The organism is Brevundimonas sp. KH_060 (genome assembly GCF_057838275.1).
The window spans coordinates 2,921,619-2,979,289 of the sequence record NZ_CM174463.1 but is presented as its reverse complement, the minus strand read 5'-3'; the positions used below and the strand labels follow the sequence as shown (position 1 = coordinate 2,979,289).

General features: G+C 65.4%; 48 protein-coding genes (2 of these 48 cut by a window edge). 31 read left to right on the top strand and 17 right to left on the bottom strand.

All coding sequences use genetic code 11. The features are described 5' to 3' along the window. Positions 1–351: the 3' portion of a gamma-glutamyltransferase family protein gene (locus AC3IPP_RS14690; protein WP_489149510.1), read on the top strand. It extends 1,428 nt beyond the left edge of the window; only the last 351 of its 1,779 coding nucleotides appear in the window; its start codon lies off the left edge, out of view; the stop codon is at positions 349–351. Positions 352–365: 14 nt separating this feature from the next. Here AC3IPP_RS14690 and AC3IPP_RS14685 read toward each other — a convergent pair whose 3' ends face one another. Continuing rightward, the gene (locus AC3IPP_RS14685; RefSeq protein ID WP_256968151.1) at positions 366–1,214 is read right to left on the bottom strand and encodes a lipid A-modifier LpxR family protein; all 849 of its coding nucleotides are present in this window, start codon (positions 1,212–1,214) and stop codon (positions 366–368) included. A 168-nt stretch (positions 1,215–1,382) separates the two neighbouring features. Further along, on the bottom strand, positions 1,383–3,266 hold the full coding sequence (locus AC3IPP_RS14680; RefSeq protein ID WP_489149509.1) for a ribonucleoside-diphosphate reductase subunit alpha: 1,884 nt from the start codon (positions 3,264–3,266) through the stop codon (positions 1,383–1,385). Positions 3,267–3,522: 256 nt separating this feature from the next. On the opposite strand from AC3IPP_RS14680, the gene AC3IPP_RS14675 reads away from it, so the two are divergent. The 3 genes from AC3IPP_RS14675 (at position 3,523) to AC3IPP_RS14665 (ending at position 7,876) form a co-directional block, all read left to right on the top strand. Then, positions 3,523–4,260 carry a phosphatase PAP2 family protein gene (locus tag AC3IPP_RS14675; RefSeq protein WP_313576204.1) on the top strand — a complete coding sequence of 246 codons (738 nt, stop codon included), beginning with the start codon at positions 3,523–3,525 and terminating at the stop codon, positions 4,258–4,260. Between the two features lie 113 nt (positions 4,261–4,373). After that, on the top strand, positions 4,374–5,693 hold the full coding sequence (locus tag AC3IPP_RS14670) for an acetyl-CoA hydrolase/transferase family protein (RefSeq protein ID WP_489149508.1): 1,320 nt from the start codon (positions 4,374–4,376) through the stop codon (positions 5,691–5,693). Positions 5,694–5,764: 71 nt separating this feature from the next. Continuing rightward, positions 5,765–7,876 (top strand): hybrid sensor histidine kinase/response regulator, encoded by a 2,112-nt coding sequence (locus AC3IPP_RS14665; RefSeq protein WP_489149507.1) that lies wholly within the window; start codon positions 5,765–5,767, stop codon positions 7,874–7,876. Positions 7,877–7,889: 13 nt separating this feature from the next. On the opposite strand, the gene AC3IPP_RS14660 is transcribed toward AC3IPP_RS14665, so the two are convergent. Then, on the bottom strand, positions 7,890–8,546 hold the full coding sequence (locus tag AC3IPP_RS14660; RefSeq protein WP_489149506.1) for a glutathione S-transferase family protein: 657 nt from the start codon (positions 8,544–8,546) through the stop codon (positions 7,890–7,892). A gap of 148 nt (positions 8,547–8,694) precedes the next feature. Here AC3IPP_RS14660 and AC3IPP_RS14655 point away from each other — a divergent pair, with 148 nt between their 5' ends. Then, the gene (locus AC3IPP_RS14655; protein WP_489149505.1) at positions 8,695–9,741 is read left to right on the top strand and encodes a ribonucleotide-diphosphate reductase subunit beta; all 1,047 of its coding nucleotides are present in this window, start codon (positions 8,695–8,697) and stop codon (positions 9,739–9,741) included. 73 nt (positions 9,742–9,814) lie between these two features. On the opposite strand, the gene AC3IPP_RS14650 is transcribed toward AC3IPP_RS14655, so the two are convergent. From AC3IPP_RS14650 to AC3IPP_RS14640, 3 genes are all read right to left on the bottom strand, one after another. Next, a complete protein-coding gene (locus tag AC3IPP_RS14650; RefSeq protein ID WP_256968149.1) occupies positions 9,815–10,333 on the bottom strand; it encodes a cell wall hydrolase in 519 nt (172 codons plus the stop codon). A 104-nt stretch (positions 10,334–10,437) separates the two neighbouring features. Then, positions 10,438–11,946, bottom strand: a complete 1,509-nt coding sequence (locus AC3IPP_RS14645; RefSeq protein ID WP_489149504.1) for a sensor histidine kinase — start codon at positions 11,944–11,946, stop codon at positions 10,438–10,440. Continuing rightward, complete coding sequence (locus tag AC3IPP_RS14640; RefSeq protein ID WP_087140419.1) at positions 11,943–12,671, bottom strand: TVP38/TMEM64 family protein; 729 nt, start codon at positions 12,669–12,671, stop codon at positions 11,943–11,945. Before AC3IPP_RS14640 ends, AC3IPP_RS14645 begins: the two co-directional genes overlap by 4 nt. A gap of 180 nt (positions 12,672–12,851) precedes the next feature. Between AC3IPP_RS14640 and rpmH the strand changes: the two genes are divergently transcribed. The 6 genes from rpmH to AC3IPP_RS14610 all read left to right on the top strand — a co-directional run bounded on the left by rpmH (position 12,852) and on the right by AC3IPP_RS14610 (position 17,604). Then, entirely contained in the window at positions 12,852–12,986 is a 135-nt protein-coding gene (gene rpmH / locus AC3IPP_RS14635) for a 50S ribosomal protein L34 (protein WP_003164000.1), read from the top strand. A 34-nt stretch (positions 12,987–13,020) separates the two neighbouring features. After that, entirely contained in the window at positions 13,021–13,449 is a 429-nt protein-coding gene (rnpA, locus tag AC3IPP_RS14630) for a ribonuclease P protein component (RefSeq protein WP_489149503.1), read from the top strand. 18 nt (positions 13,450–13,467) lie between these two features. Then, positions 13,468–15,270 (top strand): membrane protein insertase YidC, encoded by a 1,803-nt coding sequence (gene yidC / locus AC3IPP_RS14625; protein WP_489149502.1) that lies wholly within the window; start codon positions 13,468–13,470, stop codon positions 15,268–15,270. A gap of 4 nt (positions 15,271–15,274) precedes the next feature. Continuing rightward, positions 15,275–15,943 (top strand): ribosome biogenesis GTP-binding protein YihA/YsxC, encoded by a 669-nt coding sequence (yihA, locus tag AC3IPP_RS14620; RefSeq protein WP_087139289.1) that lies wholly within the window; start codon positions 15,275–15,277, stop codon positions 15,941–15,943. A 73-nt stretch (positions 15,944–16,016) separates the two neighbouring features. Beyond that, complete coding sequence (locus tag AC3IPP_RS14615) at positions 16,017–16,523, top strand: DUF3617 domain-containing protein (RefSeq protein WP_489149501.1); 507 nt, start codon at positions 16,017–16,019, stop codon at positions 16,521–16,523. 70 nt (positions 16,524–16,593) lie between these two features. Continuing rightward, positions 16,594–17,604 carry an LLM class flavin-dependent oxidoreductase gene (locus AC3IPP_RS14610; protein ID WP_489149500.1) on the top strand — a complete coding sequence of 337 codons (1,011 nt, stop codon included), beginning with the start codon at positions 16,594–16,596 and terminating at the stop codon, positions 17,602–17,604. A 147-nt stretch (positions 17,605–17,751) separates the two neighbouring features. Here AC3IPP_RS14610 and AC3IPP_RS14605 read toward each other — a convergent pair whose 3' ends face one another. After that, the gene (locus AC3IPP_RS14605) at positions 17,752–18,702 is read right to left on the bottom strand and encodes a KpsF/GutQ family sugar-phosphate isomerase (protein ID WP_489149499.1); all 951 of its coding nucleotides are present in this window, start codon (positions 18,700–18,702) and stop codon (positions 17,752–17,754) included. 221 nt (positions 18,703–18,923) lie between these two features. Here AC3IPP_RS14605 and otsB point away from each other — a divergent pair, with 221 nt between their 5' ends. From otsB to aguB, 8 genes are all read left to right on the top strand, one after another. Beyond that, positions 18,924–19,709 carry a trehalose-phosphatase gene (gene otsB, locus AC3IPP_RS14600; protein WP_489149498.1) on the top strand — a complete coding sequence of 262 codons (786 nt, stop codon included), beginning with the start codon at positions 18,924–18,926 and terminating at the stop codon, positions 19,707–19,709. Next, positions 19,706–21,490, top strand: a complete 1,785-nt coding sequence (locus AC3IPP_RS14595; protein WP_489149497.1) for a glycoside hydrolase family 15 protein — start codon at positions 19,706–19,708, stop codon at positions 21,488–21,490. The genes otsB and AC3IPP_RS14595 overlap by 4 nt, the downstream gene beginning before the upstream one ends. Next, the gene (locus AC3IPP_RS14590) at positions 21,487–22,860 is read left to right on the top strand and encodes an alpha,alpha-trehalose-phosphate synthase (UDP-forming) (RefSeq protein ID WP_489149496.1); all 1,374 of its coding nucleotides are present in this window, start codon (positions 21,487–21,489) and stop codon (positions 22,858–22,860) included. The genes AC3IPP_RS14595 and AC3IPP_RS14590 overlap by 4 nt, the downstream gene beginning before the upstream one ends. 221 nt (positions 22,861–23,081) lie before the next feature. Beyond that, positions 23,082–24,224, top strand: a complete 1,143-nt coding sequence (locus AC3IPP_RS14585; protein ID WP_489149495.1) for an OmpA family protein — start codon at positions 23,082–23,084, stop codon at positions 24,222–24,224. Positions 24,225–24,408: 184 nt separating this feature from the next. After that, complete coding sequence (locus AC3IPP_RS14580; protein WP_489149494.1) at positions 24,409–25,653, top strand: capsular polysaccharide export protein, LipB/KpsS family; 1,245 nt, start codon at positions 24,409–24,411, stop codon at positions 25,651–25,653. Positions 25,654–25,830: 177 nt separating this feature from the next. Continuing rightward, positions 25,831–28,281 carry a TonB-dependent receptor gene (locus AC3IPP_RS14575; RefSeq protein ID WP_489149493.1) on the top strand — a complete coding sequence of 817 codons (2,451 nt, stop codon included), beginning with the start codon at positions 25,831–25,833 and terminating at the stop codon, positions 28,279–28,281. Positions 28,282–28,464: 183 nt separating this feature from the next. After that, a complete protein-coding gene (locus AC3IPP_RS14570) occupies positions 28,465–29,466 on the top strand; it encodes an agmatine deiminase family protein (protein ID WP_489149492.1) in 1,002 nt (333 codons plus the stop codon). Further along, positions 29,466–30,332, top strand: coding sequence for an N-carbamoylputrescine amidase (gene aguB, locus AC3IPP_RS14565; RefSeq protein ID WP_489149491.1), 867 nt, complete (start codon positions 29,466–29,468; stop codon positions 30,330–30,332). Before AC3IPP_RS14570 ends, aguB begins: the two co-directional genes overlap by 1 nt. Positions 30,333–30,421: 89 nt before the next feature. Here the strand turns inward: aguB and AC3IPP_RS14560 are convergent, their stop codons facing one another. From AC3IPP_RS14560 to AC3IPP_RS14530, 7 genes are all read right to left on the bottom strand, one after another. Further along, positions 30,422–33,370, bottom strand: coding sequence for a TonB-dependent receptor domain-containing protein (locus tag AC3IPP_RS14560; protein WP_489149490.1), 2,949 nt, complete (start codon positions 33,368–33,370; stop codon positions 30,422–30,424). 223 nt (positions 33,371–33,593) lie between these two features. Next, a complete protein-coding gene (locus tag AC3IPP_RS14555) occupies positions 33,594–34,556 on the bottom strand; it encodes a right-handed parallel beta-helix repeat-containing protein (protein WP_489149489.1) in 963 nt (320 codons plus the stop codon). Next, the gene (locus AC3IPP_RS14550; protein WP_489149488.1) at positions 34,556–35,374 is read right to left on the bottom strand and encodes a phosphatase PAP2 family protein; all 819 of its coding nucleotides are present in this window, start codon (positions 35,372–35,374) and stop codon (positions 34,556–34,558) included. Before AC3IPP_RS14550 ends, AC3IPP_RS14555 begins: the two co-directional genes overlap by 1 nt. Then, complete coding sequence (locus AC3IPP_RS14545) at positions 35,371–35,871, bottom strand: hypothetical protein (RefSeq protein ID WP_087141139.1); 501 nt, start codon at positions 35,869–35,871, stop codon at positions 35,371–35,373. Before AC3IPP_RS14545 ends, AC3IPP_RS14550 begins: the two co-directional genes overlap by 4 nt. 71 nt (positions 35,872–35,942) lie before the next feature. After that, the gene (locus AC3IPP_RS14540) at positions 35,943–36,263 is read right to left on the bottom strand and encodes a ribonuclease (RefSeq protein WP_087141138.1); all 321 of its coding nucleotides are present in this window, start codon (positions 36,261–36,263) and stop codon (positions 35,943–35,945) included. 169 nt (positions 36,264–36,432) lie between these two features. Further along, complete coding sequence (locus tag AC3IPP_RS14535) at positions 36,433–37,485, bottom strand: 1,9-bis(guanidino)-5-aza-nonane synthase (RefSeq protein ID WP_087141137.1); 1,053 nt, start codon at positions 37,483–37,485, stop codon at positions 36,433–36,435. Positions 37,486–37,611: 126 nt separating this feature from the next. Continuing rightward, complete coding sequence (locus tag AC3IPP_RS14530) at positions 37,612–38,874, bottom strand: type III PLP-dependent enzyme (RefSeq protein ID WP_489149487.1); 1,263 nt, start codon at positions 38,872–38,874, stop codon at positions 37,612–37,614. A gap of 273 nt (positions 38,875–39,147) precedes the next feature. Between AC3IPP_RS14530 and phnC the strand changes: the two genes are divergently transcribed. The 4 genes from phnC to AC3IPP_RS14510 all read left to right on the top strand — a co-directional run bounded on the left by phnC (position 39,148) and on the right by AC3IPP_RS14510 (position 42,925). Next, on the top strand, positions 39,148–39,945 hold the full coding sequence (gene phnC / locus AC3IPP_RS14525) for a phosphonate ABC transporter ATP-binding protein (protein ID WP_087141135.1): 798 nt from the start codon (positions 39,148–39,150) through the stop codon (positions 39,943–39,945). Then, on the top strand, positions 39,942–40,952 hold the full coding sequence (phnD, locus tag AC3IPP_RS14520) for a phosphate/phosphite/phosphonate ABC transporter substrate-binding protein (RefSeq protein ID WP_087141134.1): 1,011 nt from the start codon (positions 39,942–39,944) through the stop codon (positions 40,950–40,952). The genes phnC and phnD overlap by 4 nt, the downstream gene beginning before the upstream one ends. Beyond that, positions 40,949–41,773, top strand: a complete 825-nt coding sequence (gene phnE / locus AC3IPP_RS14515; protein WP_313515458.1) for a phosphonate ABC transporter, permease protein PhnE — start codon at positions 40,949–40,951, stop codon at positions 41,771–41,773. The genes phnD and phnE overlap by 4 nt, the downstream gene beginning before the upstream one ends. A 78-nt stretch (positions 41,774–41,851) precedes the next feature. Continuing rightward, the gene (locus AC3IPP_RS14510) at positions 41,852–42,925 is read left to right on the top strand and encodes a substrate-binding domain-containing protein (RefSeq protein ID WP_489149486.1); all 1,074 of its coding nucleotides are present in this window, start codon (positions 41,852–41,854) and stop codon (positions 42,923–42,925) included. An 81-nt stretch (positions 42,926–43,006) separates the two neighbouring features. Here the strand turns inward: AC3IPP_RS14510 and AC3IPP_RS14505 are convergent, their stop codons facing one another. After that, positions 43,007–44,092, bottom strand: coding sequence for a glycosyltransferase family 4 protein (locus AC3IPP_RS14505; RefSeq protein WP_046653875.1), 1,086 nt, complete (start codon positions 44,090–44,092; stop codon positions 43,007–43,009). A 264-nt stretch (positions 44,093–44,356) separates the two neighbouring features. Between AC3IPP_RS14505 and putA the strand changes: the two genes are divergently transcribed. The 6 genes from putA to neuC all read left to right on the top strand — a co-directional run bounded on the left by putA (position 44,357) and on the right by neuC (position 52,154). Next, positions 44,357–47,467: a bifunctional proline dehydrogenase/L-glutamate gamma-semialdehyde dehydrogenase PutA gene (gene putA / locus AC3IPP_RS14500; RefSeq protein WP_489149485.1), complete on the top strand. Its 3,111-nt coding sequence runs from the start codon at positions 44,357–44,359 to the stop codon at positions 47,465–47,467. Positions 47,468–47,572: 105 nt separating this feature from the next. Then, positions 47,573–48,397: an SDR family oxidoreductase gene (locus AC3IPP_RS14495; RefSeq protein WP_489149484.1), complete on the top strand. Its 825-nt coding sequence runs from the start codon at positions 47,573–47,575 to the stop codon at positions 48,395–48,397. Between the two features lie 115 nt (positions 48,398–48,512). After that, entirely contained in the window at positions 48,513–49,277 is a 765-nt protein-coding gene (locus tag AC3IPP_RS14490) for an SDR family oxidoreductase (protein ID WP_489149483.1), read from the top strand. Beyond that, positions 49,262–50,365 (top strand): N-acetylneuraminate synthase, encoded by a 1,104-nt coding sequence (gene neuB, locus AC3IPP_RS14485; protein ID WP_489149482.1) that lies wholly within the window; start codon positions 49,262–49,264, stop codon positions 50,363–50,365. Before AC3IPP_RS14490 ends, neuB begins: the two co-directional genes overlap by 16 nt. After that, positions 50,362–50,982: an LbetaH domain-containing protein gene (locus AC3IPP_RS14480; RefSeq protein WP_489149481.1), complete on the top strand. Its 621-nt coding sequence runs from the start codon at positions 50,362–50,364 to the stop codon at positions 50,980–50,982. Before neuB ends, AC3IPP_RS14480 begins: the two co-directional genes overlap by 4 nt. Then, positions 50,979–52,154, top strand: coding sequence for a UDP-N-acetylglucosamine 2-epimerase (neuC, locus tag AC3IPP_RS14475; RefSeq protein ID WP_489149480.1), 1,176 nt, complete (start codon positions 50,979–50,981; stop codon positions 52,152–52,154). Before AC3IPP_RS14480 ends, neuC begins: the two co-directional genes overlap by 4 nt. 23 nt (positions 52,155–52,177) lie before the next feature. Here neuC and AC3IPP_RS14470 read toward each other — a convergent pair whose 3' ends face one another. Both AC3IPP_RS14470 and AC3IPP_RS14465 read right to left on the bottom strand, forming a co-directional pair. Beyond that, positions 52,178–53,131, bottom strand: coding sequence for a Gfo/Idh/MocA family oxidoreductase (locus AC3IPP_RS14470; protein WP_489149479.1), 954 nt, complete (start codon positions 53,129–53,131; stop codon positions 52,178–52,180). Further along, positions 53,128–53,847 carry an acylneuraminate cytidylyltransferase family protein gene (locus AC3IPP_RS14465; RefSeq protein ID WP_489149478.1) on the bottom strand — a complete coding sequence of 240 codons (720 nt, stop codon included), beginning with the start codon at positions 53,845–53,847 and terminating at the stop codon, positions 53,128–53,130. The genes AC3IPP_RS14470 and AC3IPP_RS14465 overlap by 4 nt, the downstream gene beginning before the upstream one ends. Positions 53,848–53,974: 127 nt before the next feature. Here AC3IPP_RS14465 and AC3IPP_RS14460 point away from each other — a divergent pair, with 127 nt between their 5' ends. Both AC3IPP_RS14460 and AC3IPP_RS14455 read left to right on the top strand, forming a co-directional pair. Next, positions 53,975–55,906 carry an SGNH/GDSL hydrolase family protein gene (locus AC3IPP_RS14460; RefSeq protein WP_489149477.1) on the top strand — a complete coding sequence of 644 codons (1,932 nt, stop codon included), beginning with the start codon at positions 53,975–53,977 and terminating at the stop codon, positions 55,904–55,906. Continuing rightward, positions 55,903–57,671: the 5' portion of a hypothetical protein gene (locus AC3IPP_RS14455; RefSeq protein ID WP_489149476.1), read on the top strand. The gene runs 1,465 nt beyond the window's last position; the window shows 1,769 of its 3,234 coding nt (coding positions 1–1,769); the start codon lies at positions 55,903–55,905; its stop codon lies beyond the right edge, outside the window. The genes AC3IPP_RS14460 and AC3IPP_RS14455 overlap by 4 nt, the downstream gene beginning before the upstream one ends.

The window sequence follows — 57,671 nt, the reverse complement described above, 5'->3', positions numbered from 1 at the left end:
ATGTCGCCGGCCCTGATCCTGGATCGCGAAGGGCGTCTGGTCGGTCTGCTGGGCTCGCCGGGCGGTTCGTCCATCCTGGCTTATAACGCCAAGGCCCTGATCGGCGCCCTGGCCTGGGGCCTGCCGTTGCAGCAGGCGTTCGACCTGCCGAACCTGGTGGCCAAGGGCGACGGCTTCGGCGCCGACACCGAGGGCTTCCCCGAGGCGGTGCGCGAAGGCATGGCGGCGCGGGGCGTCGAGCTGCGGCCCAACACGACCGAAACCTCGGGCCTGCATGGCGGCCTGTGGCGGAACGGGCGCTGGGATGGGGCGGCCGACAGCCGCCGCGAGGGCGTGGCGCGGACGCAGTAAGGGCGCGAGGCCGCCTAGCGCGGCGGGCGGATCGTCAGTTGGAAGGCCACCAGGCCTTCCGACACGTCGGTCCTGATGCCTTGATAGCCGCGCAGGCCCTTGGCCTCGATCTCGCGATAGACGACGCCGAAGGAGCTCTGCACCGCGCCCCGACGATAGGCCACGCCGATGGAGGCGTCGCCCAGATAGCTTCCGGCGTCCTGGCTGACGCCGGACCGGGCGAAGTCGCCGTCGCGCGTGCGGGCGAAGTTGTAGCCGACCGCCCGCTTGGAGCCTGCGGCGTACAGATACCAGCGTGGGCGCTCGCCGAAGGCCTCGTCGCCGTTGGGAGCCAGGCGATCCAGGTTCTCGCCGATGCGCAGGGTGGCGCCCGCCTCGGCCGAGGGGCCGTCGCTGCCGACGCCGAAGCCAGCGTGGGGCGTCAGCGACACCTCCAGTCCTGAGGCCGTACGGCCCTTCGCGGCCGTCCAGCCGCGCGTATAGGTGACGTCATAGCTCTCGCCCGAGAAGGCGACGGGGTCGAGGGCGCGCGGCGGCACGGGCGAGCCGTCGGCGCGGCGCAGTTCCCCGGTGGTGGTGATCCGCAGTCGGTCGGTGAAGCCGTCGCCGGCGAACCAGGCCTCCTGGCGCAGCTCGCCCTGATCGGCGCTCAATCGGGCGACGTCGTTGAACTGCACCGGCGCGCCGAAGGCGGCGTCAGGCTCGGCGGTGAAGGGCAGGCGGCTGTCCAGCCGGGCGGCGGCGTCCTCGAACCGGACGGCGTCGCCGCCGCGCGCGGCCGTGGGTTCTTCGAGAACGGTCTGCGGCATGGCGAAAACGGTCGTCGGGGCGACCGCCGCGATCATCCATCCTGCCCATGCCATCCGTCGCATCAACGGTCCCTCCCGATCCGTTAACGCTCCCACTGTGCACGAACGCCGGGGAACCGCAACGGACTCTTTTACGCCACATTCGTTTATGACGAACGAAACCGCCCGGAGAGGGTTCCCCGGGCGGTTCAAAGGCGATGACGATGGAGGTCGGGCTCCGCCTTACTGGCAGGCCAGGCACTCGTCGTAGTTGGTCGGTGCGGCCGAGAAGAGATCCGGCTGGTTCGGATCGATCTCTTCTTCCTTCTTGTCCTCGGCGCCGGCGAAGGCGGCGCGCTGCACCGACTTGGAGCGCAGATAATACAGCGACTTCAGGCCTCGCTCCCACGCCGACCAGTGCAGCATGTGCAGGTCCCACTTGTTGACGTCGCCGGGGATAAACAGGTTCAACGACTGCGCCTGGCAGATGTCGCCGGTGCGGTCGGCGGCCAGTTCGATGACCCAGCGCTGGTCCAGTTCGAAGGCGGTCTTGTAGACGGCCTTCTCGTCGTCGCTGAGGGCGTCCAGGTGCTGGACCGAGCCTTCGTTCTCGAGGATCGACGACCAGACGGCTTCGGTGTCGATGCCCTTCTCGGCCAGCAGGTCCTGCAGATAGGGGTTCTTGACCGCGAAGGAGCCCGACAGAGTCTTGTGAGTGTAGATGTTGGCCGGGATCGGTTCGATGCCCGCCGATGTGCCGCCGCAGATGATCGAGATCGAGGCGGTCGGGGCGATGGCCAGCTTGTGGCTGAAGCGCTCCATCACGCCGCGATCGGCGGCGTCGGGGCAGGGGCCCTTTTCCTCGGCCAGGGTGCGGCTGGCCTTGTCGGCCTCGCGGCGCAGGTGCTTGAACAGGCGCATGTTCCAGCTCTTGGCCATGGCCGATTCAAAGGCCACGCCCTGCGACTGCAGGAAGGAGTGGAAGCCCATCAGGCCCAGGCCCACCGAACGCTCGCACTGGGCCGAATAGACGGCGGCGGCCATCGACGACGGGGCGCGGGTGATGAAGTCCTCGAGCACATTGTCGAGGAAGCGCATGATGTCCTCGATGAAGCGGGGCTCTTCGCGCCACTCCAGGAAGGTCTCGGCGTTGACCGACGACAGGCAGCAGACGGCGGTGCGCTCGACGCCCTTATGGTCCAGGCCCGTGTGCAGCATGATTTCCGAGCACAGGTTGGACTGCTTGACCGACAGGCCCAGGTCCTTCTGGTGCTGCGGCATCTGCCGGTTCACCGTGTCCGAGAAGATCAGATAGGGCTCGCCCGTCTGCATCCGGATTTCGAGGATCTTGGTCCACAGGTTGCGGGCGTCGACGGTTTTGCGGACCTCGCCGTTCTTGGGCGAGAGCAGGTCGAACGGCTTGCCGTCGCGGACCGCCTCCATGAAGGCGTCGGTGATGTTGATGCCGTGGTGCAGGTTCAGCGAGCGGCGGTTGAAGTCGCCCGACGGCTTGCGGATTTCGAGGAACTCCTCGATTTCCGGGTGGTGGATGTCCAGGTAGACGGCGGCCGAGCCGCGACGCAGCGACCCTTGGCTGATCGCCAGGGTCAGCGAATCCATCACGCGGATGAAGGGGATGATGCCCGAGGTTTGGCCCGCGCCCTTGACCTTCTCGCCGATGGAGCGAACGCCGCCCCAGTAGGTGCCGATGCCGCCGCCGTTCGAGGCCAGGGAGACGTTCTCGTTCCAGACGTTCTGGATGCCGTCTAGGCTGTCGTTGACCGAGTTCAGGAAGCAGGAGATGGGCAGACCGCGATCCGCGCCGCCGTTCGACAGCACCGGCGTCGCCGGCATGAACCACAGCTTCGACATATAGTCATAGACGCGCTGGGCGTGGTCGGCGTCGTCGGCGTAGGCCGTGGCGACGCGGGCGAACATGTCCTGATAGCTTTCGCCCGCCAGCAGGTAGCGGTCTTCCAGCGTCTTCTTGCCGAAATCGGTCAGCAGGGCGTCGCGCGTGCGGTCCAGCGTCAGGCCGTTAACCACCGTCAGCTCCGGTTTGGTCTCGGGCGGAGCCGAGGAAACCGTAGAGAATTCCGTCGTCTGCAACGCTTCGCCGCCTGCCATCGTCAGTCCCCAGTGCCTATGTGGATAACGCCAGATGTTGTGTGGATAACACCTCGACTATCTAAATCTAGTGTTAAGGCGGCGGGGGCGCCAACCAATTTATCGTCTCCGAAGTGTGATTTTTCGCTTGCATGGCGGCGGGTCGGTACGGGGCGGGCGTTGCGATCCCGCTGTGATGTAGAAATGGCGGCGATGACGCCCCGACGGGCTCGGAAAATCGGCGGGAACGAGACTCTAGCTTGGCCGTTAGCGCCCCATGGCTCCGCATCCCACCGCCTTCCTGACTCGCGCCCTGCGCGTCGCCCGCACGGAGATCGCCGCCGTGGCCGCCATGCTGGTGGTCGCCCTGGGGGTGCTGATCTTCATCGAGGTGGCGGACGACATTCAGGAGGCCGACGGTCAGGCCTTCGATCAGGCCGTGCTGGCGGCGGTGCGGCCCTTCGCCGACGATCCTGGCCGTCCCTGGGGGCCGTGGTGGCTGCATGAGGCGGCGGCGGACCTGACCTCGCTCGGCGGCATATCGGTGCTGACGCTGTTCGCCGTCATCGCCATCGGCTTCCTGCTGATCATGGGCAAGCGGCTGTCGGCGCTCATGCTGGTGGTCGGCCTGGCCGGCGGGGTGGCCTTGAGCGAAGGCCTGAAAGCCCTGTTCGAACGCGAAAGACCGCCCGAGATCTATCAGGCGGTGGAGACGCTGAACGCCAGTTTCCCCTCGGGTCACGCCCTGCTGTCGACCGTCTTCTATCTGACGCTGGGCGTCATGCTGACGCGCGCCTTTCCGCGCAAGCGGTTGAAGGCCTATGTCCTGGGCTGCGCGGTGGTGATCGCCCTGCTGATCGGGCTGACGCGAATCTATCTGGGCGCGCACTGGGCGTCGGACGTGTTCGCGGGGTGGAGCGTGGGCGCCGCCTGGTCGATGGCCTTGTGGCTGGTCGCCTACGCCGCCGAACGCCGCCAGCGCCTGCACGACGCGCCCCTGCAGGACGCGCCCTAGATTAGACCAAGGTCTAGCGCCGCGACCGGGCGCGGCTGTCGGATAGTGGTCCCAGAAGCCGTCGCCGCGCAGCGACGGACGCCCCTTCAGGACGACGCTTCAGGAGTTTCCCCGTGACCGATTTCGCTGCCCTCTACGCCGAACGCCTGACGACGCCCGAGGCGGCGGCCGCCCTGATCCCGTCGGGCGCCAAGGTCGCCATGGCCCTGGGCGTCGGCCAGCCGCCCGCTCTGCTGAAGGCCCTGGCCGACCGGGCCGAGGCGCGGCAGGTGGGCGACGTCAACCTCTACTACCTGCTGTCCACCGCCATCGCGGGCGAGACGGTGATGCGCTACGAACTGACCGACCGTATCCGCCCGCACAGCCTGTTCCACGGCGCCATCGAGCGGAAGTTGGAGGCGCGCGGGCGCGAAGAAGGCCGTCGCGCCGTCTGGTTCGTGCCGACCGGCTTTCAGCAGACGCCGCGTGTGCTGACGCGCGAGATCGGCGTCGACACCCTGCTGGCGACCGTCTCGCCGATGGACGCCGAAGGGTATTTCAGCCTGGGGACCAACACTGACTACGCCCTGGCGGTGTCGAAGACGGCTGAACGGGTGATCCTGGAGGTCAATCCGCACATGCCCCGCGTGTTCGGCGACTGCCGCGTCCACGTCTCGCAGGTCGCGGCCCTGGTCGAGCATTCGGCGCCCCTGCTGGAGGCGGGCAAGGCGCCTCAGCAGCCGCAGGATCGGGCCATCGGCGCCCTGATCGCCGGGCTGGTCGAGGACGGGGCGACGCTGCAGATGGGCATCGGCGCCCTGCCGGACGCGGTGTGCGCAGCCCTGCATGATCATCGCGATCTGGGCGTTCACACCGAGATGCTGACGCCAGGCCTGGTCGAACTGATGAAGGCGGGCGTGGCCACCAACGCGCGCAAGACCCTGCACCCTGGCAAGACGGTCTTCACCTTCTCCATGGGTGATCGCTCAACCTATGAGTTCCTGCATGAGAACCCGGCCTTCGAGGCCTATCCGGTCGACTATGTGAACGATCCGGCCGTCATCGCCCGCAATGCGAAGATGATCTCGGTCAACGCCACCTTGCAGATCGACCTGTTCGGCGCCTGCTGCTCCGAACATCTGAACGGGCGACAGTATACGGCGGCGGGCGGCCAGCTGGATTTCGTGCGCGGGGCGGCGGCGTCCGAGGGCGGCAAGTCGATCATCGCCTGCCACTCCACGGCGGCGAAGGGCGCGGCCTCGCGCATCGTGGCGCGTCTGGACGGCCCGGCGACGACACCGCGCAACGACATCCACTACGTCGTCACCGAGCACGGGGCGATCAATCTGAAGGGGCTGACCGACGACGCCCGCGCTCGCGCCCTGATCGGCCTGGCTGCGCCTGAGTTCCGCGAGGGGCTGGAGCGTGAGGCGAAGGTGATGGGTCTTCTCTAGGCTGCCGCCGAGGGGTTTCTTTACGATTTCCGGGAGAAGCTGGCGCCGAACCGGGGAGGGTGAAGACAGGAATGCAGGCGCGCTGGCGGATGTTTCGTCATGCGGCCGGCCGTGAGGCCGGCCCTCCGGCGACGGCTTATGTCGTCCTGTTCGCCCTGTGTCTGCTGATCGGCCACTGGAGCGCGGCGACCTACAACGCCGTGATCATCTGGCCCGCCAACGGCGTGCTTCTGGCGGCCTATCTCCTGCTCCCGCGGCGCAAGGCGGCGGCGACACTGCTGGTCTGCTTCGGGTTGAACCTGGTCAGCACGGCGGTGAGGGGGGATTCCCAGCCCTTCGTGTGGCTGAATCCCCTGCTCAATCTGGGTCAGGTCTTGATCGCAGGCGTGCTGGCGCGCCGATTGTGCGGCGCCGCGCTGGATCTGCGGCGACCGCGACGGTTTCTGTGTTTCGTCCTGGGCGCCGTCGCGCCGGCGGTGTTCCTGACCACCACCTTCTCCTGTCTGCTGGCGGCGTGGCTGCGTGACTATGCGCCGGCGCTGACGGCTTTCATCTGGACGCATCTGTTCATGATGGAGACGTTGGGCCTGCTGGTCGTCACGCCCAATCTGCTGTTCCTGGCGCGGGCGCGCAGGTTCCGCGACGAGGCGACCTCGTCCTGGCTCGCGCTCGGCATGGCCGGGTTGACGGCGGCGATGGTCGTATGGGTCTTCAGTCAGCCGAGTTCGTTGCTGTTTCTGGTCTTCCCGCCGCTGATGCTGGCGGCCTATCGCCTGTCGCCGCCGTGGATGGCCGCGACGATTCTGGTGTCTGTCGGGATCAGCTGCATTCTGACGCTGGAGGGATACGGTCCCGTCGCCGCCGCGCCTGTGGCGGATGTCGCAGCCCTGGCCCACCTTCCCCAGCGGTTGCGGCAGATGCCGCTGTACCATGTCTTCCTGATGGTGTTGGTCCTGACCTCCCTGCCGCTCAGCGCCCTGATGGCGGAACGTCGCGCCAGCGTCGCGCGGCTGGCGCGGCGCACGGCCCTGGCGTTGAAGCAACGGCGTCGGGCTGAGGTCGCCGCCGCCGCCAAGGCGCGGTTCCTGGCCGTCATGAGCCATGAGATGCGCACCCCGCTGAACGGCGTCAGTGGCTACGCCGACCTGTTGTCTCAGCGCCGCGACCTGCCGGAAGAGGCCCAAACCTACGTCGAGGCCATTCGCCAGGCGGGGGAGGAGATGCGGCGACTGGTTGAGGACGTTCTGGACGCCTCGGCCGGGGATGATGAGGTGCAGGTCGAACCGTTCGATGCGACAGGTCTGATCCGCGACCTTTGCGCCCCGGCGGCGGTCGCCGCCCACGCCAAGGGGGTGGCGTTCGAGCTGAAGCTGGACGCGCCGGACATGGCGCTGCGCATGGGCGATCCGCGTCGGCTGGCCTCGGCCCTGAGGCATCTTCTGTCCAATGCGGTCAAGTTCACCGAGAGGGGCCGGATCGAGGTGCACGTCCGGCTGGATGCTGAAAGACTGACCCTGACGGTGCGAGACACGGGACCGGGAATCGCGCCGGACCTGGAGCCGGTGCTGTTTGATCTGTTCCAACTGGGCGACGATTCCCTGAACCGGCGGCATGGAGGGGCGGGGCTGGGCCTGCCCGCTGCGCGTCGACACGCCCGCGCCATGGGCGGAGACGTGGTTCTGGGCGAAACGTCCGATCAGGGCTCGGTCTTCATCCTGAGCGTGCGTCTGGGCGAGGGGGAGGTCGAGGGCGACGGCGCGACGGAGACGGCGCCTGCGCCATCCGACGGGCATGTCACGCGCGTTCTGGTGGTGGACGACCATCCGACCAACCGTCTGATGCTGCGGATCATGATGGAGGCGGCCGGCTGTCGGGTGGTCGATGCGGCGGATGGGATTCAGGCCGTGGAGCAGGCCTCGGCCGAGGCGTTCGACCTGATTCTGATGGACGTGCGCATGCCGCGCCTGAATGGGCTGGAGGCGACGCAGATGATCCGCAACGGCGGTTCGGCTTCGTCGCTGGCGGCGGTGCTGGCGGTGACGGCCGACGCCATGCCCGAGGACGCCGTGCGCTGTCTCGGCGCGGGCATGGACGGCCATTTGGCCAAGCCGATCACCCATGAACGGCTTTACGCCGCCGTGGACCAGGCGTTCCGCGCGGCGCACGCGCGCCTGGCCGCTTAGTTCATCTGGCCGCCTAGCCTTCCCACCCCTCGTCGAACGGAAACCGTTCGGCCCAGAAGGGCTGAAGCACGGGCAGGGCGTCGACGCGCCGCACGACCTCGGCCATGCCCGGCGCCTCGGCGTAGAAGCGGCGCCGACGCGGCGTCCAGCGGCTGGCGACGGCGACGTAGAGGTCCAGCACCGTCAGCTCTTCGCCTAACAGGAAGCGGCCGGGCGTGATCTGCGCGTCCATCATCCGCCAGCAGTCGGCGATGCGCTCGATCGTGCGCTGCTGGATTTCGGCCTGGGCCTGGGGGTCGTCGCCGCCGAGACGGGACGGTTCGTCGCGCACCCAGAACATCGAATAGATGGCGGCGGGGATGAAGCTCATCCAGCGCAGGAACTGCGCCCGGCGCGGATCGTCCAGGACGGGCGACAGCCGCGCCTGCGGGTGGGAATCGGCCAGCCAGATCAGGATGGCGGCGCTTTCGGTGATGACCTCGCCGCCCGGCGTGACCAAGGCCGGCACCTGGCGCATCGGATTGACGGCCGCCACTCTGTCCCGCTCGGCCTCGCCCTCCCAGGTCGCGGCCTCGACCATCTGATAGTTCAGTCCGATCAGCCGCAGCGTCGCCTCGACCGGGGTCGAGCCAGACCCGGCTGCGCCGTAAAGCGTGAAAACCATCCCCATCTTCCTCCCCAGTTTCCTGTCATGGAAACACCATATCTAGCGGTTGGGTGAAAAGTGATCGCTAGATGTGCGCATCTTCCCTTGTCCCCGCGCGTCGGCGGACGCATGGTGAACGCACCTTCTCCGGATTCGCCTCAGGTCTTCTTCGATGAACGCTCCCGCCACGATCATTCGTCCCGGCACGCCCGGTCTGCTGACCCCTTCGGCCGCCTACAAGCCCTTCCGCTACCCGTGGGCCTTCGACATGTGGAAGAAGCAGCAGCAGGTCCACTGGATGCCGGAAGAAGTTCCGATGGGCGAGGACGTCAAGGACTGGGCCGCCAACCTGACCGACAGCGAGCGCAATCTGCTGACGCAGATCTTCCGCTTCTTCACCCAGGCCGACATCGAGGTCCAGGACAACTACATGGAGCGCTACGGCCGGGTGTTCAAACCGACCGAAGTGAAGATGATGCTGGCCTCGTTCGCCAATATGGAGACCATCCATATCGCGGCCTACGCTCTGCTGCTCGAGACCATCGGCATGCCCGATAGCGAGTTCGGCGCCTTCATGGAATACGAGGCCATGCGCGACAAGCATGACTTCATGGGCCAGTTCGGGGTCGACACCGACGCCGACATCTGTCGGACCCTGGCCATGTTCGGGGGTTTCTCCGAAGGGCTGCAGCTGTTCGCCAGCTTCGCCATGCTGATGAACTTCCCGCGCCAGTCCAAGATGAAGGGCATGGGCCAGATCGTGTCCTGGTCGGTGCGCGACGAGAGCCTGCACTGCGAAGGCATCATCAAGCTGTACCACGCCTTCAACAAGGAGACGGGCGCCGTCACCAAGGCCGTGGCCGACGACATCGTCGATTGCTGCAAGACGGTGATCGAGATGGAGGACAAGTTCATCGACCTGGCCTTTGAAATGGGCCCGGTGAACGGCATGACGCCGGACGACATCAAGGCCTACATCCGCTTCATCGCCGACTGGCGCCTGCGCCAGCTGCACCTGCCGGAAGTCTATGGCGTGACCGAGAATCCGCTGCCGTGGCTGCAGGCCCTGCTGTCGGGCGTGGAGCACGCCAACTTCTTCGAGGCGCGCGCCACCGAATACTCCAAGGCCGCCACGCAAGGCGCCTGGCACGGCGCCGACGGCGTCTGGGACAGCTTCGACAACATGATGAAGCGCCGCACGGAATCCGCCGAGGCCTGATCCGGGCCAGCGGCAAGCGAGAAAAAGGGCGCCCCGACGCAGGTCGGCGGCGCCCTTTCCTTTGCTTGAAGCCTCAGTTCGGCGTCTTGCGGCCCGCGTGGCAGCGCGCCGTGTCGCCGCGCTGGCAGGCGGCGGCCGTGGCGCGCCAGTCGGCCATGTCGCGTTCATAGCGAGCCTGGGCCTCGTCGGCGGCGCGCAGGTCAGCCTCGTGACGTTCGCGATCGGCGCGCGCCTGAGCCTCGGTCTGATCCACCTCGGCCTGCCAGCGGCGCTGGGCCTCGGCCTGGGCGGACTGATTGGCGCGGTCTTCGTTTTCGGCCAGGTCGTTCTGGGCCACGATCTCGGCGTTCAGGGCCTGGGTCTGGCGCAGCTCGTCAGGGTCTTGAGCCGAATCCGGCGCGCGATGATAGCGCTCGCCCTTGGACAGCAGCATTTCGGCCACGGGGTCTTTCGGCGCCGGTTGCGGGCGGGTTTGGCTCTGATTCTGGGCGTAGGCGGAGCCGACCGTCAGCGAGGCGGCCAGGGTTGTGGTCAGCATCAACGCCGCCAGAGGGCGCAAGGGTCGGGTTTGCGAGGACAGGGAAGGGGTCATGGAGCTCTCCTTGCAGGGGAGGATACGAAAGACCGCAAGCTTGGCGCTTTCGGCTTTCAAAGGAAACAACGTCTGGGGGCGGCGGAAAGCTGCCGCCCAGTGGTCTAAAGCGGCAGCAGAAGCTCGAAGCGCGTGCCCTGGGGGCCCGTGTCCAGCAACGTCAGGGCGCCGTCGTGGTTGGCCGCCAGCTCGCGTGAAATGGTCAGGCCCAGGCCCGTGCCGTCGGCGCCGCCGCCGCTGACGAAGGGCTCGAACAGGCGATCGGCCAGGCGCGGCGGGATGCCGGGGCCGTCGTCGCGCACGGTGATGGCGGCCATGCCCTCGCGCAGTTCGGCGCTGACGGTGATGGCGCCCTTGCCGCCGCCCTTGTCCTTGCTTTGCGGAGCGGTCTCGATGGCCTGGCGGGCGTTGCGCATCAGATTGACCAGGATGCGATGAAGCTGGTCTGGATCGGCGTTGACGGTGAAGCGGGCGGGCAGGTCGCGCACCAACCGCACGCCGTCCGGCTCTAGCCCCGCATCTTCGGCGGCGGCGGCCACGGCGCGGGCCAGCAGCATCTTCTGAAGCTGAGGCGCGGGCTCCTCGGTCTTGCCGTAGGCCAGGACGTTGCGCGCCAGGGTCGAGGCCCGGTCCAGCGCCCGCTCCAGCCGGGGCAGGGCGGTCGCCACCAGGGGGTCGGACGAGGTCGACAGCCGTTCGGACGCCATCTGGGCCGAGGTCAGCATGTTGCGCAGGTCGTGGTTGATCTTGGCCACCGCCTCGCCCAGCGCCGCCAGGCGGGCGCGCGAGCGCAGGGACTGGCGCACCTCTTCCTGCATCCGGGCCAGTTCGCGTTCGACCCGGCCGATCTCATCCTGACGATCTGAGGGCGTCTCGGCGGGGCTTTCCGGATTGGCGGCGAAGCGTTCGATCGAGCGGGTGACGCGGCGCAGGGGCTGCAGCACCAGCATGGACAGGGAGGCGTAGAGCAGACCGCCCGCCACCGCCGCGATCAGCAGCGACATCATCAGACTGTTGACCAGGAAGCTCTCCAGCTCCTTCTTCAGCGGCTGGGCCGGGGCCAGGATCTCGACCAGATCGCCGGAACGATAACGCGGCGCCGCCTGTACGCGCAGCGAACGGTCGGGGTGGCCGAGCAGCGTCTTCCACGGGTCCAGCAGCCGCGCCCCGACGTTGCGTTGGCGCAGGTCGATCAGTTCGGGCGCGCGCGGCAGGTTGGGGGCCTGCAGCAGCAGGCGCCGCACTCCTTGCTCGCCGATGACGACCGACTGCACCCCGCCGATGCTCAGCAACTGTTCGGCGGTGGAGTCCTCGACGGCGGAATAGGGCAGGGCCTCGACCCCGACAGAGGCCAGTTCGGCCGCCTGCAGCCGGTCCATCAGCCAGCGCTCCTGGAAGGAGGCGGCGCTGGGCACGATGATGATGGCGGCGACCGCCAGGGTGAAGGCGACGGTCAGCAGCAGCAGGCGGCTGGACAGGCCGTCGGGCGCGCGGGGCTTCAACCGCCGGCGCAGGACGTTCCACGGGGCGGATCGCGTCGCAGGCGGCCTGGCGGCCGTCGCAGAGGCCAGGGGGGTCTGCAGGGCGGTCGGAAGGGCCTCGCGTTCCGTCATGACGCCTCCATGCGGGGGCGGGCGCGCAGCTTCTGGGCCAGCTTGAGCAGCAGGGGCAGCAGCATGGACAGGAAGGCTACCCCCATCAGAGGCCAGAAAAATTCCGCGAACAGGCTCCGAATGTCAGGATTCGGGTCCGTGACCAGAACGTCGTGCAAGCTGTCGCCGATCCAGCAATAGATGGTGTGTGCGGGCAACAGGCCGATGAAGGTGGCGATGACATAGGGCCGCAGCGGCGCCGCCATCACGCCCGCCGCCACATTGATCATGTGGAAGGGCACGGTGACGACTAGGCGCGCGACCAGCACGTACCAGAAGGTGTTCTTGTCCACACCGGCGCAGACCTTGTTCAGCAGGCCTGTATCGGCGGCGGCGCGGCGACGCAGGGAATCGCCCAGGGCTGTGCGCCCTACATAATAGACGGCCAGGGCGCCGACGGTGGCGGCGAAGGCGGTGGCGACGCCGCCGACCCACGGCCCGAACAGATAGCCCGCCGTCACGGTGATGAAGACCACGCCGGGCACCACGCTGGCCGTCAGCAGGGCGAAGAGCAGCATCAGGGCGCCCAGCATCAGCAGATAGTGCTGGGCGACCAGCCCCTCCAGCGCCGCGCCGTGCTCGCGCAGGGTGTCCAGCGACAGGTAGCGATTCCAGCCCATGCCGAAGATCAGGGCGACGGCGGCCAGCAGCAGGGCCAGGGGCAGAAATCTTTTGACCCGGTCCAAGCCGTGCTCCGTCTTCTTCTTCCTGACATCCTTAGCGGATTTCCATGCGCCGCGCGCCCCTGTCGGCGATATGGAAAAGCGGCAGTGGCGTTGACTCTCGTGCGGCCGCCGCTTATACGCCCGCCTCTCTCGCGGCTGACGCTTGTGTCTGTCGCCAACCCCAGTAACCCGGAGCCGACCGTGAAGCGGACCTATCAGCCGTCGCGACTCGTGCGCAAGCGCCGTCACGGCTTCCGTTCGCGGATGGCCACCAAGAACGGTCAAAAGATTGTTGCGCGTCGCCGCGCCAAAGGCCGTAAGCGCCTGACGGCCTGACGTCACGCGCCCATTACCCTTCAGGGCGGGGCGCATGACCGATCTGATGAAAATCGATCGCCTGTTGAGGCGGCCCCAGTTTCTGGCGGCCGCCAAAGGCGTTTCTCAGGCCCGCGGCGCCGTGGTGGTCCAGCAACTGGATCGCGCCGACGGCGACCCGACGCTGCGCCTGGGATTCACCGCCACCCGCAAGATCGGCGGCGCCGTCGTGCGCAACCGCGCCAAGCGACGCCTGCGCGAGGCCGCCCGCCTGCTTGCGCCCCTGCACGGACGCGCGGGCTGCGACTATGTGTTCATCGCTCGGATGGGCACGGCGGACCGCGATTGGGACCGTTTGCTTGACGATGTGAAATCGGCCCTTACAAGGCTCGCAAACCCTCGTGCGGCTCCGACTGACGGAGACCGGGCCGCCGCGCCCGCCCGCCCCGACACTGAACCGCGCCCCGCCGCCCAGCCTCGCTGACCAGGACCGCTGACCCCGATGCAGAACGAGAATTCGCGCAACACCATCATCTTCTTCGTGTGCGCGGCCCTGATCATGGGCGTCTACTACTTCATGGTGATGCGCCCGCAGGCCGAGAGCCGCCGTCAGGCGCAGATCGTCGCCGCCGAGCAGCAGAAGGCGCGTGAGGCCTCGGCCGACGCCGGCCTGACGCCGTCGGGCGCTGCACCGGGCGTCTTCATCAAGGATCGCGCCCAGGCGCTGGGCACGGTCGCGCGGGTGCCGATCCAGACCCCGACCCTGAAGGGCTCGCTGTCGCTGCAGGGCGCGCGCATCGACGACCTGTACCTGACGAACTACAAGGAAACGCTGGACAAGAATTCGCCGCCGGTCGAGCTGTTCCGCCCGCAGGGCATGGAGCACGCCTATTTCGCCCAGTTCGGCTGGAGCGGCCCGAACGTCACCGGCGGCGTGCCCGGCCCCAACACCGTCTGGCGCCTGACCAAGGGTTCAACCCTGACGCCGACCACCCCGGTTGAACTGACCTGGGACAACGGCTCGGGCCTGCGCTTCACTCGTGTCGTCTCGATCGACGACCAGTATATGTTCACGGTCAAGGACACGGTCGCCAACCTGGGAACCCAGGCCATCGCCATCGCTCCCTACGGCCGCGTCGAGCGCCAGGGCGTTCCGGTCGATCTGGGCAAGCAGATGATCCTGCACGAAGGCGCCATCGGCACCTTCGGCGACGGCGACAGCTATTCGACCGAACAGGTCAAGTACAAGGACTGGGCCAAGAAGCCGCGCATCGAGAATCAATCGACCGGCGGCTGGCTGGGCATCACCGACAAATACTGGCTGGCGGCCCTGATCCCCACCCAGAACGAGACCATCGAAGGCCGCTTCTCGGTGCGCGACGCGCAGGGGATGAACATCCACGAAGCCGCCATGCTGGGCGCCACCCACACCATCCAGCCGGGCCGTCAGATCGAGGAGACGCAGCGTCTGTTCGCCGGTGCCAAGCGCGCCGAGGTGCTGAAGACCTATGAGCAGTCGCTGGGCCTGCCGCGCTTCGTCTACGCCATCGACTGGGGCATGTTCTGGTTCCTGACGCGCCCGATCTTCACCGTGGTGGAGTTCTTCTACGGCGTCCTGGGCAACTTCGGCCTGGCCATCCTGGCCTTGACGGTGGTGGTCAAGCTGATCCTCTTCCCGCTGGCCAACAAGTCCTACGAGAGCCTGTCGAAGATGCGGAACCTCCAGCCCAAGATGGAGGAGATCAAGAAGAAGCACGGGGCCGAGCCGCAGAAGCAGCAGCAGGAAATGATGGCCCTCTATCAGCGGGAGAAGATCAATCCGCTGGCGGGCTGCCTGCCGATGGTGGTGCAGATCCCGGTCTTCTACGCCCTGTACAAGGTGCTGTTCGTCACCATCGAAATGCGTCACGCGCCCTTCTTCGGCTGGATACGCGACCTGTCGGCGCGCGACCCTTCGACGATCTGGAACCTGTTCGGCGCCATTCCGTGGGATCCGGCGACCCTGCCGTTGCTGGGCGGCATCCTGAACGGCCCGCTGCACCTGGGCGTTCTGCCGCTGGTCTATGGCTTCACCATGTGGCTGCAGATGGCGATGAACCCGCCGGCGCAGGATCCGATGCAGCGTCAGATCTTCCAGCTGATGCCGATCGTCTTCACCTTCATCATGGCTCCGTTCGCGGCCGGCCTGCTGATCTACTGGGCGTGGAACAACGTGCTGTCGATCATCCAGCAGTATGTGATCATGCATCGCTTCAAGGCCGAGAACCCGATCGACAGCTTCCTCGCCCGTTTCAAGAAGGCCTGATCATTTGGACGCTTCTGACGAGCCCAAGGTCGGAGAATACTCGGACGCCGAGATCGAGGCGGCGCGCGTCCTGTTCGCGCGCCAGGCCAGCTTCGTCCTGGGCTGCGCCAAGATCGAGCAGCTGCCGACCCCGGACCTGCCCGAGATCGCCTTCGCCGGCCGTTCCAACGTCGGCAAGTCCAGCCTGATCAACGGCCTGGTCGGGATGCACAAGCTGGCCCGCGCCTCGAACGAGCCGGGCCGCACGCGCGAGGTCAACTTCTTCGACCTGGACGGCCGGATGCGCCTGGTCGACCTGCCCGGCTACGGCTGGGCCAAGGCGTCCAAGACCACGGTCAAGAAGTTCCAGGATCTGGGTCGCGACTATCTGCGCGGCCGGGTGACGCTGAAGCGTGTCTATCTGCTGATCGACGCCCGCCACGGGCTGAAGAAGGTGGACGATGAGGCGCTGAAGGCCCTCGATCTGGCCGCCGTCAGCTATCAGATCGTCCTGACCAAGGCCGACAAGCTGAAGAAGGGCGAGGCCGAGAAGGTTCAGGCGGAGACGCTGAAGGCCATCTCCAAACGCCCGGCCGCCTATCCGCATGTCGCCGTCACCTCGTCGGAAAAGGGCTTCGGCCTGCCCGAGCTGCGCGCCGAGATCATGCGCACCACGGGCGTCATCCTCGACTGAATCTCACGTCCGCGTGAACCGTTAAGCCAGACCGGCGTTCTCCCCTCGGTTCTTAACGAGAGGGGAGCGCTCCATGCGTTCAGTGATCATCGGCGGCGTCGTCGTCGCCTGCCTGCTGGGTCTGTCGGCCTGCGGAAACAACAACAAGGCCGAAACGCCGGCGGAAGGGGCTGATACCGCCTCGACGGCCGCTGCGCCGGCGACGCTCGACGCGCCCAAGCCGGGCCTGTGGCGCGTGTCCACGACTATGGAAGGCATGCCCGGCGGCGCCGCTGTCCCGGCGCAGGAAGTCTGCATCAAAGAAGCCAAGCTTGAGGCCCCTGCCAGCGCCCAGCAGCCGGGCGCCGACTGTACGACCCAGCCCTTCGCGCGTCAGGGCGACGCCATGGTGGCCGCCTCGTCGTGCACCCTGCCGGGCAATATGAAGGCGGACTCCACCATCCGCGTGACCGGCGACTTCAACAGCCGCTACGTCACCGAGGTCACGACCAAGATGGACCCGGCCCCGACGCCGCAGATGGCCCAGACCAAGGTCACCATGACGGCCGAGCGCATCGGCGACTGCCCCGCCGGTCAATAAGCGTCTGCGATAGACGATTGATCGTCACGGCCGGTATGGCGTCGCTGCAAAGCGGCCCCATATCGGTCGGATGATCCCTTTGTCCATTCTCGACCTCGCCCCCGTGCCGGAAGGCTCCGACGTGGGCCAAGCGCTCGCCAACACCATCGACCTGGCCCGCCATGCCGAGCGGCTGGGCTATAATCGCTACTGGCTCGCCGAGCATCACAATATGCCGGGCATCGCCAGCGCCGCGACTTCGGTCGTCATCGGCGCAGTGGCGGCGGCGACGAAGACCATCCGCGTCGGCGCCGGCGGGGTCATGCTGCCTAACCACGCCCCCTTGGTCATCGCCGAGCAGTTCGGCACGCTGAACGCGCTTCATCCCGGCCGGATCGACCTCGGCCTCGGCCGCGCGCCGGGATCGGATCAGGCGACGGCGCGGGCGCTGCGCCGCACGCTTCAGGGCGACCACGACGCCTTCCCTCAGGACGTGATGGAGCTGATGCAGTGGTTTGCGCCCGCGACGCCCGATCAGCGCATCATCGCCAATCCGGGCGAGGGGCAGGCCGTGCCGGTCTGGATCCTGGGCTCATCGACCTACGGCGCTCAGCTGGCGGCGCACCTGGGTCTGCCCTACGCCTTCGCCAGCCATTTCGCGCCGGGTGAGATGATGCGGGCCCTCGACATCTATCGACAGACCTTCCGTCCATCGTCGCATCTGGAAAAGCCCTATGTCATGCTGGGCTACAACGCCTTCGTGGCCGAGACGGACGAGGCGGCGCGCCTGTTGTTCAGCTCGGTCCAGCAGGCCTTCGTCAACCTGAGAACGGGCCGTCCCGGCAAGCTGCCGCCGCCGGTCGAGGGTTATTACGAACGGCTGGATGGTGCGGCGCGCGGCATGATCGACGCCGCCCTGGCCTGTTCGGCCGTGGGCGCGCCCGCGACGGCCAAGGCCGCCCTCGACGCCTTCATCGCCCAGACCGGGGCGGATGAGCTGATGCTGACCAGTCAGATCTGGGATCCGGCCGCCCGCGTGCGCTCGCTCGAACTGCTCGCTGCGGCGACCGAAACCACTCTGTCCGGCGAGGTTAAATGCTAACTTTCTCTGGCGGTGCCCACTGGATCGCGGCCTATTTCGTGAGAACCCGGCTGGGGGAGGAGCAGCCTAGGGCGGCTGTAGAGGCCGCATGTTGCCGCCTTTAGAGCAGCAGCTTTCGGCTGGCGTCGAAGAGAACGTCCTCGACCATCAGGAGACGTAGCCCGCCTGCATCAACTCGGCGATGTGGATGATGGCGACCGGGCGGCGATCCTCGAGCACGAACAGATTGCTGATCTTGTTGGCTGTCAGCAGATCGACGACGTCGCTCATGCGCGCTTCGGGATCAACGGTGATCGGGCTGCGGCTCATGATGTCTTCGGCGCGCAGGGCCGAGATGTCGTTGGCCAAGGCGCGGCGCAGGTCGCCGTCCGTGATGATGCCGGTCAGGGCGCCGTCGGCGGCCAGGACGGCGACCGCGCCCTTGCGGCCTTCAGTGATCGCCGAGACCACGACGCCGAAGTCGGCGTCCAGCGGCACGCTGGCCGGGGCGGCGGCGTTGTCGCCCATCCATTCGCGCACGGTCTGCAGGCTCATCCCCAAGGCGCCGCCGGGGTGGTGCAGGCCGAAATCTTCCCGCGTGAAGCCGCGTCGATCCATCAGCACCATGGACAGGGCGTCGCCCATGGCCAGGGACATCAGCGTCGAGGTCGTCGGCGCCAGGCCGTTGGGACAGGCCTCGGCCACCTTGGGCATGGTCAGGCAGACGGCGGAATGACGGCCGAGGAAGCTCTGGGGGCGCTGGGTGATGCCGATCACCGGAATGTCGTTGCGCGCGCAGAAGATCAGCGGGTCGCGCAGTTCGCGGCTTTCGCCCGAGTTGGACAGCGCCAACAGAGTGGTGTCGGGGCGCAGCATCCCCAGGTCGCCGTGGCTCATCTCAGCCGGATGGACGAAGAAGGAGTTGGTTCCCGTCGAGGCCAGGGTGGCGGCGATCTTGCCGCCGATGTGGCCTGACTTGCCCATGCCGGTCACCACGACGTAGCCGGGGCGCGACAGGATGATGTCGGCTGCCCGCGCGATCGAGGAATCCAGCGAACGTTCCAGCGCTTCCAGAGCTTCTATGTTCAGACGCACGACTTCGCGCGCTCGGTCAGACATGGCCGCGAGTTGTTCAGGAGAGGAAGGAACGGAGAAAACAGTCATGACGGCTCCAGGCGCCGGGGCCGCTTCTGCGGCTCTTCGTAGCGCAGTGGCAAATGCCTCATTCGAGAGTTCGGCACAATGGCGTCGCCGCAGGTGAATGAACGATGAATAGCGACAACCATTATGGGCGTCATGCGTTGCCATATGTTCCAAGCACAGAAAGCACTTTGAAACGCATGTCTTTTGCACAGGGGTTTGCGCGCCCCGCACTGCCTGCGCCGCCGAAACGCCTGAGCGGAGCGGCGCTTTTCCTTGATCTGGACGGGGTTCTGGCCCCGCTGGCCCCGACGCCGGACGCCGTGGGGCCGGAACCGCGTCGCACCCGCACGCTTGAGCGACTGACCCAGGCCCTGGGCGGTCGGGTCGCGGTGGTCAGCGGCCGCACCCTGGCCGAAATCGATCGCATCGTTGACGGAGCGGCGCGCGCGGCCTCGGGCGTGCATGGGCTGGAACATCGTCGCGCCGACGGCATGCTGAGCGCCCGCGTCCCTGCGCCTTCGGTGAAAACGGCGCTGGCCGCCTTCCACGACTTCGCCGAGGCCCGGCCCGGCGTGCTGGTCGAGGACAAGGGCCTGTCGGCGGGCCTGCATTTCAGGCAGGCGCCGAGCCAGGCCGATGCGGCGCTGGCCCTGGCGACCGCCCTGGCGGACGAAACCGGCCTGGCGCTTCAGCCGGGGTCGATGGTGCTTGAGCTCAAGACGCCCGGCGCCGACAAGGGCACGGCCGTCGCAGCCTTCATGGCCGAGGCGCCCTTCGCCGGCGCTGCGCCCGTCATGGTCGGCGACGACCTGACCGACGAGGCGGGATTCCGGGCGGCGGAAGCTCTGGGCGGCTTCGGCGTCTTGGTCGGGCCTGAGCGGTCGACGGCGGCCCGCTATCGGCTCGAGAACGTGGAGGCGGTGCTCGACTGGCTCGGCGGCCTGGCCTCGACCGTCACAGAGGAGAAGGAGGCGCGCGCATGACGTCCAACCTGGATCTGGCCCCCATCGGCAATTGTTCGGTCAGCGCCCTGGTCGATCGGCAGGGGCGGTTCGTCTGGGCCTGCGCTCCACGCATCGACGGCGATCCCGTTTTTTCGGCCCTGATGGACGGGGCCTCGCCGGAACACGGCTTTTGGGCGGTGGAGCTTGAGGGTTTGGTCGCGGTCGAGCAGGCCTATGTCCGCAACACCGCCGTCCTGCGCACCGTGCTGAGGGCCGGGGACGGCGGGGCGGTCGAGATACTGGACTTTTGCCCGCGGCATCTGAAGCACGCGCGTATCTATCGGCCGATCGCCTTCGCGCGCGTGGTGCGGCCCCTGTCGGGGGCGCCTCGCGTCACCATGCGCCTTCGCCCGTCGGCGGATTGGGGCGCACGGGCGGCGGAACGCACCTCGGGCTCCAACCACATCCGTTATCTGTGCAGCGACGTGACGCTGCGCCTAACCACCAACTGCCCGGTCAGCCATGTGCTGAACGAACGCACCTTCCGACTGGAAGAAGAGATGGCCTTCTTCCTCGGCCCGGACGAAGGCTATGATCAGTCGGTCCTGGCGGGCGTCAATGCGGCGCTGGATCAGACGATCGTCCACTGGAAGCACTGGACCCGCACCCTCTATCTGCCGCTGGACTGGCAGGAGGCGGTGATCCGCGCCGCCATCGCCCTGAAGCTGTGCGTCTATGAAGAGACGGGCGCCATCGTCGCCGCCATGACGACCTCGGTGCCCGAGTTCCCCGAGAGCGGGCGCAACTGGGACTATCGCTACTGCTGGATTCGCGACGCCTATTATACGGTGCGGGCGCTGAACCGGCTGGGCGCGGTGGACATTCTGGAGAGCTATCTCGGCTATCTGCGCAACCTCGTCGATGACGCGGCGGGCGGGCATGTCCAGCCGGTCTATGGCGTGGGGCTGGAGCCCGCCATCGTCGAGCGCATCGTCGACAGTGTCGAAGGCTATCGCGGCATGAAGCCAGTGCGGGTCGGCAATCAGGCGCACGAGCATCTGCAGCACGACGTCTATGGCCAGATCGTCCTGCCGCTGGTTCAGGCCTTCTTCGACCAGCGTCTGCTGCGGCCCGGCACGATCGAGGACTTCCGCGCCCTGGAGACCGTCGGCGACCGCGCTTTCGCCCTGCACGATCAGGTCGACGCCGGCCTGTGGGAGTTCCGCACCATCGCGCGGGTGCACACCTATTCCTCGGTCATGTGCTGGGCGGCCTGCGATCGCCTGGCCAAGGCGGCGCATCATCTGGGACTGGAGGATCGCTGCGAGTTCTGGCGCGAGCGCGCCCGCATCATCCGCGAGCGCATCGAGGCCGAGGCCTATCTGCCGGACGAGGGTCGCTTCGCCGCCAGTTTCGGCGGGACGGAGCTGGACGCAGCCTTGCTGCAGATGACGGACCTGGGCTTCCTTGACGCTCGCGACCCGCGCCAGGTGAAGACCTTCGAGGCGGTTGAACGCGATCTGAAGCGCGGCCCCTATCTGTTCCGCTACATCCACGCCGACGACTTCGGCGAGCCGGAGACGGCCTTCAACTTCTGCACCTTCTGGTACATCGAGGCCCTGCACCTGAACGGCCGCACCGAAGAGGCGCGGGTGATCTTCGAGGAGATGCTCAGCCGCCGGACCCATGCAGGCCTGCTCAGTGAAGACATCTCGATCCAGGACGGCGAACTGTGGGGCAACTACCCCCAGACCTATTCCCTAGTCGGCATCATCAACTGCGCGGTCCTGCTCAGTCGATCGTGGACGGATGCGCGATGAGCCGCCTGATCGTCGTCTCCAACCGCGTCTCGGCGCCCAAGGACCCGGCTTCAGGCTCGGTCGGCGGCCTGGCCATGGCCCTGTCGGCGGCGCTGCGAAAATATGAAGGCCTGTGGTTCGGCTGGTCCGGCGAGACTGTCGAGCACTTCATCGGCGAACTGAACATCGAGGACCGCGCCGGCGTCACGGTGGCGACCGTCGATCTGGAGCCTCAGGACGTCGACGAATATTACAACGGCTACGCCAACAAGACGCTGTGGCCGCTGTTCCATCACCGCGTCGATCTGACGGCTTATGAGCGGTCCTATGGCGAGGGTTATGAGCGCACCAACCGCCGGTTCGCCGAGGTGTTGCAGCCGTTGCTCCAGCCCGACGACGTCATCTGGATCCACGACTATCACATGATCCCCATGGCGCGGGACCTGCGGCGGCTGGGGGTGAAGAACCGCATTGGCTTCTTCCTGCACACGCCCTGGCCCGCGCGACAGCTGCTGGTGACGCTGCCGCATCACCGGCGGCTGGTGGAATCCATGTTCGATTTCGACCTGCTGGGCTTCCAGACCCGCGAGTGGCTGGGCCTGTTCCAGCGCTATGTCGAGGTCGAGGCGGGGGGCAGGGTGCAGGCCGACGGCCGGGTCGAGGCCTTTGGCCGCAGCGTCCAGACGGGAGCATTCCCCATCGGCATCGACGTGGACGGCTTTCTGGCGGCGCGGAACTCGCCGCTGGGGCGACGGACCTATGATCGGATGTCGGCCTCGGCGGCCTTCCGCTCCATGATCGTCGGCGTCGATCGGTTGGATTACTCCAAGGGTCTGGAGCAGCGCCTGCTCGGCTATGAGCAGTTCCTGGAGGACAATCCCGAACTGCGAAGCGAGGTCTTCCTGCTGCAGGTCACGCCGATTTCGCGAGACGAAGTGGATACCTACCAGGACATGCGGGTGCGGCTGGAAGCCCTGGCGGGGCGGGTCAACGGCGCCTATGCCGACATGGACTGGCAGCCGATCCGCTATCTGAACCGCACCTTCCGCCGTGACCAGCTGGCGGGAATCTATCGCGCGGCGAAGGTGGGTCTGGTCACGCCGTTGCGCGACGGCATGAACCTGGTGGCCAAGGAATATGTCGCGGCGCAGGATCCGGAAGACCCCGGCGTGCTCATCCTGTCGCGCTTCGCCGGCGCGGCGGAACAGATGGGGGAGGCGCTGTTGGTCAATCCCTTCAGCCGCGAGGAGTTGTCGGAGGCGATCCAGAAGGCCCTGACCATGCCGCGGCCGGAACGGATACGGAAATGGAAGGCCTTGATGAAGGTCGTGCGAGACACGGATGTCGCTCGATGGCGCGACGATTATGTCCGGGCGCTGATGGCGGCGTAAGCGAGGCGGTTGCAGGAACGTTGGTCGCTGTGAGCCTGTTGAGAGCTGATGCTCAACTATGAAGTGGGGGTGCGAACGATCAAAATTTATGTTGAAACGGCGCCACAGTGAACACAATCAACGCCTAGATTGGGAACCGCTGCACTGCAATATCGTTCGGCTTTCGAGCGCCTTCGCGGTATCGCATGGGCTTTCGGATCAACTAAGAGTGTGAGGACACCATGAAGCTGAAACTTCTGGCAAGTGTCGCTGCTGCGGGGCTGTTCGCAGCTGGCGCTGCATCGGCTGAGCCCGATGGTTGGTACGGCGCGATCGACGCCGGCTACCACATCATCGACGATATCAATACGGAAGCGTCGGCGACCGGCCAGCACTGGAACTGGGAAGTCAACGACGGCTGGGCGGCGTTCGCTCGCCTCGGCTACCGTTTCAACCCGAACTGGCGTGTTGAACTCGAGGGCGGCTATCGCTCGGGCGACATCGGCAAGGTGCGCGCTCCTGGGAACGTGAGCGGCCTGTGCAATGTGACTCCGGCCACCGGCCCGTGCCACTCGCCGGCAGGCGACATCGAGTCGACGACCCTGATGGCCAACGTTCTGTACGACTTCGGTTCGCCGGACTGGACCATCCGTCCGTTCGTCGGCCTGGGCGTCGGTGTGAACCGCGTCAACGTCGACACCACCGGCTTCGTGCGCGGCAACCGCGGCGTCGGCTTCTCGGCTGACGACAGCTCGACCAAGTTCGCCGCTCAGGCGATCGCTGGTCTGGCTTGGGCTGTTGGCGACCGCGCCAACATTGACCTGACGTACCGTTACCTGACGGGCGACATGGAATTCGACGCCACGACGTCGGGCACGGGCGCTATTCCGGCCGGCACCCTGTCGGGCGACTACGACCAGTCGCACACCGTGACGCTGGGCCTGCGCTATGCGTTCGGCGCCGAGCCGGCTGCTCCCCCGCCGCCGCCGCCCCCGCCGCCGCCTCCCCCCCCGCCCCCGCCGCCGCCTCCGCCGCCTCCGGCCAAGCCGGCTGCGCGTCAGTTCGTGGTCTACTTCGACTTCGACCGTTCGGACCTGACGGCGGAAGCCCGCTCGGTGGTGACGCAAGCCGCCAACTACGCCAAGTCGGGCGCTCCGACCCGCGTGCTGGTCGTCGGCCACACCGACACCCAGGGCGCTGCGGCCTACAACCAAGGCCTGTCGAACCGCCGTGCGCGCACCGTGGCTGACGCCCTGGTCGCTCAAGGCGTCAACGGCGGCGTGATCTCCCTGGACGGCAAGGGCGAGACCCAGCCGGCCAAGGCCACCGGCGACGGCGTGCGTGAGCCGCTGAACCGCCGCGCCACCGTCGACATCAACTTCTAAGGCTTAAGGGGGCCGGTCATGATCGGCCCCCGATCCTTGGTTGATTGATTGATCAGGCCGCCGAACTCGATCTGGGTTCGGCGGCCTTGATTCAAGGGCTTATGTTACAGACCGGCTCTCGTTTCGCCTTGCCAAGAATCCGGCTGGGCTATTAATAGGGTCTGCTTTCGAAAGATATCAGCGTTTGCTCGCGCCCTTTGATCCTGAACAGACAGACGCAGGTCTTCACACTGCAGTTGATCTGACCGGTCGTCGCTTCCTTATCGTGTCCGTGCCTTTTGGCCGTTTCGGGCGCGTGCTGGCGCATGCCATCGAGGCGCGCGGTGGCGAGGTGCGGCGCATGCTGTTCAATGCCGGCGACGTCTCGAACTGGGGCCGTTCGGGTGGCCTGCCCTTCCGTAAGGGAGCGGAGCGCTGGCCGGAACGACTGACGGCTATCGCAGCTGAGTTCACCGACATCATCGTGTTCGGGGAGGGCGGGCCCTATAATCAGGGCGTTCTTGACCAAGCTAGCCAGTTGAAGGCGCGCGTTTGGGTTCTCGAGAACGGTTATTTCCGACCTGACTGGATCACTTTGGAGCGCAATGGGGTGAACGGCTCCAGCGCCTTGCCGCGATCAGCGTCAGGCTATCCGCCGCCGCCGCCGGAGCTGCCGGTTTCGCGCCCTGTCGGCAAAATACTGCCGCACCACGTCATCAACATCAGCCTTTACCATGCGGTGCAACCGCTGGGATGGCTACTGTTCCCGCGTTTCCGTCATCACTACTCAGCGTCGCCCTGGCGGCAATGCCTGGGTCATGTGCGCCGCTATCTGGAGTTGGGCGTGCGGCCGCGAGGAGCCAGCAGCGCTGACCGTCTTCGGGCCAAGGGGCCTTTCTTCATCGCCTGCTTGCAACGCGACGGGGACGCCCAGTTGCTGCGCTATTCTGACATTCACGACAATCTGTCTTTCTTGGCGCGGGTCATGGACAGTTTCGCTGCCGGCGCGCCGGCGCACAGCCGCCTAGTCGTAAAAAATCATCCCCTCGACCCGGGCATCATCAATCTCGCTCGTGAGACCCGCCGGATGGCCGAGGAGCGCGGGTTGGGAGGGCGTGTCGATTTCATCGACGGCGGCAACTTGGCCCAGTTGTGTCGCGCCTCGGAAGGCATGGTGGTCAATAACTCCAGCGCCGCTTTGTCAGCGCTGGGGTTCGGCACGCCGGTCAAGGTGTTGGGGCAGGCCTTCTTCGATTTTGAGGGGCTGACGGATCAGCAGCCGTTGGACGCCTTCTGGCGGGCGCCGAGCCCCGCCGAGCGCAAGTTGTTCGCCGCTTTCCGCGCCTATGTGATCAATCGCACCCAGATCAACGGCAATTATCATGAGCCGCGCGTCATGGCGGCGACGGCTGCTCGGGTGGCTGACGCCCTGGCGACCCGGCTAATTTAGGTCGCCGAACCGCTGTCTTTATGGTGTGGCTCCTGAGCCACCCTGCGGCGCTGTCATCATTCTGTCATCCAGTTGTCGCCCGAGCTTCCCAGAGCGCGCTTAAGCCCCCGACATCGAGCGGCCGCATATGGGTCGGCTTGCATGGCATTCCGCCTCCATCTCTGGGGATACAGACAGATGACCATCCGCAAACAGCTGTTCTGGGCAAGCACCGCCCTGATGAGCAGCTTCTTCATGGCAGAGACCGCTTCGGCTCAATCGACCGGCACGGCCGCCGTTGAAGTCGAGCAGGTCGTGGTCACGGGCCGTCGCGGTCCGCGCACCATCGACGGCGCCATGGTGGCTGAAACCGTCGGCAAGTCGCGCTCGAGCATCACTCAGGAGTTCATCGAGACCCAAGCCGCCGGTCAGACCATCAACGAAGTTCTGAACCTGGTTCCGGGCATGAGCTTCACCAACAACGACGCCTATGGCTCGTCGGGCGGCAATATCCGTCTGCACGGCTTCGACGGCCCGCGCATTTCGCAGACCTTCGACGGCATGCCGATGAACGACTCGGGCAACTACTCGCTGTACACCAACCAGCAGTTGGACTCGGAACTGATCGGCACGGCTTCGGTCAACACCGGCACGACTGACGTCGACTCCCCGACGGCCTCGGCCTCGGGCGGCACCATCAACCTCAGCTCGATCGCCCCGACGACGGAATTCGGCGGTCAGATCAAGGGATCGTTGGGCGATGACGACTTCCGTCGCGTCTTCGCTCTGCTGAACACCGGTGAGGTCGGCCCGTGGGGCACGCGCGCCTGGCTGGCCTATTCGGACCAGTCGTACGACAAGTTCAAGGGGCTGGGCGACCTGAACAAGACCCAGTACAACTTCAAGGTCTATCAGCCGATCCGCGACAACGGCGACTTTGTCTCTTTGGCCGGTCACTGGAACCGCAACCGCAACAACAACTATGCGGACCTGCAGCTGAAGCGCAACGCTGACGGTTCGGCCAGCCTGGCCGACGGCGTGACCTGGGACAGCGATTTCGACACCGATTACACGGCGCCGACCTATCGCAACGGCGAGGCCGACATTGACGGCAACTCCAACCGTTACTGGGCGCTGCGCCAGAACCCGTCGGACACCGGCAACATCCGCGCTCAGTCGCGCTTCACTCTGCGTGAAGGCCTGATCTTCACCTTCGATCCGTCGTTCCAGTACACCCTGGCGACCGGCGGTTCGGGCCAGTTCGTCCTGTCGGAAACCGATCGTGCGCTTCTCGGCTCGTCGGGCACGGGCGGCGTCGACCTGAACGGCGACGGCGATACCATGGACAGCGTACGCGTCCACGCCACCAACAACACGCACACTCAGCGCTATGGCATCAGCTCGTCGCTGATCTGGCGGATGTCGGACACGCAGACCCTGCGCGCCGCCTATACCCTGGACGACGCACGTCACCGTCAGACCGGTCTCTACGGCCGGGTCGACTTCTCGGATCCGACCAACCCGCAGTTCTTCGATCCTTTCGCGGGCCTGCATGACAAGGATCATCGCATCGTCAACCAGGACGGCTATGAGCTGCGGACGCGTGACCGCCTGTCCTACGCCATCCTGAACCAGTTCGCCGTCGAATACGCCGGCCGTTTCCTGGACGACACCCTGCGCGTTAACCTCGGCGTCCGTGCGCCGTTCTTCAAGCGCGAGATGAACCAGAACTGCTATTCGCAGTCCAAGAGCAGCTCGGTGGTCTGCTCGACCGAGAATGCCGTGAAGCAAGCCGACGGCACCTACAAGCTCGGCACTCGCACGCAGAGCTACATTGCGCCCTATTCGCGTGAAGTGAAGTTCGACGACATCCTGCCGAACATCAACATCAGCTGGAACTTCAGCGGCAACCAGTGGGTCTACGGCTCGTTCGCCCAGTCGCTGACCCTGCCGCGCACCGACAACCTGTACACCGTCTTCTTCGACGCGAACGGCGACATCACTTCGCCGATCACCGAACCTGAAAAGACCACGACCTACGACTTCGGCTATCGCTACCAGACGGGCGTACTGATGGCCTCGGCCAACGTGTGGTACACCAAGTTCGATAACCGCATCGTTTCGCGTTACGACCAGGATCTGGGCGTGTCGTTTGACTCGAACGTGGGTGACGTCGACCTGTATGGCTTCGACTCCCAGATCGGCTGGTCGCCGATTGAGGGTCTGTCGCTGTACGCCACGGCTTCGTATACGGACTCGGAAATCGCCAACGATTACCTCGACGGCACCAACCTCATCAAGACGGGCGGCAAGTCGCTGACGGAAACCCCGGATTGGACCTTCGGCGGTCGCATTCAATACGAAACTGGCCCGCTGCAAGTCGGGGCTCAGGTCAAGTACACGGGCGAACGCTGGGTGACCGACGAGAACGACCTGTACACCGAGGCCTATACGGTCGTGAACGCCGATGCCAAGTTCGACCTGGGCTACTTCGGCTACAAGAACTCCAGCCTGGCCCTGCGCATCGTCAACCTGTTCGACGAGAACTACTTCGGCTCGATCTCGGGCGCCTACAACGCGTCGCGCAATACCTACGCCTACCGCGGCGCGCCGCGCACCATGCAGGCGACCCTGACCTACGCCTTCTAAGACGTAGCTGGGATCACAGCATAGAGACAGGGAAGGGCGGTCCGGCGACGGGCCGCCCTTTCTTCTTTTGGCTTGGGGCGAACTCCGCCTCGCCGCCATTGAACCCAAGGCCGACAGGGCCTATTTCGCCCCCTTCGTGCTTCATCCCTTTAATGTGGACGTTTTCGCGCCATGACTTCGCCCATGACCCTGCCTGTTCCTGCTGAATGGACGCCGCATCGCGCGATGTGGGTCGGTTGGCCCAGCCACGCCGATCTGTGGGAGGACAATCTCGAACCGGCCCAGGCCGAGGTCGAGGCCCTGGTGCGCGCTCTGGCCGGGCCGGGCCGGGAGCAGGTCAAGCTGATGGTCGGCAATGACGAGGCTCTGGCCGATGCGCAGGCGCGCTTCGCCGATGTGGCGGGCGTCACCGTTGTGGCCGGTCGGTTCGGCGACATCTGGTTGCGTGACACCGGGCCGATCTTCGGCGCCGGATCGGCTTCGGCTCAGGCCTTCGTCTTCAACGGCTGGGGCGGTAAATACGACCTGCCGCACGACGACGAGGTCGCCGATCAGATCGGCGAACAGACGGGCGTCGCCCTGACCCGCCACGACTTCATTCTGGAGGGCGGCGCCGTCGATCACGACGGCGAGGGCACGGTGCTGACCACGCGCCAGTGCGTGCTGAACCGCAACCGCAACACCGGCTGGACCGAGGAGACGGCCGAGGCCGCCTTCGCGCAGGCTCTGGGCGCCAAGAAGGTGCTGTGGCTGGGCGACGGCCTGCTGAACGACCACACCGACGGCCACGTCGACAACCTGGCCCGCTTCGTGGCGCCGGGCGTGGTGGCCTGTCCGATCGGCTTCGGCCCCAAGGATCCCAACGCCGAGGTCTATGACGAGACGGCCCAGTCGCTGTCCGCCATGGCCGACGCCGCCGGCCGCCCGATCAAGGTGCTGCGGATTCCCTCGCCCGGCATGATCCTAGACGAGGACGAGCGTCCGATCCCGGCCAGCCATATGAACTTCCTGATCGCGGACGGCGCCGTCGTTGTGCCGACCTACGGGAACGACATGGCCGCGCGCCTGGCCTGCGAGGCCCTGGCCACAGTCTTCCCCGATCGCGAGATCATCCCCCTGCCGTCGACCGCCATCCTGTCGGGCGGCGGATCGTTCCACTGCATCAGCCAGCAGGAGCCTGCCTAATGGCCCGTGAGATCACCGTCGCCGCCATCCAGACCTCGTACGGCGAGGACATGCAGGCGAACATCGACAAGACCATCGGCTTCATCCGCGAAGCCGCAGCCAAGGGCGCCCAGGTCATTCTGGCCCCGGAGCTGTTCCAGGGGCCGTACTTCTGCGTCTCGCAGGAAGAGAAGTGGTTCGGCGCCGCCTATCCCTGGCGCGAGCATCCGGCCGTGACCCAGCTTCAGCCGGTGGCGAAGGAACTGGGCGTGGTCCTGCCGGTCTCGATCTTCGAGCGCGAGGGGCCGCACTATTTCAACAGCCTGGTGATGATCGACGCCGACGGCGAGCTGATGGGCGTCTATCGCAAGAGCCACATCCCCGACGGTCCCGGCTATCAGGAGAAGTACTACTTCCGCCCCGGCGACACCGGCTTCAAGGCCTGGGACACGCGTTTCGGGCGCATCGGCGTCGGCATTTGCTGGGACCAGTGGTACCCGGAGACGGCGCGGGCGATGATGCTGCAGGGCGCCGAGGTGCTGCTGTACCCGACCGCCATCGGCACTGAGCCGCATGACGATACGCTGGACACCGCCGCGCCGTGGCGCCGGGCCATGCAGGGGCACGCCGTGTCCAACGTCGTGCCGGTCGTCGGCGCCAACCGCATCGGCCACGAGCAGGTGACGGCGGCAGGTCAGACCTACTACGGCCACTCCTTCATCGCCGACCATCGCGGCGATCTGGTCGAGAGCCTGGATCGGGAGGAGGGCGTTCTGGTTCACACCTTCGATTTGGACTTCCTGGATCGCCATCGCGCGGCCTGGGGTTTCTTCCGCGACCGTCGCACGGACCTGTACGGCGCCCTGGCGACGGGCCGCCCGGTCTGATCCAGCTTTTAGAAACAAGCTGATCCACACACAAAAAAAGAGGCGGAAGACCGGGGTCTTCCGCCTCTCTTCTTATGCGTTGAACGCTATCAGAACTTCAGCGTGGCGCCGAAGGTGAAGTAACGGCCGATCGCATCGTAGGTCTGCGGGAAGGTGTTCCCGTTGTTGGCCGACGTGGTGCCGATCTGCGAGCCGACGATCGGCGGCGCCTTATCGAACAGGTTGTTGATCGTGGCCGTCAGACGCACCGTCTGGGTGATGTCCCAGCGGCCGCTCAGGTCGAAGTAGTCGTAGCTGTCGATCTGGGCGTAGTCCGGGAACCACTTGGTGCTGCTGGGCTCGACTTCGACGCCGGACAGGTGACGCCAGCTCAGCGAGGCCGAGTAGTCGCCCATCGTCCAGGTGGCGCGGCTGTTCCAGCGTTGCTTGACCTTGGGTTCGCCGCACGACACCGAATAGTAGTCGACGCAGTCACGCAGCACGGAGGCCGGAGTGGACTGGGTTTCGTGCTTGGTGAGGATGCTGCCGTTGACGCTCAGATCGACGCGACCGATGTCGCCCCAGCCGAAGTCGGCCAGTTCGACGCGGTAGTTGGCGGCGACGTCGAAGCCCGAGACGCGCTCGTTGCCGGCGTTGGTCGACGGGCGGATGACGCCCTTGGCGTCGACGCCGTTCAGCGAACCGTTGGCGGCGCTGCGCTGGATCGCCTTACAGCTGTCGTTGAACGCCAGCGTCGGGTTCAGGGCCTTGTCATAGCAACCGTTCATGACATCAGCCAGGCTGGGGCTGTTGATCGTCTTGTCGATCTTGATGTCATAGTAGTCGAGGCTCAGGCGCAGGCTCGGCACAAAGGCCGGCTGCCAGACGGCGCCGATGGTCCAGGTGTCAGCCTCTTCCGGACCCAGGTTCGGGTTGCCGCCGGTCTGCTGGTTGACCTGGCCCGAGTTGGGCTTGGCCACGTAGCCGATCGCGCCTTCCGGCACGCCGGTCAGACGGCACAGGTTGCTCAGCGTGCCGGCGGTGTTGGCGTCGGCGCTGTTGATCAGGTCCAACTGGCACGGATCGATCGCCATGTTGCCCAGGCCGGTGACCTGCGGGTTGAACAGCTCGCCGATGTTCGGGGCGCGGGTGGCGCGCTGATACATGGCGCGGACGCGGACGTCCTCGATCGGCGACCAGTCGCCGCCGAACTTGTAGCTGCCGTAGTTGGTCTTCGAACCGCCGGCCTTGAACTCGGTCTGGCGGTAGCCGGCTTCCAGGTTCAGGCTGTGGATGAACGGCATGTTCTCGATCAGCGGCACCGCCAGTTCGGCGAAGGCTTCACGCAGTTCGAACTGACCGTTGCGATCCGGAACCGGCGCGCCGGTGCCCAGGATCTCGCCGTTGGCTTGCGAGGCCGCATCGCCGCGGGTTTCGGCGCTGGACCGGCGCCATTCCGCGCCGAAGGCGACGGCGACCTGGCGATCGCTCCACGGGCTGCTGAGGTTCTCAGGCAGGATGCCCGAGATCGAGCCCGAGGCCACGTCCTGCTTGATCGTGGTTTTGCTCATCGACGACAGGTTGATGTAGTCGATCATTTCCTGAGTGATCGTGCCTTCGGGACCGAAGACGTTGATCGGCACGCAGCCCGCGACCGGGCTCGAGGAGCCAGGAACCAGGCACTCCGTCGCGGAGACGGTGTTCAGGGCGTTGCGCAGCTTGGACAGCGAGCCCCAGTTGCGGCGCGTCAGCAGTTGTTCGGTTTCACCGTGCGAGATGTAGGCGTCGTAGTTCCAGTCGGGGTTGAAGTCGCCCCGAACGCCAGCCAGCAGCTGGACCGTCTTGTTCTCGATGTCCACCGGGCGGGTGCCCATCTCGGTGAAGCGGCGGTTGATGGTCAGGTCCATCATGGTGTCGCCGGCTGCGCCGGAGACGCACTTGGCCGGATCGATCAGCAGGGCGCCGCAGAATTGCTGGCGCATGGCGTCCGGGATGAACGGGTTGCCGATCGGTACCTTGTAGGTGTTGCCGAAGGTGCCGCTCGAGGCGTTGTCCAGCGAGACGTCGCTCTGGACGTAGGTCAGGTGGCTGTAGACTTCGGCGGACGAGTTGATCTTGAAGCTGCCCAGACCGTTGATCTGGTAACGGCTCAGCGGCGTCTGGTACAGGTTGTACGGATTGTAGTTATAGCCGGCCGAGTTGTAGTTCGGATGGTCCGAACCGATCAGAGCGCCTGTGGTCGGGTCCAGTTCAGCGCCCGACGGCAGGGCGACGCCGCCCCTGACGGGGGTCAGGTCGAAACGACCGGGGACCGAGGTGCCCGAGCCCAGCGGCTTGCCGGACGTCGAAGAGAGCGCGACTTCACCCCAGGGACGACGCACTTGATACAGCGGGTCGGTCTTGGTGTAGCCGAAGCTGACGACGGCGTTGCCGCGGTCATCGGCGAAGTTGCCGCCGATGGTGACGTCGAACTTGCGACGAACGGCGTCGTCCTCGCCCGAGAAGCCGTAGGAGGAGTTGACCTCAACGCCTTCGAAATTGTTTTTCAGGATGAAGTTGACCACGCCGGCGACGGCGTCGGCGCCGTACACGGCCGAAGCGCCGCCAGTGACGGTGTCGACACGCTCGACCAGGGCCAGCGGGATGGTGTTGGTGTCGACCACGCCTTCCAGGTTGAACGGCACGACGCGGCGGCCGTTGATCAGGACCAGGGTGCGGTTGGTGCCCAGGCCACGCAGGTTGATGGTCGCGCCGCCGCCCGAACCGTTGTTGGTGGCCGAACCGACGGCCGGCACGGCGGCCGGCAGGTCCTTGACCAGTTCTTCAACGGCGACAGGCTGCGACATCGCGATGGATTCGGAGCTCAGCGACGTGATGGGGCTGGACGCTTCATAGCCCGGCTGGCGGATGCGCGAGCCGGTGACGACGATAGAGCTGACTTCGGATACTTCTTCTTCGGCCGACTGGGCGAATGCCGGGGCGGCGGCCATGAAGCTGAGGGCGGCGCCCCCGATGATGGTCGAGGCGAGCAAGGACTCGCGGACAATTCTCTTTTTCAAAAGAGACCCTCTCCTGAACAAAACAAGCCGTCGCCCGCCCCCTTACGACGAGGGCTGAACCGACGGCTCGTGGCACATGCAGGACCGTGTGGCCTGCGATGGCGACATTACGGTGAGGCTTGCCTCAAGCAAGTCATAATTGCGCCAAAAATGGCACAATAGGAAAAAAATGACCGCTTAATGAAGAAAATTCGGAAATAAGCGCAAAAAATACGCGCAATTCCTAGAAGATTGGATCAACAGTGTTCCCGACCGCGCCGTCGCGATCGTCAAGACTGCTGCCCCAGGGGTAGCCCTTGTCGGCGTCGCAGTAGGCGCGGCGGCCCTGGCGGGCGTTTTCGACGACCAGGCGGGGGCGCCAGCGTGCGGCGCCGGTGAAGGCGTTGTCGGTGATGACATTGTACGATGGCGTCTGGTGGCGAATGACGCCGCGCTCGCCGCAGTTGCGATAGAGGAAGACGCCGGGCCGACCGTTCAGTTCGAAGCTGTTGCCGATGATGCGGTTTCGCGCCGAGCCGTCGACAGCGATCACCTCGCGACCCGTCCGCGTGCGGAACAGATTGCCCTCGATCCGATTGTCGGCGCTTTCGGCGTCCAGATAGAGGGCCGTGGCGACGCTCCGGCCCTCAAGCGTGGATCGGGTCAGATTGAGCCGGGTGACGCCGGGGCCGACGTAGAGGGGGATTGATCCCGTCCCCCGGATGACCACTTCATCGAGCGCAATGTGGCTGGGCGCAGCGGCCTGGGCGGCGGCTGTATGCCCGGCCGTGCGGGAGGAGACGCGCAGGTCGTCATAGCTTCCGTCCGCCCCCATGCCCCAGACCCGCACCGAGCCATGGATCAGGCAGCGCGAGATGCGTACGTCCGTCGGGCGGCTCCAGCGGTCAGCGGCGATGCGGCGTGACCAGACGGCGATAGAAGGTGTGCGGGTGCTGACGGAAGCGCCGGGGCGGCCGACGGCGCCGCCCGCGCAATCCAGGCGTGCGCCGGAGGCCTCGGCGCCTTCGATCAATAGAGGGCGGACGATCGACTGTCCGGGCGTCAGGGCGGCGCGGCAGGTCAGGCGATAGGGCGTCGTCGCTTCGGCGGTCAGTTCGGCCAGTTCCGCAGCGTCGCAAGGACGGGCGGCGGGCAGGGACCAGGTCTGGGCGCCGGCCAGGATCAGTCCCGCCAGCAGCGCCGCCATCAGGGCAAGGGCGTGGCCAGCGCCAGCGCTTCGGAGGCGCAGCCGGGCGCCGTTGCGGCGCGTGCACGCAGGACCGCCAACTCGGCGCGGGCGGCGGCCAGGTCGGCGGCGAACGCCGGCTGAACGGCGGCGGCGGCGAAGACGGCGCGGCCCAAGTCCTCGCCGGCGGCGACGTCGCTGGGATAATGCATGCCGCAGACGAGGCGGCTCTGGCCGACTTCATGGGCCATGCGGCGCGCTTCGGTCGCGTGGCTGGGGTCCAGGGCGGCGAACGCTTCGCCATAGACGACGGCCACGGTCGAACTGCCGGAAGGATAGGAGGCGCTGCGTCGGCCCGCTTCGGTCAGGCGCTGACAGGCCTGGCGGGCCGGATCGTCGCCGACGGGGCGGGCGCGGAAGGCGCGCGCCTTGACGGATTCGGCGGCCGTATCCGCGTCGTGGAACAGGCGCTGCATCAGCCGCGTCAGCTCCGGCGTGTCTTCCGGCGTGAGTCGTACGCCTAGGGCGCAGTTGAAATGCTGCAACGCCAACGGCGGGCGCAGTTCGGCGTGGGCGGTGGCCAGCAGCCAGCGGTCGCTGTCTTCCAGCGCCGCCATGCGCGTCGAGCGCGCCTTGTCCGTCTGATCGGCGGCCGAGCCGGGCGCGGGCGGCGGAGGAAGGGCGGCGGCCAGAGCTTCCAATGCGGGGGCGTCCAGATAGCCGGATGGGGTTGTCGCGGCGCGAGCCGCTTCCGGCCGCAGCGCCGCCGGGGTTCCGGCGCAGGCGCCCAGCAGCAGGGTTGCTGCGGCGGCCGCGACGAGCGCCGGGCGGGTGATCACGCCCCGTTGCTCCAGCTCAACTGAACCGAGGTCAGGCCGTCTTCGCCGGGTGCGGCCACGACCTGAAGGCTGGCGCCCTTTTCCGTGCGGGCGGAGGCGCCATAGGCGCGGGCCTCGCCCTGGTTCATGGCCATGATGGGGGACAGGCCCGCCTTCTCGGCGCGCTGGCGATAGAAATCGATCACGGCGTCGGGCGTGGCGTCGGTCGTAAAGGTGACGATGCCGCCGGGACCGTCAGGGCCGGATGCGGTGACAGGCGCGGCGTCGGTCTGGGCGCCGGGATAGAGGGCGGCGAAGGTCGGGGCGCCCTCAATGGTCGTGGCGGGCGCGGCGGACGCGGCTGCGACGGGCGGCGCCGCGGCAGGCGCGGCCTCCATCACCGGTTCGGCGACGGCGGGCGAGGGCGATTCGGCTTCGGGCGCGGCCTGACTGCGGTCATCGCACGCCGCCAGGCCGACGCTCAGCGCCAAGACGACGGTTGCCACGCTACGCTTCATTCAGCCTACGTCCTTAATCCCTATGAGACTATTTGCACCGTGGCCTATCCGTGCGGCGGCAGCAAGGCGGTTCAACCCGTAGGGGCGTCCACGTCGTCGCCGGGCTGACCCGTCGACTTGCGCGCCTGTTCCGGGCCGCCGGACGGACGGGTTCGGGTTTCAGCCATTTCGCGGCCCTGGCGGGCGATGTCGGCGTTGATGGCGTCCTGGTCAGGGTCGATCTCCGAGCCGGAAGCCGAGCCGCCCCGTAGCGAGCCGGCGCGGGTGTCGGAGCCGGAATCGCTGCCTTGCAGAGCCTTCTTGAGGGCATCCTCGACGTGGCCCAGATCGGGCTTCTCGCCCATGGCGGCGGCCTCTCGGGCGTCTTCGTTTTCGGCGGCGGGATCGGTCATGGATGGTCTCCTTGCTCGTGTAAGACAAGCGGACCGCCCGCCCGGAGGTTCCCAGATTCGCACGGGCCGCCGTTGCGCGGCCTAAAGAAAAGGGCCGGCGGATCGCTCCGCCGGCCCTCGTCTTTCATCGCCGGATCGAGAAGGCGTCGCCTTCCGATCCGCGTCGGTCTTACTTGCCGAACAGCTTGTTCCAGCGGCGCGGCTGGCGCTTCTTCCAGGCGCCGCGGTGATAGGCGTCCGAGCCGATCAGCGGCACGACGGTCGTGGCTTCGGCGAAGACCATCTGTTCGTAGGTGGTCTGGACCTTGCCCCACGAAGCGGCTTCCTGCAGCGTCGAGGACGAGCAGGCGCCGTCGCGCACGTCGGCGACCGTGATCTGGACCGCATACTTGTGCATGTCGGCCTCGACGCCGAGGATCTCGGCGCAGACGACGGTGTCCTGGGCGAAGTTCTTCGGCACGCCGCCGCCGACCATGAACAGGCCCGTGACGCCCGCTGCGATCTTGATGTCGGTCAGTTCGCGGAAGTCGGCGATGGCGTCCAGCATCATGTAGGGCTTGCCCTCGGCCATACGCTCCTTCTGGTGCTTGACCAGGCCGAAACCGGCCGAGGAGTCGACGAAGGCCGGGCAGAAGATCGGCGCGCCTTCTTCATAGGCGGTCTGGATCAGCGAGCCGGGCTTCTTGGCGTTGCCTTCCGACAGCCACTTGCCCATTTCCCAGATGAACTCGCGCGAGGAATAGCCGCGCGGCTCCAGGCGGCTGGCGATCTCATAGATGGCGTGGTCGCAGGCCTGCAGTTCTTCTTCGTCGATGTAGGTGTCGTAGATGCGGTCGATGTAGTGCGAGCGCAGGACGTTGTCGTCCACCTGGCCGGCGGCCTGATAGTGCTTGAAGCCCAGGGCTTCGAAGAAGTCCATGTCGACGATGGAGGCGCCGGTGGCGACCACGGCGTCGACCATGCCGAACTTCACCATGTCGCGGTAGACGTCCATGCAGCCGCCGGCCGAGGTCGAACCGGCCAGGATCAGCCACGGCGAGCAGGCCTGGTCTTCCAGGGCCATGTTGAAGATGTCGGCCGCGCGGGCGGTGTCGCGCGAGGAGAACGACATCTTGCGCATGGAGTCGATGATCGGGCGCGCGTCGAAGCTGGTGATGTCGATGTGCTCGACGGTCGTGGCCAGGAGCTCCGCCTTGGCGTTGGAACGAACCGGTGCGTTCATCTCTCGGGTTTCCCTTTGGTTTGAGCGCCCGTCGTCAATAAGGAACAGCGGCCCGGACGGAGCGACGGGCCGCTGCTTGTACCAAAGCCTTGAGACATTTTTCAGTTCAAGGCGTGATGCGATGGATCAGCGCTTGCGCTTGCGCTGGCCCGCCTTGCCCTTGGGACGCGACAGGCGGACGACCTTGCGGGCGTTCTCCTCGGCCGTGGTGCGCACGGTCGGGATGGAGCGCGGCGCCAGGCCGTACATCGAGCCCATGGGGGCGTCCTCGACGGCGGCGATCTCGTGTTCGCCATAGCCGTTGAAGCCGGTCGACATGGCGACGCCGTAGGCGCCCATCATGCCGATCTCGATGAAGTCGCCTTCCTGGACATCAGCCGGCAGCCAGAACGGGCCCGGCATGTGGTCGATGCTGTCGCAGGTCGGACCATAGAAGCGATAGGGCTTCAGCTCCGGCGACGACTCACCGTCCCGGACCAGCTTGGTCGGGAAGGGCCAGCGCGAGTGGGTGGCGTCGAACAGCGAGCCGTACGACCCGTCGTTCAGATACAGGGCGTCGCCCTTGCGCAGGTCCACGCGGCACAGCACCGAGGAGGCCTCGGCCACCAGCGCCCGGCCGGGTTCGCACCACAGCTCGGTCGTTTCCGACACCGGCATCTCGTTGAAGCCGCGATGGATGGCGTCGGCGTATTCGCTCAGGTCCGGCGGGACCATGCCCGGATAGACCGACGGGAAGCCGCCGCCGACATCGACGATATCGACGAAGACGCCCGCCTTCTTGATGGCGCGGCCGACCTGGGTCATCGCCGCCTCATAGGCCGAGGGGCGCATGCATTGCGAACCGACGTGGAAGCTGACGCCCATCAGGCCGTCCTTGACCGCATGGCGCGTGGCCAGCAGCAGGGCGGGGGCCTGGTCCGGCGAGACGCCGAACTTGCCCGACAGGGAATAGGCGGCGCCGTCCGCCGACACGCCCATGCGGACGATCAGGTTCAGGTCGTCGGCGTTGTCGGTGACCTCGAGGATCTTCTGCAGTTCGTCATGGCTGTCGAGCACGAAGGTGCGCACGCCGTGATCGGCGTAAGCGGCCTTGATCGCGCCGCGGCTCTTGACCGGGTGCATGAAGGCCAGGCGCGCGTTCGGGCTGACCGATCGAACCAGTTCGATCTCGGCCAGGGAGGCGACGTCGAAGGCGTTGACGCCGTTCTCGACCAGAACCTCGATGATCCAGCGCGAAGGGTTCGCCTTCACAGCATAGAAGACGTCGGCTTTTAGATTATCCTGGAACCACTGCGCCGCTACGGCAACGGAGCGGGGACGCACGAGTGCGACCGGACGCTCCGGGGACCGCTGACGGACCAGGTCCAGGGGAAACTGGTACGTGTGCAATTCACGTAACCCCCTGATGATTGTTAACCCAGACCCGGCGTTAGCGGCGCAAGTAGGACCTACGGGGTCCGCCGGAACGCGCGATATGGGGGCATTGGACTGTCATGTAAAGTGGAAATTTCATGGCGAGGTTGCACGGTCCGTGCGCCGCAGCGCTCCCCTGAATCGGCGCCGCACTGGACGAAATCGACGCAGACATGCCATTAAGACTTGCCCTTGCGCCCGTCTCGCGTCATGCGGCGCCCCCTTTGTCGCAACCTCATCCATGGGTTCATGAGTTCTTCAACAGCCGCCGTCGCGTCCGTTCGCGACGTCTCGAAGACCTACGGGGCCAGAAAGGCGCTCGACGGCGTGTCCGTCGAGGTCGGCGCCGGTGAAATGGTCGCCCTGATCGGTCCCTCCGGTTCAGGCAAGTCCACCTTGCTGCGTTCGATCACGGGTCTGCACCCGATCGATTCCGGCAAGGGAGTGATCCAGGTCTTCGGCGAAACGGTCCAGCAGAACGGCCGCATCACCGGCGCCGTGCGCCGCGCCCGCGGCCGCCTGGGCATGATCTTCCAGCAGTTCAACCTGGTCGGCCGTCTCAGCCTCTTCTCCAACGTCATGTTGGGAAGCCTGGGGCGCCTGCCCGCCTGGCGCGGCCTGATCGGCCTGTGGCCCAAGGCGGACAAGGACAAGGCCATGGCGGCCCTGCACCGCGTCGGCGTGTCCGAATACGCCGCTCAGCGCGCCAACACCCTGTCGGGCGGTCAGCAACAGCGTGGCGCCATCGCCCGCGCCCTGGTCCAGGGCGCCAAGGCCATTCTGGCCGACGAACCCGTCGCCTCGCTGGACCCTGTGTCGGCCCGCAAGGTGATGGAGCTGCTGGTCGAGCTGAACAAGCGCGACGGCCTGGGCGTCATCGTCACCCTGCACCAGGTGGATTACGCCATCCGTTATTGCGACCGCGTTGTCGCCCTGCAGAAGGGCAAGGTGGTCTACGACGGTCCGTCCACGGGCCTGGACACGCAGCGCCTGATCGAAATCTACGGTCCCGAATACGAGGACGCGTTCTGGGAAGCCAAGGCATGACCCATTCCAAACTGACCCGTCGCATGCTGGGCCTGGCGGCCGGCGCGGCCCTGGCCGTCAGCGTCGCCGCCTGCGGCCAGGGCGACAAGCCCGCCGCCGCCAAGGGCGCGCCCGCCGAGATCAGCTTCGCCATCCTGCCGGCCGAGGGACAGGCGTCCTCCGGCCCGCTGTGGCAGCCGCTGCTGGACGATATGACCAAGGCCGTCGGCGTGCCGGTGAAGCCCTATTTCGCCTCCAACTACACCGTGCTGGTCGAGGCCATGCGCGGCAATCAGATCCAGGCCGCCTGGTTCCCGGCCAAGACCGCCATCGAGGCGATCGAACGCTCGAACGGCGAAGTGGTCGCCCGCATCGTCGACCCCGAGGGCCGCGATTCCTACCAGTCGACCCTGATCGTCAAAAAGGGCTCGGGCATCACGCTCGAGGACGTGCTGGCCTGCGGCAAGAAGTATGACTTCGGCATCGGCGACGCCCTGTCGACCTCGGGCACCCTGGCGCCCATGACCTTCCTGTTCAACGCGAACAACGTCGTCCCGAACGAGTGCTTCAAGACGGTGCGGACGGCCAACCATCAGGCCAACTCCTTCGCCGTGGCCAACGGCCTGGTGCAGGTGGCGACGTCCAACACCATCAACACCGTCTTCATCGGTCGCTCCAACCCGCAGATCGCGGCCCAGATCGAAGAGATCTGGCGCTCGCCGCCGATCCCTGAGGCGGGCATCGTCATCCGCGAAGACCTGGACCCGGCGATCAAGGAGAAGATCCGCGGCTTCTTCCTGTCCTATGGGCGGGGTGAAGGCGCCGAGGCCGAGCGCCAGCGCAAGATCCTCAAGGATCTGAACTATTCGGGCTTCAACCCGGCGGATGAGTCCTATCTGAACCCGGTGCGGGAAATGGTCGCCGACCAGGCGCTGGCCGAGGCCAAGGCCAAGGGCGACACGGCCGGCGCGGCGCGCGCCGAGGCTGAACTGCAACGCCTGCGTCGCCTGCGTGAGGTTCAACCTTGACCGACGCTTCGCTTACCGGCGCGGCCGCCGCCGCCATCATCCCCAAGGCGCCCGTCAAGTCGGCGGGAGCCTGGGCGCTCGACATCCTGATCTGGGGCGGCCTGGCCGTCCTGCTGCTGATCAGCATCGACGCCGTGGATCTGGGCAATCTGTCGCGCCTGATCACCAACTCGGCCAATATCCAGACCTTCGCCGCCGATCTGCTGCGTCCGAACTTCGCCGATTGGCGTCTGTTCGTCGGCAAGATGTGGGAGACGATCCAGATCGCCCTGTGGGGCACCTTCCTGGCGGTCTTCCTGGGCGTGCCCATGGGCCTGGCCGCGGCGCGCAACATCGCTCCGGTCTGGGTGGTGCAGCCCGTGCGCTGGATCATGAACATGCTGCGCTCCATCCCCGACCTGGTGATGGGCCTGCTGTTCGTCGTGGCGGTCGGCCTGGGGCCGCTGGCGGGCGTCCTGGCTATCGCCCTGAACACGGCGGGCGTCCTGGCCAAGCTATTCTCCGAAGCCGTCGAGTCGATCGACAAGGGCCCGGTCGAGGGCGTGCGCGCCACCGGCGCGTCCAAGCTGCATGAGATCGTCTGGGGCGTGATCCCGCAGGTGGCGCCGCTGTGGACCTCCTTCGCCCTCTACCGCTTCGAATCGAACAGCCGCTCGGCCACGGTGCTGGGCCTGATCGGCGCCGGCGGCATCGGCCAGGTTCTGTTCGATCGCATGAACGGCTTCGCCTTCCGCGACGTCTCGGCCGTGGTCATCGTGGTCATCGTCGCCGTGACCCTGATCGACTTCCTGTCGCAGGCCATGCGTCGACGTTTGCTCTGACTGTCACAAAGGTCTGGCCGGACCGTCACATTTTCCTGCTTTAAGCGTCGTGCACTGACGACTGGAGAAGGTCCGGCCATGATCCGCACACTGAAGTTCACGGCCTGCGCGGCCGCCCTGCTGGCCCTGGCGGCCTGCGGAAACAACGAGGGCGGCGCCCCCGGCTCGCAGAAGGCCCGGACGGGCATCTGGGCCGCAGGCTCCTCGACCGTCTTCCCCTTCGCCACCCGCGTGGCTGAGACCTTCGCCCGCAACGGCGGCGGCGGTTCGGCCCCCCGCGTCGAATCCCTCGGCACCGGCGGCGGCATCCAGGCCTTCTGCTCGGGCGTCGGTCCCTCGACCCCGGACATCGCCAATGCTTCGCGTCCGATGAAGCAGAGCGAGTTCGACCGCTGCGTCGAGAACGGCGTCTCCGACATCGTCGAGATCAAGATCGGCTATGACGGCATCGTCGTCGCCACGGCCCGCACGGGCCAGAGCTTCAACCTTGAGCTGAACGACCTTTATGAGGCCCTGGCCAAGGAAACGCCGGGCGCCGACGGCCAACTGGGCGCCAACGCCGCCAAGACCTGGAACGAGGTCAACAAGAACCTGCCGGCCACCCGCATCCAGGTCTACGGCCCGCCGCCGACCTCGGGCACGCGCGACGCCTTCCTGGAGCTGGGCATGGCGCCGGGCGCCAAGCTGATCCCGGCCGTCGCCGCCATCGAGAAGCAGGACAAGACCCGCTTCGAGACCGTGGCCCACACCCTGCGCGAAGACGGCGCCTGGATCGACTCGGGCGAGAACGACAACGCCATCGTCCAGACCCTGACCCGCACGCCGGGCTCGCTGGGCGTGTTCGGCTTCTCCTTCCTGGAGCAGAACATGGACACGGTGAAGGCCGAGACCATCGACGGCGTGGCCCCCTCGGTCGCCACCATCGCCGACGGCTCCTATCCGCTGGCCCGCAGCCTCTACATCTACGTCAAGAAGGCCCACATCGGCGTGACGCCGGGTCTGGAACAGTTCGTCCAGGAGTTCATGTCCGAAGGCGCGGCCGGCCGTGGCGGCTACCTGCAGGACCGCGGCCTGGTGCCGCTGGTCGCCGATGAACTGACCGCCGAACGCGCCAAGGCCTCAGCCATGACCTCGATGGCCCGCCCGAACTAAGCGGCCGACTGGCCCTGTAATGCGAAACGCCCCGGACATCGTCCGGGGCGTTTTTGTCTGCTCGCGAAGCTGGTCGGATGCTTAGGCCGCGACACGCCGCCGCAGCCGCGCCACCCGACGCAGGCGGCGCCAGAAACGGCCGCGCGCGGGTTCGGGATAGGGCTGCAGGTTCTCGACGAACTGCTCGGCCGAGGCGCGCCAGCTGAACTTTTCCGCATAGGCGCGGACGTCCTTGCGGTCGAGCTCAAGGCACTTCAGGCAGGCGGTCTTCAGGTCGTCGTCGATGAAGCCCGCGCCCGAGCCGGGGATGATGTCGATCGGGCCGTGCGCCGGATAGGCGGCGACCGGCGTGCCGGTGCCCATGGCTTCCAGAATCACCAGGCCGAAGGTGTCGGTCCAACTGGGGAAGACGAAGACGTCGGCGTCGGCGAAGCAGCGCGCCAGATCCTCGCCGAACTTGGCGCCGAGGAATTTCGCGTCGGGGTATTTCTCTTCCAGTTCGGCGCGGGCCGGGCCGTCGCCGACAATGATCTTGGTGCCGGGCAGGTCCAGGCCCAGGAAGGTTTCGATGTTCTTCTCGACCGCCACCCGGCCGACGTTGAGGAAGAAGGGGCGCGGCCAGTTCTCGCCGCCCATCTCCTTGTAGATCGGCTCCAGGTCGGGACGGAACAGCTCGGTGTCCACGCCGCGCGTCCACGGCGAGACGTTCTTGAAGCCGTGCTCGACCAGTTCGTCACGCAGGGTCGGGGTGGCGACCATCAGGCGGCCCGACGGCTTGTGGAACCACTTCATATAGGCGTAGCCGACCTGCACCGGGATCGGGAAACGGGCCGATACATATTCCGGAAATTTGGTGTGATAGCTGGTCGTGAACGGCAGCTTCCACTCCACGCAGATGCGGCGCGTGGCGATGCCCAGGGGGCCTTCTGTGGCGATGTGGACGGCCTCGGGCTCGAAGGCGCGCAGGCGTTCGCGAATCTCTTCCTCGGCGCCCAGGGCCAGGCGAATCTCGGGATAGGTGGGGCAGGGGATGGTCTTGAACTGGCTGGGTTCGATGACCTCCACCTCATGACCCATGGCGCGGCATTCGGCCACGGTGCGGGTCAGGGTGCGGACGACGCCGTTGACCTGAGGCTCCCAGGCGTCGGTGACCAGAACAATGCGCATGAAGTCGATAGGGCCTTGAGCCGTTTCGCGAAGGCGAAACTTCTAGACGCTCCGCATGACGAAGGCGAGACGGCATGATAGAGCAGGGTGTGAACAGGCTTCACCTCTTCGCGAACGGCCATGTTGAGTCGTATCTCATTTTTGAGTGAGCGAATTACCAGAAGATTCTGCGATCATCCGAATTCTGTTCGGTTTTCGGCGTGATGATGTGGAGCACATTCGGCTCTCAACGTCATATATGCGGAAATTCACAGGATGGATTTCATGACGCCGACCGATCTTCGCCATTGGGATGAGCTGGACCGGAACAAGTACCGGGACGAACGTGAGGTGGTGGCCGAACTGCTGGCCGCCGAACCGCTGACGCCTGACGGTCGCGCGGCGGTTCTGAACGACGCCATCGCCCTGGTCGAAAGCGCTCGCAAGAGCCAGAAGCGCCAGGGCGTGGTCGAAAGCTTCCTGCAGGAATTCAGCCTGGGCACCCGTGAAGGTCTGGCGCTGATGTGCCTGGCCGAGGCTCTTCTGCGCACGCCGGACGCGGGCACCCGCGACCGCCTGATCGCCGAGAAGATCGGCTCGGCCGACTGGGCCAGCCACATGGGTCAGTCGGACAGCCTGTTCGTCAACGCCTCGACCTGGGGCCTGATGCTGACCGGCAAGCTGGTCGACGTCGACGATGAAGCCCGCAGCGACCTGCCGAACTTCCTCAAGCGTCTGGTCGGTCGTCTGGGCGAGCCGGTCATCCGTCAGGCCGTCGCCACCGCCGTCAAGATCATGGGCGAGCAGTTCGTCGTCGGCCGCACCATCGAGGGCGCACTGAAGCGGTCGGACCGCGAGGAGTGGCTGTGCAGCTTCGACATGCTGGGCGAGGGCGCCCGCACCGCCGAAGACGCTGAGCGCTATGAGAAGATCTACGCCGACGCCATCGAGGCCGTGGGCAAGACCGCCAAGGGCGAAGGCCCCGAGCGCGGGCACGGCGTCTCGGTCAAGCTGTCGGCCCTGTCGCCGCGCTATCAGGCGGTTCAGGAAGACCGGGTCTGGGAGGAGCTGTATCCTCGCATCCTGCGTCTGGCGCTGATCGCCGCCAAATACGACATCAACTACACCATCGACGCCGAAGAGGCCGACCGCCTGGCCCTGTCGCTGAAGCTGCTGGAGCGGCTGGCGCGCGAACCGGCGCTGGGCGACTGGCAGGGCCTCGGCCTGGCCGTTCAGGCCTATCAGAAGCGCACGACCGAGACGGTGGCCAAGCTGGCCGAACTGGCCAAATCCTCGGGCCGTCGCCTGATGGTGCGTCTGGTCAAGGGCGCCTATTGGGACACCGAGATCAAGCTGGCCCAGGTCAACGGCCGCACCGACTATCCGGTCTTCACGACCAAGCCGGCGACCGACCTCAACTATCTGGTCTGCGCGAAGGCGCTGATCGAGGCCTCGCCCTACATCTTCTCGCAGTTCGCCACCCACAACGCCCATACCCTGGCCGCCGTGCACCGTATGGCCGCTGATCGCGGCGTGACCATCGAGTTCCAGCGCCTGCACGGCATGGGCGAGGCCCTCTATGACGGCGCCAAGGCCGAGTGGGGCGACGTCGTCGTGCGTGCTTACGCCCCCGTCGGCGGCCACGAGGAACTGCTGCCCTACCTGGTGCGCCGCTTGCTGGAGAACGGCGCCAACTCCTCCTTCGTCCACGCCCTGCTGGACGAGCGCGTGCCTGCGGCCGACGTGGCCGCCGATCCCATCACCTCGGTCGAGGCTCAGCCTGACCGCCATCCGAAGATCCCTGTACCCATGAACATCTACGGTGACCGCCAGAACTCCCTCGGCCGCGACTATTCGCAGGCTGCCGACCGCGAGCGCCATGCGGCCGCTCTGGAACGCGTCGACAGCGAGAAGCTGACCGCCGGCCCGATCATCGGCGGCAAGCTGCGCGCCGGAGTGAACGCTCAGGACGTCACCAACCCCTATGACCGCTCACGCGTGCTGGGCCATGTCTCGGAAGCCTCGGTTGAGGACGTCGACGCCGCCGTCAACACTGCAGCCAACGCCCAGGTCGCCTGGGATCGTCTGGGCGGCGCGGGTCGCGCCCCGGTTCTGCGCGCCATGGCCGACGCCCTGGAAGCCGACCTGGACCGTCTGGTCGCCCTGCTGTCGCGTGAAGCGGGCAAGACGCTGAACGACGGCGTCGCCGAGGTGCGCGAAGCCGCCGACTTCTGCCGCTACTACGCCCTGCTGGCCGAGCGCGACTTCGGCGGCCGCCAGACCCTGAAGGGCCCGACCGGCGAGACCAACGAACTGGTCCTGCACGGCCGCGGCGTCTTCGCCGCCATCAGCCCGTGGAACTTCCCGCTGGCCATTTTCACCGGCCAGATCGCCGCTGCGCTCGCCGCCGGCAACGCCGTCGTGGCCAAGCCCGCCGAGCAGACGCCGCTGATCGCCGCCGAAGCCGTGCGCCTCTACTACAAGGCCGGTCTGAACCCCGACCTGCTGGCCCTGGTCCCCGGCCGTGGCGAGACGGTCGGCGTGGCCCTGACCGGCCATCCGGGCGTCGACGGCGTGGCCTTCACCGGCGGCACCGACACCGCCTCGGCGATCAACCGCGGCCTTGCCGCGCGTCCGGGCGCCATCATCCCCTTCATCGCTGAAACGGGCGGCCTGAACGGCATGTTCGTCGACACCACGGCGCTGAAAGAACAGATCATCGACGACGTCATCCTGTCGGCCTTTGGCTCGGCCGGTCAGCGTTGCTCGGCTCTGCGCGTTCTCTATGCACCCAAGGATTCGGCCGACGCCCTGATCGAGGGCCTGAAGGGCGCCCTGGCGGCCCAGGTGATGGGCGACCCGACCGACGCCAAGACCGACATCGGCCCGGTGATCGACGCTGAAAGCCGCGCCAACCTGGAAGCTCACGTCGAGCGCCTGTCCAAGGAAGCCAAGATCATCGCCCGCGCCGAACTGCCGGCCGGCGCGGATAAGGGCGACCTGTTCGCCCCGACCATCGCCGAGATCCCGACCCCGGACTTCCTGGAGCGTGAAGTCTTCGGCCCGATCCTGCACGTCTATCGCTATGAGCCGAAGGACCTGGAAACGGTCGCGGGCAAGCTGGCGGCGCGCGGTTTCGGCCTGACGTTGGGCGTCCACAGCCGCATCGACGCCTTCGCCAAGGAAGTCATGGAGCTGGTTCCGGCGGGCAACGTCTACGTCAACCGCTCGATCATCGGCGCGGTGGTCGGCGTCCAGCCCTTCGGCGGCGAAGGCCTATCCGGCACCGGCCCCAAGGCCGGCGGCCCCAACAGCCTGATCCGCTACGCCGCCGAAAAGGCCATCAGCATCAACATCGCAGCCCAAGGCGGAGATCCGGCGCTGCTGAATTTATAAGGAAGAATGGCGCGGACGCTAGGCATGAGCCTTCGGGCGTCGAGGGCGTCACGTAAGGGGGGGCTGCTCTTGCCTTGCCCCCTTCAATCCGACTAGGAGGGCTCCATGCGTTGGAGCCTGACAGGACATGCCATGAATACCCCCGATCTGTCGGATCTTTTTTCTCTCAAGGGGCGCCGCGCGCTCGTCGTGGGGGGGGCGGGGCTTCTCGGCTCTCAGATCACGGAAGCCCTTGCTGAGATGGGGGCTGACGTGGTTGTGGCTAGTCGGGACGAGGAGAAGTGCCGCGCTTTCGTTCAAGAAGTGAAGGCCCGTTTTCCCGGTGGTCACGAGGCGCTGAAAATCGACCTGCTGGATGGAGCTTCGGTTGAGGCTTGCATCAAGACGTTTACTGAAGGGGGGGCGATGAACGTCTTGGTCAACTGTGCATGGTCGGGTGCCAAGAATAGCTTGGAAACGATTGACGAGGCGGACTGGAGCTACGATATTGACATGTCGTTGAATGGGGTGTTTCGAGTGGTTAAGGCTGCCATCCCAGCCTTGAAAGAGACTCAAGGCGTCATTCTGAACATTGCCTCCATGTATGGCCATGTTGCTCCCGATTATCGACTCTACGACGGCAAGCGCTACGCCAACCCGCCAAGTTATGGCGCGGCCAAGGCGGGGGTGCTGCAGTTCACCCGTTATCTGGCCAGCTTTCTGGCCCCCGACGGTATTCGTGCCAATTGTATCAGTCCTGGTCCTTTCCCTTATCCCTCGACCATCGCCGAGGCTCCCGAGTTCATTGAACGCTTGAGTGCAAAGGCTCCGTTGAAGCGGATCGGGAAGCCTCATGAGATCAAGGGCGCCGCCGCCCTTCTTTGTTCGGATGCATCGAGCTACATGACGGGCCAGAACATCTGTGTTGATGGCGGCTGGGCCATCTGGTAACCAAAAGCTTTGCGCTGAAAGTAGTTTTTTGGTCGGTGTTCGCTCCAATTTCAGGAGAGAACTTTGCTCCGTTAGAATAACGTTTTCCGCCTTACCGGTACAGAGCGAGACAAAGTTGGCCGATCTTTGGGACCTGCAAGGCCGAACCTGCGTAATCACCGGAGGCGGCGGCTACATTGGTCGGGCCATGACCGCGATCTATCTTCGGGCAGGTGCGAAAGTCATTCAACTCGACTTGCGATTTGACGAGGCTGCCGAAGAGGGAGTTTCTCAAGTTGTTTGCGACCTGACAGACCTGTCTGCGCTAGAGATCGCGCTGACGGGCGTTTTGGAGCGGTCGCCGAAAATCGATGTTCTGGTCCACAATGCAGCCTTTGTTGGTACGTCTGCTGACCAAGGCTGGAGCACGACCTTTGAGACCCAATCACTGGCATTGTTCAATAATGCCCTGAACATCAATCTGGCGGTTCCCTTCGCTATCACGCAAAGGCTGGCTCCGGCGCTTCGCGCCTCTGGCCGTGGTTCGGTGATCATGGTGGGATCTATCTATGGTCTGGTTGGTCCTGACTGGTCTCTCTATGCGGGGACTCAGATTGGAAACCCGGCGGGCTATGCAGCTTCTAAGGGAGGCTTGATGCAGCTGACGCGTTGGCTGTCTACGACCTTAGCACCCGATATCCGTGTGAACGCATTTTCGCCTGGGGGCGTTGAACGCGGCCAGGACGCGGCGTTCCAGCAGCGATATGTCGCCCGGACTCCGCTCGGGCGGATGGCGTCTCCGGATGATTTTCAAGGCGTTGCCCTGTTTCTGGCGTCCGACATGTCGGCCTATGTGACCGGTCAGATCATTAATGTAGATGGAGGATGGACAGCGTGGTGAAGCCAGAGGGCTCCTCGAGTTGCCTTGTTATCGCCGAGGCGGGGGTCAACCATAACGGAAACATGGATTTGGCTCTCCAGCTTGTTGAGGAGGCCGCCGCTGCCGGCGCCGATATCGTTAAGTTCCAAACTTTTGATGCCAAGAAGCTGGTCACGATCAAGGCACCGACCGCGGACTATCAGAGGCGCAACTTCGATGCTGGCAACACCCAGTTGAAGATGCTGCAGGCGCTGGAACTGTCCGAAGACGACCATCGCCTACTTTCGGATCGCTGCGATGCCTTGGGCATTGAGTTCCTCTCGACCCCCTTTGATATCGAGTCGGCGCGTTTCCTTGTCGATACGATGGGCGTGAAGCGGATCAAGGTCGGGTCGGGTGAAATGACCAATGCGCCGATGCTCCTGGGCCTTGCGCGCCTGGGCCTGCCGATGATCCTTTCGACCGGTATGGCGACCCTGTCTGAGGTCGAAGGTGCTTTGTCCGTGGTGGCCTTCGGTATGCTGGCGGGATCGGAGGTGCGTCCGTCGCGCGCGGCCTTCGCCGAAGCCTACGCCTCGGCTGAAGCGCGGGCGGCGCTGGCCAAGGTGACCGTTATGCAGTGCACGACCGAGTATCCCGCGCCCTATGAAGATGTGAACCTCAGGGTGATGAACACCTATGCGGCAGCGTTCGGCGTCTTGCCCGCTTATTCTGACCATACGCCGGGGATCGATATCTCCTTGGCCGCTGCAGCGCTCGGAGCGACTGCGATTGAAAAACACTTCACCCTGTCGCGCGACATGGAGGGGCCGGATCACAAGGCCTCGCTGGAACCTAACGAGCTGAAGGCCATGGTCCAAGGCATTGCGCGCATCGGTCGGGCCATGGGCGACGGTGTCAAGCGGCCTCAGCCTTCTGAGATTCCCAATATTAGGGTGGCCCGCAAGAGCTTGGTCGCTGCCGTCGACATCGTTGAGGGTGAACGGTTCACCGAACAAAATTTGACGGTCAAACGCGCGGGAGGAGGTCTTCCTCCTATGGCCTTTTTCGAGTACTTGGGCCAGCCCGCCTCCCGGGATTTTGCTGCAGATGAGTTAATCCAGCCGTGAATCGTTCTGTTCTTCTTATTGGGGGCGGAGGTCATGCCCGCGTTGTTTTAGACGGCCTTCTGGCTATGGGGCGTTACTGTCTCGGCGTTACAGCGCGCACGGTACCAAATCTTCCCGACGTTCTTTATGTCGGTGACGATGAAGCCGCGTTCGAACGTTTTCCGAACGGTCTTGAGGCGGCGCTGGGTCTCGGCGGCACGCCCAACAAGGGGGCGTCAGGCACTGCCCTGCGACGAAAGGTCTATGAGGACTACATTGCGCGTGGTTTTCATTTCCCGCCGATTATCGGACGTGGCGTCATCTTGGCGCCGGATGTCGAATTGGAAGACGGAGCTCAGATCATCGCCGGCGCCATTCTTCAGCCGAATGTGCGTGTCGGCCGTAACGCTATGATCAACACCGGGGCCTGCGTGGACCATGATACCGTGGTTTGCGACCACGCTATGGTGGGGCCGGGGTCTGTTCTGTGCGGCGGCGTCGAGGTCGGCGTAGGTGCCTACATCGGCGCGGGCGCTACCGTGTTGCAGGGCATACGGATAGGTCCAGACGCTGTCGTCGCGGCAGGGGCGGTTGCGACGGCTGACCTTCCCGCTGGCGGATACGTCAGCCGACGATGAGCGAGAACAAGCCACGCATCGGCGTTTTCACAGCTACGCGCGCCGAATACGGTCTTCTGTATCCTGTCATTGTCGCCCTGCGTGCTTCGGATCATTTTGAAACGGCATTGATCGTCAGCGGCGCTCATCTCTCTGCAGAGCATGGGATGACGGTGAACGAGATCGAACAGGATGGCCAGCCCATCGCGGCGCGTGTGCCGATCCAGCAGCCTGGCGACGATGGGCTTTCTGTAGCCCGCACACTGGCCGCCGCCGTAGACGGCTGCGCTCAGGCTTTTGACGCCTGCAAGCTAGACGCCATCCTTCTGCTGGGTGACCGCACTGAACTTCTGGGCGCCGCCGCCGCCGCTATGGCGTTGCGTATCCCTATCGTGCATCTTGAGGGGGGGCACCTCACCGAAGGCGCGGTGGATGATGCGGTGCGACACGCCGTCACCAAGCTAGCCGCGCTGCACTTTACGGCCGCCGAGCCTTATCGTCAGAGAATTCTGCAGATGGGAGAAGACCCAGATCGCGTCTTTACGGTCGGCTCCACAGGGCTCGACAATCTGCTCTCTGAAGGAACTCGCACCATCCAGGAGGTTAGCGAGGCGGTCGGGGTGGACCTGACGCCAGGCTTCCTGCTGACGACCTTTCATCCCGAAACGCTTGGCGTCGTGCCGGCGGAGCGGCAGATGGCGGCGCTACGAGAGGCGCTCGACGCCTTCCCTGCTCTGAAGGTGCTCTACACTCTGCCGAACGCAGACGAGGGCAATCAGGTGATCCGTCAGGCCATCGCAGCCCACGTCGCGTCTCAACCTGGTCGTGTCTTTGCGGTCGAATCCCTGGGCCGTCAGCGATATGCTTGGGCGCTGTCGGCGGCGGCCGCCGTTATCGGCAATTCCTCCAGCGGCGTGATTGAGGCGCCGGTCCATAAAGTCGCCACGGTCAATATCGGCGAACGTCAGGCGGGACGCCTGCGCGCTGACAGCATCATTGACGTCCCAGCCGACGTTGTAGCGATCCGTGATGCAATCGCGAAGGGCATCAGCGACGATTTCCGCTGGTCCATTCGCGATCAGGTCAGCCCGATGGGGGACGGCCATGCCAGCGCACGCATTGTCGACATCCTGCGGACGGTCGATTTCGTCGGGCTTCGCCGCAAACGCTTCTATGATCTCGACGGTCTCTAGAGGGCTATCGACCTCGTCGGCGCCTACGGATATTTTACTTCGGGCTTGGCGTCGAGAGGAGGGGCGATGTCGACCTCCGGACCGCCGGGCAGGGCCTCCAAGCCAGCGATTATGGTGCGGATGACCAGCAAAGTCTCCTCGGGGGGGATGGCCGGGCGGCCGGTACGGACCTGCTGGATGAAGGCCGCGAGCACGCGCTGGAACGCGGTGAAATTGTCAGTCATGTCTACGGCTCCATGCGCCAAGCTGCCGAAAACGTCTAGCCGGAAGGCCTTGGCTGCAACGCCCAGAGCATCGACCCGGAAAACTGCTCCAGAGGCCAGTCGAATCGCTAAGCTGTCGTGCCGGGCCTCATGTCGGCGGATGGCGACTGGCTGGACCTGGCCGTGCAGGGCGCCCATGGCCGCTTCCAGCATATGGATGCCGTAGCGCGGCCAATCGATTACGACGGCGCCGCGGATCAGCTTGATGTCGCCGAATTGTTCAGGGGCGGCGCGCCAGGCGTCTAATTCGCCGGCGAAGCGCAGACCGGCGCACGACATCAGTTGCCCGGATCTCAGATAAGGCTCGAAAAGCGCAAGCGTTTCGTGATCCAGGCAAAGGGGTTTGTCGACGAAGACCGGCAAGCCCGCATCGAGGAACATCTGGGCTATCGGCAGATGGCTTTCAGCATCGTCTCGCAGGATCAACACGGCGTCCACCATGCCGAGCATGGCGTTCGGAGATTCGCAAACCGTTGCAATCTTGCAGGCCGCTGCTAGGCCGGCGGCCATGTCGGCGTCAGGCATCCAACAGGCGGAGACGTTGACGCCGTCGAACCCGAAAGCCTCCGGTTCGCGCCTTTTGAGGTAGGTATGGATTCCGTCCCAGCCGCATGCGGCGAAGGCGGCGTCATCATAGCCGTTAACGATCGCCGAGAAGGAAAACGGATGGCCGTTGCCCTCCGAGAAGCCGATTACGCCGAGACGCAGCCTCATGCGAACTCGCCCAGTGGAACGGCACCAGCAGCCAGGAGGGCATTGGCGATCGCGAAATCCTGAGCGTCATCGATGTCGAAGGACCGCTTCTTGTCCATTATGATGGCTCCTGATTTCCCGAACAGGACCGCCGGGGTTTCCGGCTTCAGTTCATCCGCTACGAAGGCGTAGACTGCGCCGTTGAGCTGATGCGCGGGAGGCAGGCTCTGGCGGGGACGCCAGGGTACCGAGCCGGGGATGAACGGTTGAGCTTTGCCGTCCTGAATGGTCCAAGCTCGGTGGGGATTGAGGTGGGCCTCCATGAAGGTCGCCACTGAATCCAGCCGGTTCTCGTGCAAGAGTTTCAGACAGGCTGAAACATCCTGTGGCAGTCGAAACGGCGCCGTGGGCTCTAGAAGAACCAGATAGCGCGCCGTTTCGCCTTCTTCTCGCAGCGAAACGATCAGGTGGCGGAGCATGTCGGCCGGTAAAGCAGTATCGCCGGATAGATGCTCGGGGCGCAGGCTGACCTCCGCTCCGGCGGCCCGGGCCGTCTCCGCGATTTGGTCGTGATCGGTCGAAACGATGATGCGGTCGATCTCGGGTGTCGCCTGGGCTACCCTGATCGGCCATTCCAATAGTGGGCGCCCTCCTAGCGGGTGCAGGTTTTTCAGCGGAACGCTTTTGGACCCTCCACGCGCAGGAATAACGGCGATACATCTTTCAGATTCGATCATGGTTCGGGGATATTCCGAATCGAGCTCATGGGCAAAAAATGAAACTTGGCGACAATCTTGGCGCATCGCCGCGAAGCGCCTATGCCATGCGCAGTAAGGCCTCCGGGCGTTGGCAATGGAGCGCGCGATGCTGACTGACGATCAATCCAAACGCGAAACAGGCATGGAAGCGACGACCGATGACGGTTTGGCCTTGGCGCTTGAGGAAATCAACCGCGCACGCCTGATGAAGGATCTGAAACTCGCCGAACGATTGATCCGTCAACTAGCTGAGCGCTTTCCTGATGACGCTGCGCTCCAGTTGAAGGCCTTCAATCTGTTGCACCGTATTGGCCGCTGGGAGGCCATGCTCAACTTGGCCGAAGGCGCAGTTGCGCGTGATGCGATCGGCCGGTCCCCCTCCGCTATGGTTTTGATGGCTGAAGCGCTGGTGAAGCTGGGTCGCCCCGCCGAGAGTGCGGCCCTGTTGGCCCAGACGCCCATGGCGCGTGTAACCGGGGTGGCTGCGAAACGCTTGCCCGCCATCGAAGCTCTTGTTGGCAACCTGTTGCGCAAAGCCGGGCAGGCGGGAAGTGAAAGGCCCGATCCTGTCGTCCCAGACGCCCGGCGCGAAGCGATTGCGCATCGATCGGCACCACTGGATCTCGACGCGGATCAACGTGAGGCGCTGTTGTCCGACGCGGAAGCGGCTATGGAAAAAGTTCGGCAGCTTCGATTGGAGCGGCGTACGGCTGCGGCGGCCGAGCTTCTGCTTATGATTCTTGACCGCTATGGGGATGATGAAGGGATCGTCTCCCAGGTCCTCAACTCCCTGCATCGGAACGGCAGCTATCAGCAGATTCTGGAGGTGTTGAGCGCGCCGAAATTTGCGCGGGCAGCGCGCCAGCCGGAACGGGCCGTTCTGAAGGCAGATTGCCTTGTCCGAGGAGGTGAGGCTGGACGCGCCGAAGCCCGGTTAATCATCCTTGGCGTTAGGGCGGAGGAGGTCAAAGGGCAAACTCGGACGATGTGGAGCAAGCTTCGCCGAGAACTGGTGAGTCGCTCGACGGATCCGAACGTAGTTGCGATCGAGGAGGCCTTTGAAGACGGCAATGTTTTGAAAGGGGCGACGCTCTTCCGAGCCTTGCTAGATGAATGCCGCCAGTATGTGGCGAGCGTTCCGACAGGACAGAAACCCGTTGCGACTCTGGCCGATCATGCCGGCGAGCAAACCGATGCGGCGCTTGTTCCCGGCGATCTGCGCGAGGCGGAAAGCGCGCGCTATCTTCTCGATTTTGCGGCTGCAACGGGAGATGCGCCGACCAATCAGCGCAAGGTCCTCATCGTTTCGGATTCGATCGCCTTGCCGCGTGAGAGTACGGGTGTCGGATTGGAGGAAAGCTACCCCTACCGCTTGCATCAAGCGTTGACCGCTAGGTCGGGGGGGCGTCTTGGCGTGGCCCCTGATTGTCGACGAGGCCGCACTGTGATCGACGCGCTTTCGGCCTTGGAAAGTCAGGCCGGCGCGTTTGAAGCCGTGGTGGTTCAGGTGGGCATCGTGGATTGCGCCCCTCGGGTGTTCGGCGCCAGCGACGTACGTGCTGTTCGCGCCGCGCGTGGAGATGACGCGGCAGAGGGCATGGTGACCATCGCGGGGGCCTACCGCCAAGCCTTGGTGGGGGATCGGCACAACTCCGTATACGTCAAGATCGACCGCTTCGAAGCGGGGATGCGTGATGCTGTGCGTATGGCGTCCAAGCTCGCCCCCTTGGTTATGGTTTGCGGTATCGTCACGCCGTCGAAAAGAGGGGGCAAGCTGGCTAATGTGCCGCTGACCCTGAACATCATGGACTACAACGCTGTGATGAAACGAGTCGCCGAAGAGGATGGTGCCGTGTTCGCCGACGCGGACGACTATATCTGGGCCCGAGAAGACCCTACGGCGTGCTTCACGCAGGACAATTATCATTACAATTCAGAAGGTCATAGACACTGCGCGGACTTCCTCGCGGAGCTCGTACTCAAAGGCGCCGCTGGGGCGCATACGCACTCCGCAGGTTTGGGACCTGACGGAAAATGACTCTCGCTTCGGTTTCTAAATGGCGTGCTGGTCTAAAAGGGTTCTTCGGGAAGAAGTCGAAGACGGATGCGAGTGCAGTGGCTTTGGAAGTCGCGCCCGCCAATCCGATCGATATCGAGCCCTTGCTGGCTGCAGCCAATGCCGGTGATTTTCAGGCTCTGCATGGCTTGGACGACTATATATCCCATTGCACGGCCTGTGATACCGCCAAAATGCGGGCATTGCTCAATCCCCTTGGCCGCGCGGGCTACCCTGAGCTTCAGGTGAGGGTGTGGGCCAAGTTGCTCGCGTTAGATCCGTCCGCGCACGTTAATCTGGACCGGGCGCTTCGCCTTATCGTCGCGACTCTGTCGAACGAAGATCAGAACGCCCGCGTCGTCTCTCAATCTACCAAAGGGGCGATCGAGGCCATTCTGGATATATCCTCGCCTGAGACGAAGGCCGGGGAGGCCAGTTGGCACGCGCTGCTCATTCAGGCGACGAGCGCTTCTGATCCGATGGCCCGGTCGGCGAGATCGGTGCGTCTTGTGCGAGCGTTGTCACCCGCGCTTACGGCTAGGTTCATTCTCCGGGTCCAGGCCGGATGGCCTCAACTGAATGCACGTTGGATCTGGGCTTTTTACACGGAAATGAAGCGTATTGCGCGACTACGCGAAGCTGAGATCCTGGTCGCTGCGCTGAGCGAGTCGAGCCCCGCCCAAGGCCGTTATTTCTCTCGGGTGGTGGAAAGCAAGGTGCGCCGCAAGCTCTTTGCCGATGCTCTTGTGGATTTAGGGAGTCCGCAAGGCGCGAACCTGACTGTGCAGGAGATCGCGCGGGCACTGAACCGTATTCCGGAAACTGTTAGGATCGATGCGGCCGCTTTCGGAGATCTGGAGCTGGCGCATGCCATGCGTCTCTTCTTCGCCGCCGCGATGGATGATCGGCACAGAGCGCTTCGGCTTGTGGTGACGCAGCACCTGAAAGCGGTCGTCCATACCGAACTGGTTTCCAACGCTGTGGAAATTTATCTGGACGAGGGCGCGCGTTCGCCACAGGTGGACTGGAACCTGGTCCTTTCGCGCCTAGACCAGATCCATCGCTCCCTGGGCGGGGCCATGGCTAGATGGGCGACGACTTCAACGGACCACGCGCAGCGGACGCGGGCCGCAGAAACGCTTCTTCGTCACCTTGAGAAATATGTGGACGACGAGTCCGCGCTTGCCGCATTCCGGAAGCGAATCTCGCTCTGGGGTGTCTATGCCGTTGAGGATATGGAGACGATCAATCCTCCCGTTCGTTCAGCGGCCGCCGAGAAGGCCATCTCAAAAACACAGGTCGTCCTAACACTGGCGGAACTTGATAAGGCGGTTGCTGGCCGGTTCGGTGAGAAGGGTGTCGACTATGAGGAACTTCGCGTAGGCCTCGCGTCAAAGAGTGAGAAGGACGCCGGCGCGCCGCAAACGGTCGGCGATGTCGGCTTCGGGGTTAACTCGGCGGCAGATTATGCTAGCGCGGCTCTAGCAATCGAGATTTCCAAAGTGATGACCGAAGGCCTGTTCGGCAAGGCGCCAAAGCAGGGCTCATTCGAGGCCGAGGTGGTGCGTCTTCTGGTCGAGGATCGCATCTTCCCCAGTATCAGCCAGTCGATGAAACTCTACGAGCACTTGAAGAGCCGCAAGATCACGCGGATCACGGTGGTAGTTGATGACGTTCACTATATCAACGGGATGCAGATCGCCTTCTTCCTAAAGTCTATGGGCTTCAGGAATGTTCTAGTGATGTT

Excerpts from the sequence above, each read along its gene's own strand:
- AC3IPP_RS14595 (WP_489149497.1), top strand. The coding sequence starts at position 19,706 with ATGACGTCCAACCTGGATCTGGCCCCCATCGGCAATTGTTCGGTCAGC.
- phnD (WP_087141134.1), top strand. The coding sequence starts at position 39,942 with ATGACCCATTCCAAACTGACCCGTCGCATGCTGGGCCTGGCGGCCGGC.
- phnC (WP_087141135.1), top strand. The coding sequence starts at position 39,148 with ATGAGTTCTTCAACAGCCGCCGTCGCGTCCGTTCGCGACGTCTCGAAG.
- AC3IPP_RS14460 (WP_489149477.1), top strand. The coding sequence starts at position 53,975 with ATGCTGACTGACGATCAATCCAAACGCGAAACAGGCATGGAAGCGACG.
- AC3IPP_RS14650 (WP_256968149.1), bottom strand. The coding sequence starts at position 10,333 with ATGACCCCTTCCCTGTCCTCGCAAACCCGACCCTTGCGCCCTCTGGCG.
- AC3IPP_RS14545 (WP_087141139.1), bottom strand. The coding sequence starts at position 35,871 with ATGAAGCGTAGCGTGGCAACCGTCGTCTTGGCGCTGAGCGTCGGCCTG.
- AC3IPP_RS14495 (WP_489149484.1), top strand. The coding sequence starts at position 47,573 with ATGCGTTGGAGCCTGACAGGACATGCCATGAATACCCCCGATCTGTCG.
- AC3IPP_RS14510 (WP_489149486.1), top strand. The coding sequence starts at position 41,852 with ATGATCCGCACACTGAAGTTCACGGCCTGCGCGGCCGCCCTGCTGGCC.
- putA (WP_489149485.1), top strand. The coding sequence starts at position 44,357 with ATGACGCCGACCGATCTTCGCCATTGGGATGAGCTGGACCGGAACAAG.
- yidC (WP_489149502.1), top strand. The coding sequence starts at position 13,468 with ATGCAGAACGAGAATTCGCGCAACACCATCATCTTCTTCGTGTGCGCG.
- aguB (WP_489149491.1), top strand. The coding sequence starts at position 29,466 with ATGGCCCGTGAGATCACCGTCGCCGCCATCCAGACCTCGTACGGCGAG.
- otsB (WP_489149498.1), top strand. The coding sequence starts at position 18,924 with ATGTCTTTTGCACAGGGGTTTGCGCGCCCCGCACTGCCTGCGCCGCCG.
- AC3IPP_RS14660 (WP_489149506.1), bottom strand. The coding sequence starts at position 8,546 with ATGGGGATGGTTTTCACGCTTTACGGCGCAGCCGGGTCTGGCTCGACC.
- AC3IPP_RS14590 (WP_489149496.1), top strand. The coding sequence starts at position 21,487 with ATGAGCCGCCTGATCGTCGTCTCCAACCGCGTCTCGGCGCCCAAGGAC.
- AC3IPP_RS14505 (WP_046653875.1), bottom strand. The coding sequence starts at position 44,092 with ATGCGCATTGTTCTGGTCACCGACGCCTGGGAGCCTCAGGTCAACGGC.
- AC3IPP_RS14685 (WP_256968151.1), bottom strand. The coding sequence starts at position 1,214 with ATGGCATGGGCAGGATGGATGATCGCGGCGGTCGCCCCGACGACCGTT.
- AC3IPP_RS14680 (WP_489149509.1), bottom strand. The coding sequence starts at position 3,266 with ATGGCAGGCGGCGAAGCGTTGCAGACGACGGAATTCTCTACGGTTTCC.
- neuC (WP_489149480.1), top strand. The coding sequence starts at position 50,979 with ATGAGCGAGAACAAGCCACGCATCGGCGTTTTCACAGCTACGCGCGCC.
- rnpA (WP_489149503.1), top strand. The coding sequence starts at position 13,021 with ATGACCGATCTGATGAAAATCGATCGCCTGTTGAGGCGGCCCCAGTTT.
- AC3IPP_RS14675 (WP_313576204.1), top strand. The coding sequence starts at position 3,523 with ATGGCTCCGCATCCCACCGCCTTCCTGACTCGCGCCCTGCGCGTCGCC.
- AC3IPP_RS14655 (WP_489149505.1), top strand. The coding sequence starts at position 8,695 with ATGAACGCTCCCGCCACGATCATTCGTCCCGGCACGCCCGGTCTGCTG.
- AC3IPP_RS14570 (WP_489149492.1), top strand. The coding sequence starts at position 28,465 with ATGACCCTGCCTGTTCCTGCTGAATGGACGCCGCATCGCGCGATGTGG.
- AC3IPP_RS14665 (WP_489149507.1), top strand. The coding sequence starts at position 5,765 with ATGCAGGCGCGCTGGCGGATGTTTCGTCATGCGGCCGGCCGTGAGGCC.
- AC3IPP_RS14575 (WP_489149493.1), top strand. The coding sequence starts at position 25,831 with ATGACCATCCGCAAACAGCTGTTCTGGGCAAGCACCGCCCTGATGAGC.
- AC3IPP_RS14465 (WP_489149478.1), bottom strand. The coding sequence starts at position 53,847 with ATGATCGAATCTGAAAGATGTATCGCCGTTATTCCTGCGCGTGGAGGG.
- AC3IPP_RS14585 (WP_489149495.1), top strand. The coding sequence starts at position 23,082 with ATGAAGCTGAAACTTCTGGCAAGTGTCGCTGCTGCGGGGCTGTTCGCA.
- AC3IPP_RS14470 (WP_489149479.1), bottom strand. The coding sequence starts at position 53,131 with ATGAGGCTGCGTCTCGGCGTAATCGGCTTCTCGGAGGGCAACGGCCAT.
- AC3IPP_RS14615 (WP_489149501.1), top strand. The coding sequence starts at position 16,017 with ATGCGTTCAGTGATCATCGGCGGCGTCGTCGTCGCCTGCCTGCTGGGT.
- AC3IPP_RS14610 (WP_489149500.1), top strand. The coding sequence starts at position 16,594 with ATGATCCCTTTGTCCATTCTCGACCTCGCCCCCGTGCCGGAAGGCTCC.
- AC3IPP_RS14605 (WP_489149499.1), bottom strand. The coding sequence starts at position 18,702 with ATGTCTGACCGAGCGCGCGAAGTCGTGCGTCTGAACATAGAAGCTCTG.
- AC3IPP_RS14540 (WP_087141138.1), bottom strand. The coding sequence starts at position 36,263 with ATGACCGATCCCGCCGCCGAAAACGAAGACGCCCGAGAGGCCGCCGCC.
- neuB (WP_489149482.1), top strand. The coding sequence starts at position 49,262 with ATGGACAGCGTGGTGAAGCCAGAGGGCTCCTCGAGTTGCCTTGTTATC.
- AC3IPP_RS14645 (WP_489149504.1), bottom strand. The coding sequence starts at position 11,946 with ATGACGGAACGCGAGGCCCTTCCGACCGCCCTGCAGACCCCCCTGGCC.
- AC3IPP_RS14535 (WP_087141137.1), bottom strand. The coding sequence starts at position 37,485 with ATGAACGCACCGGTTCGTTCCAACGCCAAGGCGGAGCTCCTGGCCACG.
- AC3IPP_RS14555 (WP_489149489.1), bottom strand. The coding sequence starts at position 34,556 with ATGGCGGCGCTGCTGGCGGGACTGATCCTGGCCGGCGCCCAGACCTGG.